A 57,671-nucleotide genomic window follows, 5' to 3' on the forward strand; every position below is an offset into this window, starting at 1 on the left:
AGGAATGATGGCATGAGCCGTTTTGTGTTGGTAAGCTTAATCACCGCAAGAGTTTCAGCACCGGCGTAAATCTCCTCGGGAAGAACTAACTGCAGTTTCAGGCCCCTTATATTGGCCCAACCGGCAACACCGGATACTGCCATGAATCCGAGCATTGCGGATACTATAAGGAAAAGAAGATTATTGCCGGTATTCACCGCGGCAAAACCGAGAAACAGCGTCAATGCTATATAAATGCCACCTCCCTTTGTTATCCTTAAGACAGCGGCACGGGTATCTTTTTTACGATTGACCGTAACAACTCCTCCTTGTCGAGGCTTTGGCTTTCTTCTTTCGTAATGAGCCGATGGGAACCGACGGCGACGATTATCTCCCTCACATCCTCCGGGATGATGAAATCCCGTCCCTCCAGGTAGGCCACCGACCTGGCTGCGTCGGCCAGATTGATCCCTCCCCTGGTGGATATACCCGACAGTACCAGGGGATGGTCGCGAGTCGCGGCAATTATGGCAAAAATATAGCCAACAATATTATCGGCCAAATGGATTCGTCCCCTGATTTCTCCCTGGGCGGCAATAATATCCTCTTGAGTAAGCATTGCCTGGATAGTACGGATCTCATCGCGAAGGCTACCATACCTGATAATTGATTTTTCCATGTCCTCCGGTGGATAGCCGATGCCGGTCCTGATTATGAACCTGTCCAGTTGGGATTCCGGAAGCGGATAAGTTCCCACCTGTTCCACCGGGTTCTGGGTAGCGATGACCAGAAAAGGCTCAGGAAGCTGGTAGGTCACTCCTTCCACCGTCACCCGTCGCTCCTCCATGGCCTCCAGCAGAGCACTCTGGGTCTTCGGCATGGCCCTGTTGATCTCATCCACCAGCAGAATATTGTTGAAAACCGGCCCGTTAATGAAGTGAAAGGAGTTCAACTCTCTGTTAAAGATGGAGAGCCCGGTTATATCCGACGGCAGCAGATCACTGGTACACTGTATCCTGCCGAAGGATAAACCCATGGAATTGGCAAGGACAAGGGCCAAGGTCGTTTTACCAAGTCCGGGAATATCCTCCAGAAGCACATGTCCGCCGCTCAATAAAGCAACGAAGCATAGCCTCACGGCGTGAGCTTTGCCTTTCAGATACCGCAGAGACAGGGTATCCACGACACTTACAATTTTATCCCTTGTTGCAGATTGCATTTAAAAACCTTCTCTCAAAACTGTCGACTGTTTTAGGATACAGTGCTGCCACCATTTTTCAATGGTCCGGTCGGACATTAAGCAACCGGCCCCACTCCTGCCACTGGTTAGCATCGAAAGTGAGGAGGATGGCAGCCGGAATCACAGTATCAAGTTCATTCAACTGAAACTTTAACAGTTCACCCGTAAACATCTTGAACAACATCAGTTCGTTCTGAAAAAGACGGATGAATTCGAAGCGGATTTGCGGCAGAGAAATGGGTTCTTTCCCGACGAAATTGAGGCTGCAGAGTGCCGGGTCCATGATTTCGCCTCCCATATCAACCAGAGGCAGTCCGTGGAGCCGGCAGGTCATGGGACGATGCTCGTAGACCAGACATCGACCACTTTCATCAAGGAGAACACAAGGCGTTTCATCCTCATTGGGCATTATTTTATCCCATTCCTCGTCTGAACGGTGATTCAGGGTAAAGGGCGGTGCAAACTCGGGCCAGATAGCCCTGATTGCTTCAAGCCGTATGCGTGCATTGTCTGCCACTTTTTGCTGCACCCCCTGCCCCAGATTATCGAATCCGCTTTTCAGGAAACAGGCATCGAGAAGGGTAATGTCGAAGAGACCTCGGCAACAATGGGAACAGCCTTTGCTGCAGTGAATATCTTCGGGAACCGCTGATAAACAACGCCCGAACCAGGCGTCAACGCTTGAAAGAAGCTGACCGTATAGGGTAAGAATGTTGTCAACCTGCATGAAAATGTCCTGTATTCAATGAAAAAGGGCAGCGAATCAATTCGCCACCCTTTGAACAGTTACCGTAAATGCATCAGATCAAGCCAGCACTTCGGACTTGGTGAAGATCGATTTAAGCCAGTATCCCTCTTTCTCTATATTTTCACGTCCACCCTCTTCGCGATCCACGAGTGTTACCACGCCGAGTACCTTGAGACCTTCTTCTTCCGCCCTTTTAATGGCCTTGATAGAAGAACCGCCGCTGGTGACAACATCCTCAACGATGACTACCCGTGCTCCGGGTTTGAAATTTTTCCGTCCTTCCAGCCATGCGCCCGTCCCGTGGCCTTTCGGCTCTTTTCGGATGATGAACGCAGGAATCGGCTGCTTTTCCAGAAAGCTGACGACAGAGGTAGCAGTGGCAATGGGGTCAGCGCCAAGGGTTAATCCCCCTACCCCTTCAACCTGTTCAACGTCCTTTATCGCTTCGAAAAAAAGCTTGCCGGTCAGATAGCCACCTTCAGGATGAAGAGTGGTCTGCTTGCCGTCGAAATAAAAATCGCTTTCCCGGCCCGAGGCCAGCACGACCTTTCTTTTCTCGTAGGAAAGCTCAAGGATGATCTGTTTTAGCCTAGCCTTGTCACTCATATTCTGGAAGCTCCTTTTCAAATAGGTCTAGCTGGGGCGCAATGCCCAGCTTAGGGAATTTAACGGGATAACTCCCGGTGAAGCAGGCACGACAATAGCTGGTATTTTCGGTCCCGACAGAACTGATCAGACCATCCTCCGACAGGTATCCCAAGGTGTCGGCAGTTATATACTTGCGGATCTCATCAATGGTATGGGATGAAGAGATCAATTCCTTGCGGTTGGGGGTGTCGATGCCGTAATAACAGGGATAACTGGTTGGGGGAGAAGAGATTCTCACATGGACCTCTTTGGCTCCCGCATTACGGATCATCTTGACGATCTTGCGTGAAGTGGTGCCGCGGACTATGGAATCGTCGATGACAACTACCCGTTTGTCCTTGAGGACCTCCCTTACCGGATTCAGCTTGATCTTCACCCCGAAATGGCGGATCGCCTGCTGAGGCTCGATGAAGGTGCGTCCCACGTAATGGTTGCGGATCAGCCCCAGCTCAAAAGGTATTCCCGACTCTTCGGCGTAACCGAGAGCGGACGGCACTCCGGAATCGGGAATGGGAATGACAATGTCGGCATCCACCTGATGTTCCCGTGCCAGTTGGCGACCCATTTCCTTGCGTACCTGATAAACATTCTTGCCGAAGATATATGAGTCCGGACGGGCAAAATAGACGAACTCAAAAATGCACGGGGTCGGATTCGCCTTTTGCAGCGGGAAGTAGGAGGTCATCCCCTCATTGGTAATGATGATCGCCTCTCCCGGCTCAATTTCGCGGATGAATTCGGCGTCGATGAGGTCAAGGGCGCAGCTTTCCGACGCGACCACATAGGAACTGCCCAGCTTGCCCAGACACAGGGGCCTGAAACCGTTAGGATCACGGACGGCAACCATTCTCGTTTCCGTGAGAAAGAGCAGGCAATAGGCCCCTTTGATGCGGTTCAGGGAGTCGGAAATCCTGTCGAGGAGAGAATTGGCCTTTGAGGTGGCAAGCAGATGGACAATGATCTCCGTGTCCATGGTCGTCTGAAATATTGAGCCGTATGCTTCCAGCTCATCCTTAATGATCTGGGCATTGACAATGTTACCGTTATGGGCAACGGCAATGGACCCTCTTGAGTAGTCGACCATGATCGGTTGAACGTTTTTTATGACTGAGGAACCGGTGGTTGAGTAGCGTACATGGCCGATTGCCGATTTTCCGGGCAGTGATTTGAATATTTCCTGGTTGCCGAAGACATCCGCCACAAGACCCATGCTTTTATGGGCATGGAGAGAAGAGCCGTCCGAGGAGACGATACCGCAGCTTTCCTGCCCACGGTGCTGCAGAGCATAGAGGCCTAGATAAGTCAGATTGGACGCCTCGGGATGGTTGAATATTCCGAAAATACCGCATTCTTCTTCTGGTCGTTGTAACTTCATAACGTAAACGTACTCCTTCCCCTGAATGGGATCTTCAAGGGATGTTCGTTGTAGGGGCTGCACCGCAAAGCTCAGAAGTCGTTCTTCACATAATCTGCAGCGTTCCTGAAAAGAACAAGACCGTCGCCGTCTTCCGGCAGGTTTTCCCGAGTCCAGCGGGGGTGCTGGATGCGGTTGACGAAAGCCTCGGGGTGGGGCATCAGTCCCATGATCCTGCCGGATTCACTGCTTATGCCGGCAATGGCATTGACCGAGCCGTTGGGATTGAGGGGGAATTCCATGGTGGCAGACGTATATGCAGGATCGGAATAGACGAGCACGGCAAGATTGCCTTTCTCGATCCGCTCCAGCGTTTCCGTACCATCCACGACAAATTTACCTTCCCCGTGCCTGATTGGCAGGTAAAGACCTTTTTCCACACCGCGGGTGAAAATACAGTTGGAGGCGGTGTTGTTTTTAAGATAGACCCAACGATCCTGAAAACGTCCACTGTCGTTGAAGGTAAGGGTTGCCACCTGCTGGCGGCCATTATTGGCAAAACCCGGCAATAGACCCATCTTTACCAGCAGTTGAAAGCCGTTACAAACACCCAGCACCAGCTTTCCGTCATCGATAAAGCGCTGCAACTGTTCAAAGAGATGTTCGTTGCCGCCCTGGGTCTTGGCATAACGAAGGCGATTGGCTTGGGCCTTTGCGCTGCCAAGGTCATCACCGTCAAGAAAGCCGCCGGTGAGATTCAAAAAGTGAAAATCGTCCAGCCTTATTTCGCCGGAGAGAAGATCGGAAATGTGGGCAATCCGGGCTTCATCGAAGCCACCGAGCCGGCAGGCATGGGCAGCCTCCATCTCGCAGTTTGTGCCGTTACCCGTTATGATCAACGCCTTTGCTTTAGCCATTAAAAAACTCCCGAAACTATTACAGTGATTGCAGCGGAGACTGCCATGCTTCTTTAAGATTGGCAATCTCAGCTTTAACGACTACTTTACCAGAAACGCCTGTGATGGTTAAAGTGGTATCTGCCGTGACCTGACCAATGCGGGCAACCGCCTGACCGGACATCACATTTTCAAATGCTGCTGACTTGCCGGGATCTACCGTGATAAGAAGCCGTGATGCTGATTCGGAAAAAAGGATGGCCTCGTCGTCCAGTGATGCACTCGCCTTGATGGGTACCGCATCGAGATTCACCGCAAGACCGAAACCTCCGGCAAAAGCGGATTCAGCAGCAGCGACGGCAAGTCCACCGTCGGAAAGATCATGGCAGGAAGCGACTAATCCTTCCACCACCGCGGCATGATAGGCCCGGTAACTGTTCAAGGCCTTTTCGGCGTTGACCTGTGGTACTCTGTTACCGGTAAAGCCTTTCGCTGCCAGGTATTCAGAGCCGCCCAGCTCGTCAGCTGTCTCCCCCAGTATATAAACCACGTCACCAGGTCTTTTGACATCCATGGTCACAGCCTTGCGGGCATCCTCCATTTTCCCTATGACTGAAAAGAGCAGCGTCGGTGGAATGGATATTTTGGTGGTCCCGTCATAGAAGTCGTTTTTCATGGAATCCTTGCCGGATATAAGAGGAATGCCGAAAGCCACGCAGTAATCGTAAAGGGCCTTGTTGGCCCGCACCAGCTGGGCCATCTTGTATTCACCGTCGGGAGTCTTTTCCGATTTGACCGGGTCGCACCAGCAGAAGTTGTCCAGACCGGCCACCAGGTTCGGCGAGCCGCCGACGGCGATATAGTTGCGCAGTCCTTCGTCTATGGCATTGGCGGCCATATGGTAAGCATCTATGTCACTGTACCGGGGACAGATACCGTGTCCGACAACGACCCCCTCGAAGGAGTCGAGGATGGGTCTGACGACAGCAGCGTCCGAAGGGCCATCATTATTGACACCGGTAAAGGGTTTGACGACGCTCCCCCCCTGCACCTCGTGGTCGTAACGGCGGACCACCGACTCTTTTGAGCAGATATTCAGCGAGCCGAGCAGTTTGAGCAGGTCTTCGGTGTAGTCGCTCTTGTCGGCAGGCTTCGGCTCTTCATGATGTTTGATCTCCCAGACCCCCCGCATCTCCATGGGTGGCAACCCGCCGTGAAGGAAGCTGATCGGCAGAAAGGCCACTGTTGTTTCGCCATGGAGGATATGGAAATAGCCGGAGTCGGTAAATTCTCCCAACACCGTCGCCTCAACCCCCATAATCCTGGCCAGAGCCAGGAATTCGTCGATTTTAGCAGGAGGAACGGCAAGACTCATACGCTCCTGGGCCTCGGAAATGAGGATTTCCCATGGATCCAGCCCGGCGTACTTGAGGGGTGCCTTGGACAGGTCCAGACGGCAGCCGCCGCACTCTTCGGACATCTCTCCAATTGAAGAAGAAAGGCCGCCGGCGCCGTTGTCGGTAATGAAATTGTAAAGACCGCGGTCCCGGGCCCGCAGGAGAAAATCGGTCATCCGTTTCTGGGTGATGGGATCCCCTATCTGTACCGCTGAAACCGGAGATGATTCATTCAGCTCCTCGGAGGAAAAAGTGGCGCCGTGGATACCATCCTTGCCGATGCGTCCGCCGGTCATAACGATCAGGTCACCAGGATCTATCCGCTTCACATGGGATGGTTCGCCGTTGATAACGGCCGGCATGATGCCGGCGGTGCCGCAGAAGACAAGGGGCTTGCCGGCAAAGCGGTCATCGAAGACCAGCGAGCCGTTGACCGTGGGAATGCCGCTCTTGTTTCCCCCGTGCTCAACCCCTTCGATGACCCCTTCATAGATACGGCGCGGATGAAGCAGCCGAGCAGGAAGCGGCTTATCGTAAAAGGGCGAGGCGAAACAGAAGACATCGGTGTTGAAAATGAGCCTGGCTCCTTTGCCGGTGCCGAACGGGTCCCGGTTGACACCGACGATGCCGGTGAGCGCTCCGCCGTATGGATCCAGTGCGCTGGGCGAATTGTGGGTTTCCACTTTGAAGACCAGGGAGTAGTCATCATTGAACCTGATTACTCCGGCGTTATCCTTGAATACCGACAGGCAGAAGTCCTTGTCGCCAAGGTTCTCGCGGACCGTAGCCGTGGTCCTCTGGATAAAGCTTTTAAACAGGGAGGAAATCTGTTCCCGGTTCCCCTTCTCGTCAACATATTCGACGTTTCCGGAAAAGATCTTGTGTTTGCAGTGTTCGGACCAGGTCTGGGCCAGGGCTTCCAGTTCCACGTCCGTCGGCCGGTCACCCAAGCCCTGACTGCGGCGGGCGGCGAGAACCAGGTCGTCCCGGTAATGTGCCTGGATGATCTTCATCTCATCTAGAGTGAGAGCAAGAACGCCTTCGCGACTGATGCGCAGCAACTCCTCATCGGTCACATTCAGATCGATCTCTTTAACAGTGCCTGTGGCGTGAACGGCAACCTTGGGCACATAAGCCTGCATACCTTTCTGCGCCACAAACGATGCGTGATCGAGTATCTGGTAACGCTGGATGAGTGTATTGCAGAGAAGCCCTGTAGCTATGCCTTCCATCTCCTTGAGGTCCAACCCGCAGGTGAACAGATACTGGACAGATGTATAGACACCTTCACCTTCCCGTAAGGGGCGGCCAATGATGTACTCGATAGCCTCTTTGGCGGTCCTGCCCACGTTGTCTGTAACACCGGGCCGGAACCCCACCTCCACGACAAAATCAAAATTGCGACCGATAGGCACATCGATGGCAAAATCCTGAATGACAGGATCGGAAAAAGGACCGGCAGCTGCCAGTTCAAGTTCGGCGGCAGTGAGATCGGCATCGACGGTAAACACATCTATTGTCCTGACCTGCTTGACCGGTACGTCTAGAAAGTGCTCTATCTCGCTCCTGATCCGTTCTCCCCGCGCGTCGCGAACGTTATCCTTCAAAGCTATTTCAATTCTATGGGCCATTATCAGTCCTTTTCCATCAGTACCGTTCTCGTTGGATACGGTATCTGTACGCCGTTTTCCTGAAATCTTTTTGCGATCAGACAATTAATCTGATCGGTAACTGAAAAAACCTTTGTGTAATCCTCTACCCAGAAAAAAAGTGAAACATTCAATGCGCTGTCGCCAAAGGAGACGAAAAAAGCCTCCGGAGCAGGATCTTTGCGGACATGTGGTATCTCAAGGGCTGTATTGACCAGCAGCGCTTTGACGGCAGAAATGTCGCTCCCGTAGGCAACCCCCAGGTTGATCCGCCCTTTGCTGAGGACATCGGGAAAAGCCATGTTGATCAGCACCGTGTTGCACAACTCCGAGTTGGGAATAATCAGATAGGTATTATCAAGGGTCTTGATCTTCGTGCTGCGAAGGCCAATATCAATTACATCGCCAATCTGACCGCCGGCAAGCTGAATGCGGTCACCGATGTGAAAAGGGCGATCCAGCATCAGAGTGAATCCGGAGATCATGTTGGCCAGGGTGTCCTTTGCTGCCAGACCTATGGCAAGAGAACCGATACCGAGAGCGGTAATTATGGACCAAATGTCATAATTGAAATGTTTGAGGGTAATTATCAGCGCTGTGCCGATGAGAAAGATGCTGATCAGCTTTTCAACCAATGGTATCAATTGCCGCAGACCGCTGCTCTCCACGCCGGTCATCCTGGCTGCATACCACTGGAGAAACTCATCGGCAGCCCTGTATGCAATGATGGTGAGGATTATCATATTGATGACGAAGAGAATTCCCGAGGTGATAACATGGGCTTTTTCGGGCAACGGCAGTGAGGCTACCGCAAAATAGAGGCCGGCGAACATGAGCAGAAGAGACACCGGCGGCGTCACACGCCGCAGGATTCGGTCATCAAGATCGGTCTTGGTAAAGGAGGTGAAGCGAGGCCCCCAAGTTACCAGCACATGCCCAAGCACCAGGGCAAGCAAATAAAAAGAGGCAAATATGATGACGGCAATGAGGCTTTCCTTCAGCCAGAAAAGGAGCAGCCCGTCTGCCGCCTCAAGTTGAAAAAACCGTATCAGGTTATCCACCGAATACCCTCGTAAAAATGGTATCTACGTGCTTCAGGTGATAATTGAGGTTGAAGGCTTCCTTGATCTGCTCCTCCGAAAGAGTATTGCGGACCTCGGCATCGTTCAACAACTCGGTCTGGAAATCCTTCCCTTCTTCCCAGACCTTCATGGCGTTTCTCTGCACCAGTGCATAGGCGTTCTCGCGGGAGACGCCATTATTGGCCAACTCCAGCAGTATCCGCTGGGAGAAGATCAGACCACGCATCAGGTTCAGGTTTTTCATCATGTTCTCCGGATAAACAACCAGATTATCTATCAGGCCAATGCAGCGGTTCAACATGAAATCCATGAGAATGGTGGCATCGGGGCCGATGATACGTTCAACCGAAGAATGGGAGATATCCCGCTCGTGCCACAAGGCAACATTTTCCATGGCGGAAACGGCATAACCGCGGATGAGCCTGGCCAGGCCGGTAAGATTTTCCGAAAGCACCGGATTCCGTTTGTGGGGCATGGCTGAAGAGCCTTTTTGACCCTTGCTGAAGAATTCCTCGGCTTCAAGAACTTCGGTACGCTGCAGGTGTCTTATTTCAACGGCAAATTTTTCGATTGAAGAGGCAATGATGGCCAAGGCAGAGAAGAATTCCGCATGGCGGTCACGCTGTATCACCTGCGTGGAGCACGGAGCTGGCTTCAGACCTGCCTTGGCGCAGACATATTCCTCCACCTTCGGATCTATGTTGGCGAAAGTTCCTACGGCACCGGAGATCTTGCCGTAGGCGACCGTTTCACGCGCTGCTTCCATGCGCCTCAGGTTTCGGCGCATCTCGTCATACCAGAGAGCCATTTTCAGGCCGAACGTCACCGGCTCGGCATGAATACCGTGGGATCTCCCCATCATGGGGGTATCCTTATGCTCCAGGGCTCTTTTCTTTATCACTTCCATCAGCTTTTTGATGTCCGCAATGATCAGATCGCTGCTCTCCTTGAGCAGCATTGCCAGGGATGTGTCAAGAACATCCGAAGAAGTCAGCCCAAGGTGAACGAAACGTGAATCGTCCCCGATATAATCGGCTACTGAAGTAAGAAAGGCGATTACATCGTGCTTCACCGTTTTTTCAATTTCGTCTATGCGGGGAACGTCAAATTTTGCATTGGCCTTGATCCGGTCTACCGCTTCCTGGGGAATATTTCCAAGCTGGGCATGGGCCTCGCAGGCGTATATCTCAATCTCCAACCACTTCTGGTAACGGTTCTCGGGTTCCCAGATCCTGGTCATTTCCGGGCGGCTGTAACGTTCGATCACTTTATGATTCTCCTGTGAAATTAATAATCAGACGACAAGGTCTGTAATCAGTAAGCGTGGCTGAATCAGCCATTGATACAAAAGATTTCACTCACCTGGTCCTGAGTGCCGACTATCAGCTTGGGTGAGCAGATATTAGTCGACGCAAGCATGATTGTGGCAGCGCTGTGAGCCAGACTTGGATCATTGTTGACTTCAGAAAGATGGGCGAGGAAAACACCTTCGAGACAAGGATGGAGTATTTCTTCAAGTAAGGCAGCAGAATCATTGTTGGAAAGATGACCATGACGGGATCTGATACGCTGTTTCAGATGCCAGGGGTATGGCCCGTTCATCAACATGTCCTCATCATGGTTTGATTCAACTATGACAATGCGGCATTTCTGCAGTTTATCAACAACGAGCCTTGTGGCAATGCCAAGATCGGTAGCTACCCCCATGGCCCCGTCACTGCTTTCGATAACGAAGCCTACCGGATCACAGGCATCATGGGTAATGGGAAACGGGTCGATGGCAAGATCTCTGAAACAGAAAGAATAACCTGACTCAAATTCAATGACCTGCGTTTTGGCCAGATAGCGCGATGCTTCCTTATGGGTCGGATAGCTGAGAATGACAGGGATCTTTAACTTGCGTGCAAGGGCTCCCGCCCCTCTGATATGATCCTGATGCTCATGACTGATCATGATCGCATTAATTTCGCTGCCTTCAACTCCTATTGCATGAAGCCTGCGCAAGATCTCCACGGCGGAAAGGCCTGCATCAAGCAAAAGTTTCGTTTCACCGTTTTCGATGAAAAGAGAATTGCCCTTGCTGCCACTGGCAAGCAGGCAGGCTCGCATATAAAAACTCCTGAGCAGTTTTTTTAACGGCAAGGAAATCGGCAGGAAAACTTTGTATATATACAGGAAAACAGGAATGGATTCAAGGCCAATTTTCTAATGTTATCAGTGGAGCAGATTCATGTAATCAAGTGACGAATCCCCCACCAGCGGATTCAACGGCAGGAGTATGTGAAAAATGGAACCGGAACCGCTATCTGAATTATACCCTGGAGATTCAACCCATATTTCTCCACCGTGCATATCGACGATTCCCTTGGCAATAGACAGTCCGAGCCCTGCTCCTTTGGCTTTGAATGCAACTTTGCCGGTGCTGTGCTCTTCGATGTTTCCCGCTTCATAAAATTTGTCGAATATACGGACCTGATCCTCACGGTCGATGCCGATGCCGGTGTCGGCAACAGCTATTTCTACATATAGGTGGTGTTCCTTGCCTATATTCACTATCGATTGACCCTGGACGCTGTCGGCAGACTGCTTGCTGCGCAGGAGGTATTTCGCGCTTGTGGTCACTGTAATTTCACCACCATCGGGAGTGAATTTGATTGCATTGCCGAGAACGTTGGAAAAAAGCTGTACGAGCCGAAACATGTCTCCCTTGATTGTAGGAATGCTTTCATCCAGCTGGAGGGTCAATTTCTGCTTACGCATGGAGAAGAAAAAGGCGAGTTCCTTTACTGCATCCCGTACCAGCTGATTTACATGGACATCATCTATTTTTAGCTGCAGCCTCTTTTCGTCAATCATGGAGACGTCAACCATATCCTTGATTATATTGTCCAGACGCATGGCAGCACTTGAGATATTTCCCACCATCTCAAGTACCGTGTGATCGACTTTATCGGCCATGTCCGTGGTAATCAGCTCGGCATACCCCATGATAACCGTCAGAGGAGTTTTGAGTTCGTGGGAGGCCAGACCGAGGAAAGAATCCTTCATTTTGTTGAGCCTGACAAGGTCGGCGGCGCTCTTTTCCAGATTCATCATGATTTCCCGTTCTTTGGTTACATCCCGGAATATGGCCTGAACAAGACGGTCATTGCCGCTTTCGATGCTGCTGGCATGCAGCCTGGAAACTACCAGTGCCCCACCTTTTTTAACAATCTGCATTTCCTCGGCAATATGCAGCCCCTTGGAAGCATCTTTGAATATCTTATGTATCTTCGGGATATTTTCTATGTTCAACAGGAGCAGCATCTTTGTCAACGGCAGGCCGACCAGTTCCCGTGCACTGTAACCAAAAAACTCTTCAGCCATTTTGTTTACCATTTTCACGGACTCGTCTTCACCTACCACGACAATTGCATCACTGGCGTCCTCCATCAAAGATTTATAAAGCTCTTCCGATTTCTCCAGCTCATGGCTTAGGTGCTCCAGTTTAAGATACGAGGAATGGAGTTCACTGTGGGTTCTTTCAAGCTCTTGATAGTTTTTCCTGATCTCCTCATCACGGTTTTTAAGATATGCGGACATTACATTGATATTTTTAGCCAGTTCATTGAATTCATAAACAGGCACTTCCTGGATCCGCACATCGAATCCCCCCTCAGAGATTTGTTTGACGCCCTTAAGCAGAACAGAAACAGGCTGAATGATGCTTTTTTTCATGAAAATCACTACCAGGGAAAAGGAAAATAGCAGAAAAACCAGCAGCAGAAAGACCGAGCGAAGAATCATACCTTTGACCTTGGCAGATATGATCGATTCCTCAAAACCTATATGGACCTGTGCTGTGGGCTTTCCATCGGCAGTTTTGACAATTGTTACCGTATCATAAAAAGCGGGATCTTTGCCGACGAGGTTTATCTGAACGGTTGGATTGGATGTGTAGGAACGACTCGCTCCCCTGATGGCTAGATTTTGGAATTTGGGGTCACTCAGATATAAAATATTGCCATCCAAGTCGGTTATTATACAATAAGCTATATCTGGATTACCATCCACAAGCTCTCGACATTTCTCGGAAATTCCTGCTATATCTCTAATGTCGAGCCCAGGTTAAGGACTTTCTCGATGCTTCCCTTCATAGATGCGCTAAGGCTCTGTGATCTGAGAAACAGTGCGTTTATATAATCCTTTCTGAATCCGATAATATCCAGACCTGCACTGACTAGAATAGTCAAAAACAGGATCAGAAACGAGAAAAGGATAATTCGTTTTTCGAGAGTTCTTTTCATTTTGCTCTGGTTTAGGCTATTTTTAAGCAGAAGCATAATATTACCACAAATGCCTCTGAGAAAAAGATGAATTTTTTTCAGGGTCTGGCACCTTCCCCATTATTCCTTGTTGATAGTTTTTACATTTTTTGAATTTATTAAATAAAATCTTGACCATAGAGCCTTAATTTGTTAAATAATTTGAGTTATGAGTAAGTATTTATAAATTACTCTAATTAATCTCTCTACTAGGAGGCAACAATGGCTTTAAGGGTTGCAATCAATGGTTTTGGCAGGATTGGACGCTCTGTTCTCAGGGCGGCTGTCAATGAGAAAGGGATCGAATTTGTCGCAATAAACGATCTCACAGACGCTAAGACACTGGCTCATCTTCTTAAATATGACTCCGTACATGGAATTTTTCCCGGTAAAGTAGAGGCAAAGGAAAACGCGCTTGTTGTAAATGGTATCACCATCAAGATTTATGCAGTCCGAAACCCAGCTGAGCTGCCGTGGAAAGACGAAAAGGTAGATGTGGTTCTGGAATCCACCGGACTTTTCACTGCCCGGGAAAAAGCCGAGTTGCATCTGCAGGCGGGCGCAAAGAAAGTAATCATCTCCGCCCCTGCTACCAATGAAGACATCACCGTCGTCATGGGTGTCAACCATCACCTCTATGATGCAAAAAAGCACAATATCATTTCTAATGCTTCCTGTACAACCAACTGTTTGGCGCCGGTAGCAAAGGTGCTTCAGGAAACATTCGGCATTGAAAAAGGCCTGGTCACAACCATCCATTCCTACACCAATGATCAGAACATCCTGGATCTACCCCACAAGGATCTCCGCCGAGCAAGAGCTGCCGCCATGTCCATGATCCCCACCACAACCGGCGCAGCAAAGGCTGTATCACTGGTGCTTCCCGAACTGAAAGGCAAACTGGACGGCATGGCTATCCGTGTTCCAACCCCCAATGTCTCAGTGGTAGACCTGGTAGTAACACTTTCCAAAAAGACAGATGCCAACGAGATCAATGCCGCACTGAAAAAGGCTGCCGAAGGCCCACTGAAAGGTATTCTCGGATATTCGGATGAACCGTTGGTATCCATCGATTATAATGGCAATCCCCTTTCCTCAATAGTTGATAGCCTCAGCACCAAAGTTATCGAAGGAAACATGGCCAAGGTTATCTCCTGGTATGACAATGAAAGTGGTTTCTCACAACGGGTCGTGGACCTGATGAAGATTCTGCTGCCTTAAAGTCATTCACTGCCACGCTTCAAGCAAAAGGGGGAATTTTCCCCTTTTGTTTTGCCCAGTGCCCAAGAACCATTTTCACATGAGGAGGGGATGATGTCCATTCTGTATATTGACGAGATTAAAGATTTACGCGAAAAACTTGTATTCATACGAGTCGATTTTAACGTCCCGCAAGACGATAATGGGAATATAACAGAAGACACACGAATTGTCGGCGCTGTGCCGACGATTAAATACGCCATTGAGAATGGGGCAAAAGTTATCCTCGCCTCTCATCTCGGCAGACCAAAGGGTGAGAAAAAGCCGAAATATACAATGGCCCCTGCGGCACGGCGCCTGTCGGAACTGTTGGGGAAAGAGGTGAAACAAGCTACTGATTGCTTCGGCCCTGATGTCGATGCCATGGTTGCTGCCCTTCAGCCCGGCGATGTCCTCATGCTGGAGAATGTGCGATTTTACCCGGGCGAGGAAAAGAACGACCCCGACTTCGCCTGTAAGCTGGCAAATGGCTGCGAGATCTATGTGAACGATGCATTTGCAGTGTCACATAGGGCCCATGCCTCGGTACATGCCATTACAAAATGCATTCCCGTTATTGCAGCAGGATTCCTGATGAAGAATGAGATGACTTTTTTCGAAAAAGCGATGACCCGCCCGGTCCGTCCGTTGGCGGCCATTCTCGGAGGAGCGAAGGTTTCAGGCAAGCTGGAGGTTCTCGAGACGTTGGTCGGCAAGGTCGACATAATAATAATCGGCGGTGGAATGGCATTCACTTTTCTTAAAGCCCGGGGCCTTTCGGTAGGGAAATCTTTAGTAGAAGACGATTTGATCGACACTGCGAAAAGGATCCTCGATAACGCTGCGAAAAGGGGCATTGAATTCTTACTCCCCGAAGATTGCGTAGTCGCCGACAGGTTTGCCGCCGATGCCGACTGCAAGACCGTTTCAGTTAATGACATCCCCTCTGAATGGATGGCCCTTGATGTCGGCCCCGCATCAACAGCGCGTTTCTCAGATGCCTTGAAAGAAGCTAATACCGTAATATGGAACGGTCCGATGGGAGTTTTCGAAATGGACCGTTTCGCTAAGGGAACATTTGCCATAGCCGATGTCGTTGCTGGTCTCAAGAATGCAACCACCATCATTGGCGGCGGAGACACCGACTCCGCAGTCCGCAAAGCCGGAGTAGCCGATAAAGTCAGCTATATCTCCACCGGCGGCGGTGCATTCCTTGAACTGCTTGAAGGAAAGAAGCTGCCCGGCGTCGAAGTCCTTGAGCAGAGCGGGAAATAACACAATCTTGTACTAAAGCATTTATGGAGGACATATGAGAACGCCTGTGATTGCTGGAAATTGGAAGCTTTACAAAACTGCGGGCCAGGCACTCGAACTGGTTGGCGGCCTGCTCCCGCTTGTCGCCCAGACTAAAGGGGTTGAAATTGTTGTCGCTCCTGTATTTACCGTACTTGGTAAAGTTGCCGAGGCTCTCGCCGGGTCGAACATTCACCTTTCTGCCCAGGATTGTTTTTGGGAGGAAGAAGGTGCCTTTACCGGCGAAATTTCGAGCACCATGTTGATTGATGCGGGCTGCAGCCATGTCATTATCGGCCATTCGGAGCGCAGACAATTCTTCGGTGAAACGGATGCTACGGTAAATAAAAAAATCAAAGCTGCCATCAAGGCAGGTTTGACCGTTTTATTCTGTATTGGTGAGACTCTCCAGGAACGTGAGGGGGATCAGACCTTCGATGTCCTGAGGCGTCAGGTTACCCAGGGGCTGAGGGACCTATCCCAGGAACAGCTGAAAAAGGTAATTATTGCCTACGAACCAGTCTGGGCCATCGGCACAGGGAAAACTGCCACTGACAGCCAGGCTCAGGAAGCTCACCAATTCATTCGTGGTGTTATCGCAGGTTTATATGACAAGGATGCAGCAGAAGAAATGCGAATTCTTTACGGTGGAAGTGTAAAACCGGAAAACATCGGTGGCTTGATGGCCCAAGCCGATATCGATGGAGCCCTGGTTGGCGGAGCAAGTCTCAAGGCCGATTCATTCGCAGCCATTGCCAAGTTGGGTAAATAACCCTTGGCTTTTGTTGTGCAATTATGTTAAAAGAGTCTTTTATCATTTTGGAGGAAAAAGCGTAGATGACCACTCTATTAGTTATTTTACACATCATTGTCTCTCTGGCTTTGATAGTAATCGTTCTCCTGCAGTCCGGAAAAGGCGCAGAAATGGGCGCATCCTTCGGTGCCGGAGGAAGTCAATCTGTCTTCGGTGCAGGGGGTGGTACTACCTTTCTCAGTAAGCTGACCACCAGCGCAGCCATCATTTTTATGCTGACTTCTCTTACCCTTGCTTTTCTCTCAGGCAAAGGCGGAAGCTCATCCATAATGTCCTCCAAACAAAAAGCCAAACCAGCACAACAGGTGCCGGCACAAGCACCTGCACAGAAGCAGCCATCGGGCCAGCCGTTGACGAGTCAACCTCCACAGACTCAACCGACGCCACAGGCCCCGGCAACACCGAAGTAATCGGTAATTTTTTATTGACTTGATGATCAGTTAATGATAAAAGAGTTTTCTTCATTGCCGAAGTGGTGGAATTGGTAGACACGCCATCTTGAGGGGGTGGTGGGCGACAGCCCGTACGAGTTCGATTCTCGTCTTCGGCACCATCTAAATTCAAAAAGCTTTCTCATTTTTTTGCATAGCAAATGAGAAAGCTTTTTTTATTGCCTTTCCCTCTGAAATCATCATCACCAACCCCCTCATTTAAACCCGATTCTACAAACAAGGAGAGTCTTGTTGAAGTCAACCGACCTTCAGTTTGCTTTGTACAGGAAACCAAAGCAGACAAATTTTAAATTTTCGATATAATTATATTCATTTTTAATTCTATGGAGGGAACGATGGATAAACTAAGTCTTTTGTTGGTTCTGGCCCTGGCCCTTCCCAGTTGCGCCCATGTCATAACCGAAGAAGCCAGGAAGCAGATTGATAAAAATATTGATTTCAATGATGTAAAAAAGAGTGCGGATGCGTTCATCGGCAAGAAGATACTGGTTGGTGGGAAAATTGCTGGTGTCAGGAATTACAATGAAGGGGGGCGAATGGAGGTAGTACAGTTCACTCTGGACAAAACCGGATTCCCCATTGAAATCTCAAAATCTGCCGGTCGCTTCATTGCCACCAGTCCTGATTTTATTGATCCAATCATCTACAAGACCGGCAGGCTCGTCACCTTGGCCGGAGAAGTCAAGGGCAAAAAAACCGGGACAGTTGACGGCGCAGAATATACGTTCCCAGTTATCGGCATAAAAGAAATTTTCGCATGGAAACAGAATGAAGACGAAAAGGGATTCACTTCCCCCTCCCCTTCTTTCTATAATAATTACAACCCCTATGACTTCAGCCACGATGTCCCACTCTGGTACCGACCAACCGGGCCCGTCTTCCGCCAATGATTTTCAGATAAAAACGTATTTTTTTGCTTGCAGAGCGCCAAAAAGGATGATATATAACTTGTCTCATTGCCGAAGTGGCGGAATTGGTAGACGCGCTAGATTCAGGTTCTAGTGGGGGTTCCCTCGTGCTGGTTCGATTCCAGTCTTCGGCACCATGAAAAGATCAAGGGTTTGCGAATATTCGCAAACCCTTTTCTTTTTCAAATGTAACCATCTGTGATGGGAGCTACCGCAGATTGACAGAAATAACAGAAAGGATAGTTATTCGGTTTCTTGAATATGCTAAACAAGGGGTGAGTCTATGCCGATTTTTGAATATCACTGCCAGTCGTGCGGCAACGATTTCGAAAAGATCCTGAAAACAAGTGGTGAAGATAGTGCCACATGTCCTGAATGCGGCAGCAAGAGAACCAGGAAAAAAATCTCTGCCTTCTCGGAAATTAAAAAAACATCCAAACCATGCTTCAGCGGGGGCTGAAAGATATAGTCATCGCCAGTTTGGCGTATCAAGCAACGAAAGCACCGAGATGAGGATGTTCCTTTAAAGAAAGAGGCCGGGTATTCCCGGCCTCTTGACGTTTGCTTTTTATCTTTGCTGATTTTCCAGGACCAGCCTTAGTCGCCTTGCCCGGTAATTGACGCAATTACCAAGTTGTCGCTGGAAGAATTCCTTATGCCGTGGTCTTCCAAAGCAGGCACTACGACAATTTGACCGACACCGATGGGCTGTGATTTTTTGCCGCAAAGAAGCTCCCCCTTACCTTCTATCACCGTCCAGATGTGGCTGCCATGGTGTGTATGGGTAATAACCTCCTGCCCCGGCTTCAGGCAGAGCAGGCTTACCTTGGCATGTTCATCACTCCAGATGATTTCATGATGCCTCTTTTCATCGTTGAACTTTTTCAGCTTGGCTACTTCGAATACCTCTGCCATTTTTCCTCCTTTTCCAGGTTTTGATTCATAACGTTTTTTATGCCTTGTGAAAAATCTTCAGTACCCTGCCGATTAAGGCCGAGGCTTTATTGAAAAAACCTGAGCCATTAGCCACCTTTATCTCTTTCTGATATTCGCCATAACTGGAAAATGTTGCGCCCAGTTTCGAGGAAAGCTGATTTGTCGCACCCATATCATGCTCATCGCCTTCTCCTGCCCCGGCCATAATAAGTAATCCCTTGCCGTCAGAAGAGAAATTGCTGAGCACCCGGATCTCGTCATCTTTCAATCTGCTACCGGCTGTGGATTCACCGAAAATCATCCAAATCTGGCTATAATCGGCAAGGTGTTTGTCGGTCAGATGGTGTGCTTGGCTGCGATCGATAACTTTAACGGTGAAGCCATGTTTCTGCAGGGCATTCTGTAGGGGTTCAAACTTGACTGTATCATTTCCGCCACGGCGCCAGCTACCATAGATGAGAATTGTTTTTTTCGAATTGATTCCGTCTTTTTCGAGCCATTGGGCAGCATTGGAAAAATAAATAAGGTTATCAAGCCGGGCGGCATCTTTAAGACGGTCCAGAGCAGCGTCGAAAATAATCCCTCCTTGTCCACCAATGGGATCGCTGTCGGCAACGGCGATCGTCCTCCTGTCATTGACGTCCAGGATAACCCTCACATTGGGTCCCTTCTTTTCAATAACTGCCGACGGCCCACCCGAAAGATGCCCCACCCCTCTGAACAGTGCATTGCCAGTATCTACACCGGGCACAAAGACAAGAACCTTGGAACCATAAGCAATAAGAATCGTGCCGACGATACAGACCACCAGGTACAGGACGAAGACGCGCTTTTTGAAAACGGACCAGAAGAGCGCCAAGGTGGGTATAGCTGTCACAGGCCCGCCGACAATGAAGGCTAGAGCAGCGCCGGAATCCAAAGTGCCATGGAGAGAGCTCTTGATGTGGGCAAGAATGCTGGAGGCGCTGATCTGGTGCAAGAAAAGCGGGACCGAGCCAAAAGTCACCCAGACTATGCTGAGGGGATCCTTGCTGCCAAAAAGCTGGTATATCCACTGGTAAGGCACATATCTTTCGACAATGGAACCGACTGCAACGCCCACCAGAATGTATTTACCTACTGGCCAGCACATCTCCGCCGATTTTGCGAGGAAAATGAGGAATTTGTTGCTGGTCTTTACAGCCACCCTGTTGCCGAATTTCTCCCGGCAATTACAGCGTAGCCTCTCGTCAGGATAATCCTCATCGTGAAAATCGCCACGGACTATAGCCCCTTCAACGAAAAGCTCCTTGGTCTTGAACCCCCTGTTCCGGAGCAGGTGGGCCACCAATCCGGCAAAGACCCCCATGGCATAGGCAGAAACCGTTCTTATGACTGTCCATTCCGGTCCAAGGTCGTTTAGGGTAAGGAGAAATGCAGAGGGACTCAGCAGTGGAGAGGTGACAAGTAGAGACATAACTGGAGCTAGCGGCAGCCCGGCAAAGAGCAGGCTGATAGCCGTGGTAAGGGTGCCGCAGGCGCAGAGGGGGGTGATGATGCCGATGAGAGAGGCAAGAAAGACACTGGCGATACCATAGCGTCGAAGAGAAGCCTGAAGCTTCACAGCCACTTTATAGGTCCGCAGGTACCCCCCCAGAAGCAGACCGACAAGGAAGTAAGGCAATATATCCCAGAGCTCTGCCAGGATACCATGATTATTGGAAAAAAGGTCCAGCAACTCCCCCCAGAGGAGAAGTGGAAAAGCTTTATCAACAGAGTCACCAGCAGCCCAATGGCCGCTTGGACCGTATGTCCAGACATGCCAGACAATCAGGCTCAAGGATGCAGCTATCATCCACAACAATGTCCGATTGGCTGCTTTGGACGATGCCCCGTGAACCCCACACGCATCAGCTTTCTTCATAAAAGTCAGGCCCAAGTTCATTTCAGTATTCCGTTCTGAGTAAAAATAATCTCAGATATATAACCGGTTTTCTGCGCAGCAGTCAACGCAAGAACTGAATCAGGAGCATGAAAATAATTTTTATGATTAAATGCCCTTCATCAGTTATCCCGTTTGGGCATTTCGTCCTCTCTGTTATTTGTTCTATAGATTAAATTAGGTATGTCTTGGTATTTATTGCCACTGATAATAGATGGCGTGGTGCATGAAGATGCAGTGGACAACTCTAAAGGGAGGAAATAAGCTGCAGTTCTATAGATGGGGGCACTGGCTCTGGATCGGGGGCAACAACTGGAGATGGACCAGGCTGTTGCCCCCACGGCATTTGAACTAAAGACTTATCATTTCGTCAGCCATGCCGGTGATCTTTATTCCCCCACCGCTACTCACAGCAAAAGTGTTCTCAATGCCGACCGCACCCAGCCCGGGCAAGACAAATTTGGGTTCTATGGCTATTGTCTGCCCAACCTGAAGTGGGACCTTGAATCCTTGAGCCAGCACTGGATACTCGTCCAGCTCCAGCCCGACACCGTGACCGACGAAACGCGCATTTTCACCAGGTGCCCCCATAAAGTTGCGGCCGAGGCCGGCATCTTCAGCCATGGATGCAGCAACAAGAAAAAGATCTTCACAGATCATTCCGGGCTTCAGATTTTCGACGAGGTATTGCTGAATGGCAATTGCGGTGGCAAAGGCTTTTTCCAGCTCGGGCTTCGGTTGGCCAAAAACAAACATTCGCGTCATATCCACAATATAGCCGTTGAAAACAACTGTGTAATCAAGAAGAACCGGGCTGCCGGCGACAATCTTTTCCACAGAAGAACCTTGGGGAGAGGCGGCAGAAAGCCCGCGACCGCTTACCGCACCGTCAAAAAAGCCCGGCTTGTCGGAGGTGGCACCGCTGACAGCCAGTCCGTGGAAGAGTTCCTGGTTGAAGGCACGCATTCTTACGTATCCTTCTCCCCCGGCTTTCCTGAGTCGGCACTCAAATTCCGCCGACAGGTCGAGCTCTCGCATGCCCTCCTTGAGGAATTCGGGCACCTGGGCAAACACACTGCACAGGCAGTCGCCGCTATGGCGCATCTGTTCCAGCTCCCACTCTGACTTTACCGAACGAAGTTCCCGGTTTATTGGTGAAATATCCGTAAATTCGCGTCCAGGCAACATCTTTGAATAGTACTGATACTGCTGCACCGGTAAAATGTCAAAGGTGAAGCCTATTCTTTTGATCTGGGGACCGAACAGGTTGGGGAATTCCCTGCTTGACGGAAAAGGCCTGGTATCTTCGATGAGACTCTCGGTAGTAGCCCTGGCGTAGCTCTTGCGCACCAAGAGCATGGGATTACCTTCAGTGGGGACCCAGAGGGTTGAATTCTGGCGGGTGCCGGTAAAGTAATAGACATCAATGGGATAGACGAACAGCGCTCCATCCAGTTCCATTTTATTCAACGCCTTCTGCAACCTGATGATCCGTTGTTCCGATTCCATCTTTATCAGCATGCTTTATTCCCCCCCGTTTTTAATCATTAGCCATATCATATTATTGAATGATGCTCGACCACGGCCTGATAGCTGCGGTGTGCTGCCAGATAACGGCCATCCTCTGCATAGGTGGTCGGATATACCTGTGGCACAGGCTGGTGATTCAACTTGTCATCCACATTGACAAAGGTAAAGAGGCAGGAATTTGAAAGCGCGTTTGCAGTGCGGTCGCGGCTGATACGCTCGATGCCCGCCTCGACGCAGACGAAGCTGCCATTTGTATAGACGACTCTAGAGGTAAAATGCAGCTTGTCCCCCATCCGTACCGGATGAAAAAAATTGATGCGGTTGACGGCGGCAATTATGGAACGGTTGGGCGCAACAAGCTCGGAACAGATGGCGGAAAGCTCATAGGCACGCCTGATCAGATACCCACCGAAAATCTTTTGCGGCACATTCTCTTGTTCGGGATACATGCGTTCCCAGGCATCTGTCACCAGCCGCCCAGCCAAATGCCCATAAAAGCCGGGATTTTCCTGGGCATCATGGAGCCGGGTAAGCATTTCATACTCTTTTCGGCTTGGTGGCTCGTGCAGGGCTGCCTGCTGTTGCTTGTACTCCTGCCTACGAGCGACAGCCTTGCCAAAACGTTCCTTTTCATAGCCATCAGCATAATCAAGGGGCGGCAAAGCAACGCTCACCGCGCCTTCTCCAATTCCGGAGCGGGCAACCATGGTGAAATAGCAGGAAGCGATATGATTCGCAGGTTCGCCAGGCTGTTCAACACGGATCCCCACCTCTATGGATGACTTGCCAACATGATTGATGCGGGCGTGGCAGACTATATCCCTGGTCACATCTGCTGGGCGGCGGACGAAGATATTGTCGATGGCAGCCGTCACCACCCTCGCCTCTGGATGAAAGCGATTCACGTACTTGAGGGAGGCTTCCTCTGCCACCTTGTCCAACACCTCAAGGAGAAGTCCAAAACGGAGGTTGCCAAGCAGCGGCTCGTCTACCACCATGAAACGGCGACGCAGCTTAAGGTCGCTTGAAAGCGGCAATGTTTGGTAGAAAGAGGTTTCAGCAGGTGTGGTCATATGGACTCCTGAATGGAATAATTCTACGATAGGCAAGGCAAAAGAGTGTCAGACAACCATAATATTTTTCATCTTTTCTGTGTGAACATATCGTCAGTTTCACGTGCCTGTCAAGGATAAATAAAACATTTTTTTACTAAACAACATGAGGTTTTGCGAGGGAAAGTAAAAATAATTGAGACTGTAGAATTGCCGGATGGGCACCATCTAATAACTGCCAGATGATCACCTACCGAGGGCTGAACTATGTGACAGATAAAAAAAGAGCCGGCATCAAGAGCCAGCTCTTTCCATATCGGGAATACTTCCTATTCGTGTTTTAATATCCATAGTTGCCGTTCATCTCATAATTCACGGTCAGCCCTTTTTCCTGAACTGCAAAACTGCTTATCCTCTCCGCTGCCGATTCCACCAACAAATCGATAAATACCTTTTTTTTCTTCGGTGGGCGGATGATTTCAGGTTCTCCCTTGATTCCTCCCAGCCTGCCAGCCTCTTCCACCGCATCCTGCAGGGTTCCGAGCTGGTCAATCAGCTTGAGCGCCAGGGCCTGTTCACCAGAATAGATCCGACCATTGGCCAGGGACCGAACCTCTTCCACCGGCAGTTTCCTGCCTTCGGCAACGGCTTTTATAAACTGCCCATGGGTGCTATCAATAACACTTTGCAGCATCTCTTTTTCCTGGTCGGTCATGGTCCTGGCAGGTGAACCCACATCTTTGAACTTGCCGGTTTTCAAGGTGAAGGCCTTCATGCCGACCTTGTCCATCAGCCCCTCAATATTGGAAAACTTCATCAGTACACCGATGCTGCCGGTAATGGTTCCGGGATTGGCAAATATCTTCGTGGCGGGAACAGCAATGTAATAGCCCCCGGAAGCAGCAAGACTTCCCATGGAAACCACCACCTTCTTCTTCATGTTCAGTTTCTTTACCGCGTCATGAATTTCCTGGGAAGGACCGACCACACCGCCGGGAGAATCTATTCGAAGGACGACAGCCTTCACTTTTTCGTTTTTTCGTAAAGCCTGCAGCTGTTTTACCGTTTCCTGCGGGTCGAGAATGATTCCTTTGACCTCGACGAGACCGACTCCTTCGCCGTGTATCGCTTCTTCCGTATCGGAAAAAACACTCTTCATGACAGAGATCGTGAAAACGGAAAAAAGAACCGTCACGGCGACAACTATAAGAACAATAATAAGCCACTTGTTTTTCATATTTCTCCGAAAATTACCTTGCCATTGGGAGTGACTCTATCATAGGATCAAATGGAAATATCGGAACAGCAAAGAGTTGAATCGGTCATGAATATTTTAGTTCTCTCGGATACCCACGGCAATTATCCCTTGGCCATCAAAGCCCTCGACGCAGCAGGCCCAGTGGATCATATTGTCCATCTGGGAGACGGACTTGATGATGCGGTGATCATCGAGGATATTTCAGGGCTGCCCACCACCAAAGTCGTCGGTAACTGTGACTTCAGCAGTTCAGCAGTCAAAGACGCTATCATAAGCCTTGCAGGCCAGAGCATCTTTATCACCCATGGCCACAGATACAGCGTCAAATCCGGATTGGATGGCCTTTACCGAAAGGCTTTGGATGGAGGTGCATCCGTTGTTCTCTTCGGGCACACTCATCTTCCTCTGATAGAGAATGTGCACGAGGTACTGTTTATAAATCCCGGCTGCCTCAGTCAAAGTTGCCAGACCACCACCTATGCCATGCTCAGTATAATTTGCGGAAAGGTGACCGCAAGAATCGTCCCTGTTGCCTGAGAAAGATTAGCACCCACAACCGCAATTATGACAGACCTTGCGGTTATGGGCTTCCGGCGCAATGGTTTCAGGGGCAAATGCCACCCTATTCACGGCCCGCTTCAGATCTTCCATAAGATCAAGGTTGGGACTTTTGTCAATGATGTGCCCGACACATGTATTGCCGATATTGTCGGCAGGTGAGGATATTCTGACGGCGTTAAGCACATCCGCATAGCTGTTCACGTTAATGACCATCTCATTATTCTGAGCATGCTGTAATTTTATGCCGAATTTCTGCAGATCATCGGTCAACTCAATCAGGAACATTTGGAAATACGCACAGGAAGTATCTACCTTCCAGTCAGGTCTAATGTGATCCTGCCGGTAAAATGTAATCAATATATCTTTTCCTGCCATCTACAAACCTCACCTTTTGTCGTTTTGTTGTTTCAGCTCGCCGCTTTCCTTTGCATGGAGCTGAAGATCATGTTCAGCACGTCTTTTTGCTTGGCTTCATACTTGTTAAGCACGGCAAGGCATGTCCCCATGGGAAAGTGCTCGTGAAGGTAATCAGCATCCCGGCCAGACAGGATGACAATCCTGTTTTTGTCGATTCCGGCATCGGTAGCATATTTGAATATCTTGGCGCCATCCAGCATGGGCATTTCCAGGTCCACCAGCAACAGATCGATCTTTTGCTTCCTGATGGCATTCAAGGCTTTGACCGGACTGGTACAGGTTTCCACATCTAAAAGTGGATAGTAGGTTTTTATATAATTACCCAGAATATCCAGGAAAGTGGCGTCATCGTCAACTATCAAAATTTTACCCATTAAAACCTCTGATCCCTTTTGCAACTTTCAATTACTTTACAATCTTGGTCGAAATATTCAACACCTGGATAGGAACATTCAAGTCAAGCAACTTGGCAGCTTTCAAATTTATCACCAGATCTACTTTTTTCGGTGTCGCCACTGGAATCTGCCCCTGCTTCTTTCCCTGAAGGATAGCTGATACACATTCTCCGGCCAGCTGTCCCTGTTCGTAGGTATTAATTTCCAATGTAACCAGAGCACCTTTGTCGGCGGCTTCAGGTACATGGGAAATCACTGGAATACCGTGATCCCTGGCCCTAAAAATGACTTTTTCCAGGCTGCGAGTCACCAGCGTGCTTTCGGCAGCATAGATAAAATCGACATCCGATGAGGTCAAGGTACCAAGTGCCGAATCCAGCATATTAGCCGAAGACACATTAAGCTCAACCACCGAAAAACCCATTTGTGCAGCTAGACGTCTTATCTCTTTCAGCTGGATTACGGAACCGATTTCCCTTCCATTATACAGAATACCCAGCGATTTGATGTGTTTGATGTCATTGGCTGCTTTTATCAGGGTGATCATTGGAACTTTGGAACTGACACCGGTGAGATTTCTGCCGGGAGCAGCCATGCTTCGTGTGACACCGGCTTCAACAGGCCCATAGACATCGACAAAGACAATGGGAATATTATCCACTTCCCGAATGGCTGCGAGGGTAACCGGCGCTCCATAGGTAATTATGATGTCGGAACCGATGCCGTTGAATTTCCTGATGGTGTTTGCCCAGGAAATGGGGTCAGGGTTTGGTGTCTGAACGACCAGTTCTACTTTACTCTGGTCAAGGCCCTTCAGTGCCAGAGTTTTCACTAAAGCCCGGTGGGACTCTTTGTAGCGTGTGATATCGCTTGTCAGAACTGCCGCAACAAGCTTCCTGCCGGCATATGACGGTAAAACACATGTCAATGACAGTAAAAACAGTATCAGATAAAAACAGCTTCTCACAGGCACTCTACCATTTGGCACTCACGTAAGCCGTTATGGAATGAACCGTTCCATCGAATTGGGAATAAAATTTATCATAGTAATCCTGCAACATATATTCCATCGAGCAGGTCAGGTTTCTGGTAAACCTGTAATTGCCACGGGCAGAAAAGGAGGTCTCAACCGTTTTTGACCGTGAAAGCTCGGTAATACCGCTTGTGTATCCATAAGGATCAGGAAATGTCTTGTTTTCAGGCTTGAACTCCGAGAGCGAGTGCACCTCCTGCAAGGTCAGGGAAAGATCCGCTTTTTCGGTGAAACGATAGGCCGTACCCAAAGAATAAAGATGGGACGCGGACCTGTAATTGGATGCTGCCAGGCTGCCATCTCCGGTTATGGAAAACATCAGTCCCTGATCCATATCGTTTTGCAGGAACCCGTAACTGGCAGTAATGGTAAGTTTTGGGAAAGGGCTGAACCACGCGGCGGTCGTGAAGTTGCGGGTGGTCTTGTCTCTTGATAAAAGGGGAGAGAACTGGGCGTATTCAACGGGAGGGGTGGAGGAACTAATAACCCTTCTTTGCATCTCATCATTGAGTTCTCGGCTGTTGCGATAGCTTGCCGTGAAGCCGAGCCTTCCGGACAGGTTGTAGTTGGAGGTCAATTCTCCTTCATGCTTTTGGGCGAAAGACGTGCCATATGATGGGTGGTCGGTTGAGGTATAGCCGTAACGGGCAGTCACCCTGAGTCCCTTCAAGGGACGACTGATAACGGAAATGGACCCCTTGTGGGTACTCTCGTTTTCATTGAGATACCAATTGAGGGTTTCGTCAAGGTAATGAACCAGGTTGCGATGCAGGAATTCACCTTTGTATTCACCCTTGACCGTAAGTTGGTTGGTGGGACGAAATAACAGGGTCGCCAGAATTACGTCCTTTTCTGTGCCAATGGAAGGGCGAACAGCCAGGATGTTATTGATAAAAAAGCTATTGGTGATGGTGGAGGGGTTGCGGTTCTCCACCTCCTGCCGCCGGTATTTAAACCCTAACGACAGCTCCTTGAACGGCGTATAAACCAGATCACCGGCGTAATTATGCAGATTTGCCGAAGTCTGATCGGCTCCCGTAGTGTCGTTCAACCGTGACAGGTTGTCCCTCTTGCCGTAGGTATAGGATCCTGCCCCCACAAGGCCGCCTGCCAGTGAAGTGTGTAATTTCACCGTATGGGCAAAATAACGGCTGTCCGTATCTTCATTATGTTCCTGTATGCCAGACCTGTGAATGCTGCCAAAGACATTGCGCTCGACATAATTATCCCTGAGTTGTTCGGCTTTATTGATGAACTGCCTGATCTGGAAGTTGTATATCAGGTCGATCGGACCCAGATGAGTATCGAAGCCTATCTTTCCCTCATGTGTCTCACGATTTACGGATCTGGATCTGGCAAAGAAGTTGTTCAGCGTCCCTTCAAAGGCAATATCCGCAAAGCGTATCTGACTTGTACCTTCTTTTACCATGCGCCAGTAGCCCAAGTTCACATGCAGTGGAAAGTCATGGATTTTGTAACGCAGACTGGCCGAATCCTGTTCGGTCTTCAGGCCGTACCCGGTCAGGGAAGAATCCTGATGGGGAATATAAGCGATACCTGGAAAATCAATCGGCTCGCTAAATAGTATTTCTCCGGTCGTATTGTGAAACAGAGCCTCGGTGCGCAGATGAAAGCGGTATTCACCGGCATAGTCGAAATTCAGATCGCCGTAATAATCTTTGTCGTTAAGATAGTTACCGTCCAGGGTAAATTTAAGGTCCTGCCCCAGCCTGTTGTAACTGGCACCGCCAATAATACCTGAATGCAGATAATTGTATTTGGAAGCGCGTCCGCCATAGTTGTCGATGGTCAGAAATCTGTATCCGGTGTATCCCTCCAGCAAAGAATGGGTCTCTGCAGCTTTTGCAGGAAATGCCTCTTGCAGCAGGGCTTCATCCAGCTCCGATAATTCGGAGCCGTCAGCAAGGTGGTTTTCTGTCTCGGTCGAAGTATCTGGTTTCTCCGAAGCCAAAGCATTGATAACCGAGAGATTAAACACAACTAATGCTGCCGCAAGCAAACAGGTCAATCTTAAGAGCTTTATCACCAGCAATCTCCTTCTGCGCAAACGGAACGGTTTTTTTACTGACGCATTGTGCCCAGGCCGGTTACACCAGTTGACGGAATATCACTTCCATGAATCTGTGAATGGCAATCCGTGCAGCGATTGGAAAAGAGCTGTTTTGTTCCAGTGGTTCCGGCCATATGACCTGCATGGCACTGCAGGCAAAGAAATGGCATCGTTGTATTCAGAAGCTGGTTGTTGGTTGACCCGTGGGGGGAATGGCAATTGGTGCAATTCTCAGTGACATCGCCATGCTCGAAGACGAAGGGACCCTGTTTCTCCATGTGGCATTTCGTGCATGTTTCCTTTGGAGTATCGCCTTTAAGGAGGCTTTCCTGTGTGGACCCGTGGACATCATGACAGTCGGCACAGGCCATCTTTTTCTCCACCAGGGGGTGATGTGAATACAAGTTGTTTTCAATTCTTACCTGTGGATGGCAGCCATAGCATAACTCAGCCATCTCTTCATGCTTGACTTTCTGCTGTGGCCCCTGATGCAGCTTATGGCAATCAAGGCAACTCACGTCACTCAATGCGTGGGCACTGGCATTCCAGTGGGCCAGGGTCGGGATGGAAGCTGCGGAATGGCATTTAAGGCAGATAAGTGACTGGGCCTGGGCGGGGAGGTTCAGAATATCGAGGAATGTCTTGGAATCGCATTTTGTTTTCCTGGCGTCGTTCAATTCAGGGTCTTCAGGAAGGTCCATTATGGCAAGGCTTCCCGGACCATGGCAAGATTCGCAGTTGACCAGCGGCAGTCCTGTTCCCGGTTTTATCTGCTCACCATGGACGCTGTGCCGGAAATCGTCGGTTATCTTGTCATGGGCATGGCATTTGGCAACGCAATTGTCGGTTCCCACATAATCCGCATCAAACCTGCCGACGATCATTCTTTCATAGTCAGAAACCGGCAGAAGCGGTTTTGTCTGCTTCAGCTGGGAACAGGCTGCCGACAGCACAGCAACAGCCACGGCAATGAAAACACGGCACAGCATTCCCCTGTTGACTGTCATCTAATCCCCTCGTATTCCCTTTGTTGTCGTGTAGATGAAACCCTTTACGATCGGATTCTCGCTCTTTTTGATCTGTGCCGGAGAGCCTACCTCGATAATCTTGCCTCCATGCATCATGGCAATACGGTCTGAAATGTAGAGTGCAAAATTCAAATCATGGGTGACTATAACGGTCGTATTTTTAGTAGTTTCCTTGAGTTTCAAAATAGTATTGGCAAGCTCGTCCGTAGTTACCGGGTCCAGCTCTGCAGTGGGCTCGTCATAAAGTATCAGATCAGGGTTCATGGCCAGGGAACGGGCAATGGCAACCCTTTTTTTCATCCCCCCCGAAAGTTCGGAGGTCCTCAAATTTTCCGTGTCCTGCAGGCCTACCTTTTCCAGTTTTTCAGTTATGATCTGCCTGATCCTCACTTCCTTGCAGATGCGCTTTTCGCGCAACCAAAGACCGACGTTTTCGCCAACTGTCAGTGAATTAAAGAGCGCAGAAGACTGAAAGACCATGCTGTAGCGGTAGTCTCTGATGGAGTTGTTTTTAATCCTGTTGAAAATGGGATTGCCGTCAATATAGATCTCACCGCTGTCCGGTGTTTCAAGCTTGACCACATGTTTCAATAAAACACTTTTCCCGGTACCGGACGGACCGATTATACTGAAAGTTTCACCGGCCTTTATCTCCAGATCGATATCCTGTAGAACATGCTTTTCACCAAAATACTTGTTCAGTTTGTCGATCCTGATGTCTACACCACGGGTATCATTAAGGTTGACATTGCATTCCATCTCATTGTCAAAGATGGAACCGGTGAGGCCATGCTTTATTTTTTCAAACACAGAAGCTCCCATGGGACTAAACTTAAAACAGATATTTATGTCTGTTGGTAAAATAATGCTTGTGGCGGTAGATAAACTGGGTCAGAAGAAGAATGGCCAAAGAAGCGGCAATATTATTAGTCCACAATGACTCCAGCTGAATCCTGGAACCGATTAGCTTTTCAACCTCCTGGGGCTTTATGAATGTGAGGTTGATTATGGTGTTGACTACCTGGAACAGGTTGTAAAGAATCAGCATGTACCACGTAAGCAATTGACGCTTCATCGTTCCAAGAAAAAGGTACAGACACATCAGACAGTCGATGAAAACCATCATTTTGGCCGAAGAATCTGTATAGATATCGCCTAAGAACGGATAAGGATTGCCGAAGGTTGAAACAGAAACCAGGAAAAAAAAGAAATAGAGCCCGGTCAGTAGTGTCAATCCCAAAGGGCGGCGCAATTCTTCGCTGTCTACCATCAAAATATCCTTTAAGGGTGAACTCCGGTGCTGTCTGTCATGCCTGATGTTACAACGGTGCATTTCACTTGTTTTTCCTGTTCATATCGCTGATGGCCACACAAGCGAATATTGTAACCATTACCAGGGCTATGAACAGCCAGTCTCCCGAGCTAAATCCGAACATAAATCTCCTAATACAGCTGATCTAATGCAGCACGGGCCTCGTCATAGGCCGGATTAATTGCGAGCGCTTCCTGCAGATATTCTTCCGCATATTTGGGCATTGCCATGTTCTTACAGCACAACGCCAGGTAGTAATATAATTCCGGCAAGGGAAACTGCTGGCAGAAAGCAGCATCATCGATAATATCCTGGTAAATGGCCGCCGATTCTTCATATTGGCCTGCCTCAAAGAGAGACATGGCCACCGCCACGGCTTCAAGGTAATCAACTACCGGTATGCGCGGGAATTCGCCCGCCTCGATCTTTTTGAGGCGTGCCTCCAGCTTTTCAGCCTCAACTTTGTCGAGCTCCGAAATGATCCCGCTCCAGCAGGACAATGCCTTATCATACTTCCCAAGCAGATAATAGACCTCGCCCAAGGTATTTTGTGCAGGCATATGCTTAGGATCAAACTGACGTGCCTTTTCGAGAAAATCCACTGCACGGTAGAGGGAAATTGTCGAAAGATGCAAGGCGGAAAGTCTCATCCCTTTGTCCAGCAAAGTCTTGCCGATCTCGAAGGGAAACTGCGCATTTTCCGGCTCAATCAAGGCAAATATCTTCAGATAATTTATTTTTCTGTCCAGGTATGTGACTTCCACATCTTTTTGATCCAGCATGACAATGTGGCTTGCCAGTTCGGAAAGGTAGTGGGGATAGGCTTGCTGCAACAGGTTTGCATAATTGCTGCTGCCAACGGCATCCGGGTTAGCCCGCAAAAGTTGGTATATGCCCCTCCCCACTGCGTCATAACCGGGTGAAGAAGCGCCAAGGGCAGAGTGATCCTCTGCGAGTAGCGGAATGGGCATACTGCCAATGGGAATATGAATCTTGCCATCAAGTCCGTCAAGGATGGCGTCTGCCGAAGGTTCATAATAAACTATTCCTGTAACGGGTGTCATATCGGTGATGGTTAAGCGTCTGATGGTCATTTCTCCAGTCTGTCCCCATCGGGAAAGGTATTGACGCCGGCTGAGCGGCCAATCATCTTGTATATTTTCACATCATCCCACGGCTCATCCATAATACCGTCATGGATGGACCAGCTGCGGCCAAAGGCTGTTGCCGCCATTTCCGGACGGCGAAAGGGATTCGAGTTATCAAGCCTTGCATACAACATGCCCCCCGGCTTGAATCCTTCGTTTATATCCTGCATTAATCGCTTGCCCGTAATATAATCGAATCCGTATTTTTCATAACGCAGGGCATTGTCATAGGTCAACGGCTCGGCCACGATCATTTCCATCCCCAAACCATCCACAAACAACTCCAGAAGAGTGAAAACTTCCCGGAACATCCTCAGGCCACGATGGGTCTGGTTGGGGAAAAGACCGGCCTCCATGGCCCTGATTTCCTCCGGGATGTTCCTGCCGGTGCTGGCAAAGCAGTTGTCTTCGCCCGATTCGTCCTTGTCCACATTATAACGTGGTGCGGACAGGTCGTTGATGATGCAGAAGGATAGTTCCATCTGCCGGTATTGGGTGTCTGCCAGTTCAAGAAAAAAGACCCGTTCCTTGTCGGCAGAACTAATTCTGGCTTCAATTCGCATGAGGCCCAAGCCGCGAGGTGCTATAAATTCGATTTTTGCATTTCCCTCTGCTTCGCCAAAGGTTCCCGGCCTGATCCCAAGCACATGATAAAGCCGGTCAGGAATGAGCCTTGAATATATTCTTTTTTTCTCCACGGCATCAAGAAAACTGATGTCTCTCAGGGAAAAGAGAGCATTCCCTCTTAAATCGGTCAGCTGCTCATTTCCCGGAAGTTTGGCCATATGGTCCGATAATCACAGGAAAAATGGATTTTCTTACTTTGGCAATGGTCCTTTCAACAGCATCCAATGCCCGATTGCGGTCATCATCTTCCGCCCAGTGCATTGCATCCAGAAGCATCCTGTGCGGGAACCCCATCTGCCTGATCATTTCCACGAAGGGCCCCGGCAGAGATGGAGCCAGGTCCTTGCCGTTCATCACCGCCCAGACAATTGTCCAGGCCCGTGCCACGTTCATGTTGTCGTATCCCCCTCCCCCCACCGCCAACCAGGGAATTTGCAGTGCCTTTAATTTTTTGACAATGTACGAGTAGGCGTGGGTGGTTATCTCCAGCTTTGTCAAGGGATCGGTGCGAAAGGTATCGGCTCCCATCTGGGTTACCAGCACATCCGGGTCAAATGCAGCGATCAAAGGGAATGCAACCTCATCAAAGGCCTTCATGTAGATGGCATCGTCGGTATGTTCCAGAAGTGGCACATTGACTGTATATCCGGTGCCTGCCCCTGTACCGATCTCTTCTTCAAAACCGGTACCAGGAAAAAAATAAATCCCGCTCTGGTGAAGGGAGATTGTCAGCACCTGATCATTTTCGTAAAAAGCCTCCTGAACCCCATCTCCATGATGGGCATCCAGGTCCAGGTAAACCACCCTCTTCCCTTGGGCAAGGAGGTAGTTGATGGCAACGGCAGCGTCATTCAGGTAGGAAAAACCCGAAGCCTTGCTGCGGTGCGCATGATGCCAACCACCGGCAAGATTGAATGCAGCCTTGTAACCTTCCTCGACGATCAGCCGGGCGCCTTCCAGTGTGCCTGCCGTTCCCATGCAGGCCCAATCATACACACCTTTAAAGATCGGGTTTTCAGTATCACCAAGGCCGAAACGGAAATCGGCCCTGGACTCTTCAGCGGCACTGAATTCCTTCAACCTGGCCAGATAATCATGGGAATGGAAGGTCAGCAACTGTTCATCGGTAATGGTGCCACAACGGCATACGCTGACGTCGGGAAGGCATGTAAGTCCATAGGCATGAATAAGCTCGTAGGCTAGCTTATACCGCTGGACTTTGAATGGATGATCAGTCCCATAACAGTAGGAGCCACAGTCCGGCGAATAGATCAGGGCGGTTCTGGCGGTCAAAGGTCTCTCCGGCTGTCGCCACAGTGGCGAACTATCGTGAATTGTTGAGAATTTACAATGTAAGCTTTTAAGCGTCAACAACTATTTCCGCTCCCGCAGTCATGTTTTTAGGCACTGGGGATGAATTTTTGAGCACTTGGCAGATAAAAAAGAAAGCTACTGAAAGTTTATCCCTGTAATTTCAGTTACCTGCACAATTGGCAAAAAGGTTGCTATGGCAAAGACCGTGTCTTACCCAAAGGCGGGTAAAGAGCTTTACCACTGGAGGTAATAAATGGAAGCAATGCCAACGCCGGCAAATCTACACAGCAGTTCCGACGTCCTTTTCCTCATGCTTGGTGCCGTCATGGTCTTCGCCATGCATGCCGGTTTCGCCTTTCTCGAAGTGGGCACTGTTCGCAAGAAAAACCAGGTAAATGCCTTCGTCAAAATCATTACCGACTGGTCGGTCTCAACCATTGTCTATTTCCTCATCGGTTTTCCCATTGCATACGGCATTTCCTTTCTGGTGCCAGCCACCGATCTCCTTGGCGCCAATCAGGGATACGATCTTACCCATTTCTTTTTTCTGCTCTGCTTCTCTGCCTGCATTCCGGCAATCATCTCCGGAGGTATAGCGGAACGGGCGAAGTTTTGGCCTCAGGTGCTGGCCGGCGCAATTTTTGCCGGGTTGACCTATCCCATCTTCGAGTCCCTGATCTGGGGGCAGAATTCTGCACCGCTACAGAGTTTTTTCAAGACCTACGGGGGAGCCGAATTTCATGATTATGCGGGCTCGGTTGTAGTCCATTCCATTGGCGGTTGGCTCGCCCTGCCGGCAGTGATCATCCTTGGACCCCGAATGGGACGCTATCTTCGGGGCAAATCGCATCCGATTCCAATAAGCAATATACCCTTCCTTGCACTGGGTTCCTGGATACTTGCCGTAGGCTGGTTCGGCTTCAATGTCATGAGCGCCGGACACCTGGAGAAGATATCCGGACTGGTTGCGGTAAATTCATTGATGGCCATGGTCGGCGGCATTCTAGCGGCACTTGTAGCAGGCAAAAACGACCCCGGCTTCGTCCACAACGGCGCTTTGGCCGGCCTGATTGCCGTTTGTGCAGGGAGCGATATCATGCATCCTCTGGCGGCATTCATCACCGGATGCATCGCTTCCATTATCTTTGTCTACGGTTTTCATCTGGAACAGGAAAAACTGAAGATCGACGATGTGCTTGGCGTCTGGCCTCTCCATGGGGTGATTGGTTCCTGGGGAGGAATCGCTACCGGGATCTTCGGTCACAAATTTTTCGGGGGCATGGGGGGAGTCACCTTCATGTCACAACTTATGGGATCGGTGCTGGCAATTGCCTTTGCCCTTGTCAGCAGTCTGATTGTCTATGGCTGCCTTTCCAAAACCATCGGCGTCAGGCTGGATGAAGAACAGGAATTTGCCGGAGCCGATTTGAGCATCCATAGTATCGGTGCATATCCGGAAGATCATGTCCGGTAACGGGAAAAACCTTAATTATTTAATCTAAGGCCCTGAAACGGGCCTTTTTTTTATTTTTAGTATATAATTCCCCGGAAACTGTCGATAAAGCGGTTGTAGGCAAATCAATGAGGAACGGGACAATCAACTATGAAAAAACAGCTGGGAGATTTATTGGTAGAAGCCGGAATCATCACCAATACTACCCTGGAAAGGGCTCTGCAAAGACAAAAAGGAACAAACAAACGTCTGGGAACAGTGCTTGAGGAAATGGGGGTGGTCACTGGTGATGAACTGGTCACTGCCGTTGCCGGACAGTTCGGCCTGAAAACGGTCAAAAATGTTGCAGCTTTTTCCTATCCCCAAGCATTGCTTGATCTTATCCCTGAAGATATGGCCCTGCAGAAACTGATTTTTCCGTTGAAACAAAAGGAAGGGCTTCTTGCCATTGCCATCGCTGATCCTTTTGATACCGATTCACAAGATTATCTGGCAAAGAAAACAAGCTGTAAAGTCATACCGGTACTGGCCACGCCGGAAGACATCATGGCTGCCGTGAAGAAGTTCTATCTGAAGGGAGCTGCAAAATCCGACAGAACGATGGTCTTGGTGGTCGATGATTCAAAATCCGTGGCAACAATAATCCAGGTGGCTCTTGAGAAGGAGGGATACCAGGTGGTTGTGGCCAGTGATGGGGTGGAAGGCCTGAAGCTGGCTATTCAACATAAACCGACGCTGGTGATTTGCGACTCGGTAATGCCCCGCATGGATGGATTTGCTTTCAAGCGTGCTTTGAAAGCAAATCCCGACACCGCCGATATCCCGGTAATTCTTCTGACTTCCAAGGCCTCACCCGAAGAGGAGCATGCCGCATTGACATCGGGTTTCCTCGATTTCATTGCCAAACCTGTCATGCCCATGCGGGTGATTTCCCGCGTCAACAGAGCCATGGAATTGATAAAGCACATAAAATAAAAAATGGTTACCGCTCCGGCGGTAACCATTGCCCAGACATGGCTTCACCCGTGTTACTTTTTATCGATGAAAGCTGCCGCTCTCTCCAGTCTCAGACAGGTTTCCTCTTTACCCAGTACAGCCATGACCTCGTAAATACCTGGAGCCGCTGTGCCGCCACACAAGGCAATGCGGACCGGTTGAGCTATCTGTCCAAGCTTGAATCCCTTTTCTCCGCAGATATCTTTAAAAACAGACTCAATACTGTCATGGTCAAAGGTATCCAGCTCCGAAAGTTTGCCTATCAAAAGACGGTAAAGTGAGGCGGTATCAGGGGTGAAGAATTTCTCCACCGCTTTTTCATCATAAACAAAGTTACGCTGGTAATAAAATACAGCTCCTTCCGCCATTTCCACGAGGGTCCTGGCCCGTTCCTGGAGAGTCTTAACCACCTGGATCAGATCCGGCCCCCCCGTTAAATCGACACCCTTGTCGGCTAGAAAAGGAGCCAGCAGGTCGGCAAGGCGTTTTTCATCGCCGGTCTTGATATAGTGAGCATTCAGCCAGAGTAGCTTGTCGGGGTTAAATACTCCGGCGGAACGGCCGACCTGTTCAATATTGAATTTTTCAATAAGGTCTTCCTTGCTAAAGATTTCCTCGTCGCCGTGGCTCCAGCCAAGCCTGACCAGATAATTGACCATCGCCTCCGGAAGAAATCCCATGTCCCGGTATGCCATGACACTGGTGGCGCCATGACGCTTGGACAGACGTGTCTTGTCGGCACCGAGGATCATGGGCACATGGGCAAAGGCAGGAACAGGGTACCCCAGTGCTTCATAGAGAAGTATCTGGCGGGGGGTGTTGTTGACATGGTCATCGCCCCGGATAACCGTTGTTATCTCCATGGTCGCATCGTCAATGACAACCACGAAATTATAGGTCGGGGTACCGTCGCTCCTCTGGATGATGAGATCATCCAGTTCGTCATTGTTGAAGGAGATCCTCCCCTTGATGAGGTCATCGAAGGCGGTCACTCCATCCTGCGGAGCCCTGAAACGCACCACATGGGGCCGGTCATCGAGAGCACCGGCAGGGAGATTGCGACAGGTGCCGTCATATTTGGGTTTTCGCCCTTCCTTGAAGGCGAGGTCTCTTTTCGCTTCGAGTTCTTCAGCCGTGCAGTAGCATTTATAGGCTTTTCCGGAATCAAGAAGTTTTTGCACAAATTCCTTGTAAACCGGAAATCGTTCAGACTGATAGAACGGGCCTTCGTCCCAGTCAAGGCCGAGCCACTCCATCCCCTGAAGTATGGCATCAACAGATTCCTGGGTTGAACGGGCCACATCCGTATCCTCTATGCGGAGGATGAATGTCCCTCGCTGCTTTTTGGCCAAAAGCCAGTTAAAAAGAGCAGTCCGCGCTCCACCCACATGAAGATAGCCGGTCGGGCTGGGAGCAAAACGGAGACGTACTTGTGACATATTCAACTCCTTCGATTGATAGATTATAAGAGCAGACAGACTAGTTGTCGTCTTCGTCCTCAGACGGTTTTTTTTCGCCAGGAATTTTGTAGTTTTCGGAAAACCAGGAACCGAGGTCGATCATTTTGCAACGTTCCGAGCAGAATGGACGATGGGGATTGTCCTGCCATGACACTTCCTTCTGACAATGGGGGCAAAAATGTTTAGCTGTTTTTTTCATGGCAAAGGTTGCTCTGAGTCTTGATACCAGCGGACGAAATTGGCGATGCCTTCTTCAATGGGTGTCACCGGTTTGTAGCCCAAGACGGACGACGATTTTTCTATATTGGCAAAAGTTCGTTCCACGTCTCCCGCCTGCATCGGCAGACACTCAAGAACCGCTTTTTTGCCCAGTTGATGCTCGATTATCTTAACGAGACGGTTTAGAGCGACTGGACTGGAACCGCCCAGGTTGAAAATATCATAGCGTTTCTCGCCCGTATTTACCCACTGCAATGCCTTTTCTATCCCGGCAACAATGTCGCCGATGTAGGTGTAATCTCGACTGGTGCTGCCATCTCCATAAAAAGGAATGGGTTTTCCCTGCTCAATCAGTCTGACAAATTTGCTGATGGCAAGGTCCGGGCGTTGCCTGGGCCCATAAACGGTGAAGAATCTGAGACAGGCGATGTTGATGTCGTAAAGGTGATGATAGGTATGGCAGATTAATTCGCCAGCCTTTTTCGTTGCAGCATAAGGCGAAATGGGATTATCCACCGGATCAGCCTCGGCAAATGGCACTTTCGGATTGTTTCCGTATACCGAAGAACTGGAGGCAAAAAGAAAAAGCCGCACTCCGATTGCTTTTGCGGCCTCTAGAAGATTCATTGTCCCCCGCACGTTGACTTCCTCGTAAAGCAGCGGATTGTCGATGGACGGTCTTACTCCGGCGGCAGCAGCAAGATGAATGACGGCATCAGGCAGCTCCTGGGTGAATATGGCACGAATAAATTCCTCATCCCGAATATCGCCCTCGCACAGGAGAAGTCGACGTCCGCAAGCCGCGGCATTGCCGGCAGTTTCTGTAAAATTCCGCCTCTTGACAGCAGGGGAGTAAAAATCGTTGAAGTTATCTACTATGATAATGTCATGGCCGCAGAGAAATAACCGCTCTGCCAGGTGAGATCCTATGAATCCGGCGCCACCGGTTATCAATATCCGCATGAAAGCCCCTTATATCTCATTCGGCAATGACAATGGCGCCCTTGCCCGCTTTTGCGGCGAGTTCGCCTGCTTCCGACTGTTTCAGATGCTTGCCCATACGCACCCGGTACCAGGTTCCCTTGCCCTGCACATTCGACTCCAGGATGTAAGCCGCCTGTCCTTTGGAAAGCAGGTTGGTCCTGATGGCCTCAGCTTCCGTCTTGTCCCTCAACGATGCAATTTGCACGCAATAAGTGCCTTCTCCAGATGCCTGGCTCTTTGCAGGCGTTTTAGGGACAGCGGCTGTCTCTGTATTCGCCTCGGATTTAGGAGGGGCACCTGGCGATAAAAGCTTTTGCTCCTGAAGGTTTTGTGGTCCGGGTGTCGCCTTGTTTTGTTCCTCACCGGCCTTCGCCGGATTAAGGCCGCTGCCTATAACGGCTTTTGCCCCATTCGGCAGGGTCTGATAAAATGTCAGCGGCACATCCTGCCCTGCAGGTTGTGCTTGAGGTGCGAGCGAAGGTGTTACTGCAGGTTTGGCAGTAGTCTTTTCATATGTATTCTTGACCGCTCGACCGCCAAAAAACCATCCGCCGGCAAAACCCCCAACGAACGAGATAATGACTGCCCCGGCAACTATAAATACCAGAATTCCAATCGGTTGCTTTTTGGGACGGTTTTTGCTGACCGGCCTGCGTTCACAATAGTCCAGCACCATACAAGCCTCTGTTACATTTTCTCAGGAGCTGAGATCCCAAGCAGGTTCAAAGCATTTTTCAGGGTCAGTGCCACACACTTCAAAAGGAACAGCCTCGCGGCAGTCAGCTGACTGTCTTCGGTGATAACCCGGTTTTTGTTATAAAAGCCATGAAACAGTCCGGCCAGTTCCTGAAGATAATTGGCAATCCGGTGGGGCTCAAAATTGGCGGCGCTCCCCTCCACCACCTCCGGAAAGAAGGCAAGGGCCTTGACTATGGCCATTTCTTCAGGCTCGATCAACTGGTCAAGATTCACACCGTCGGCCCCGGGCACGACAAATCCCTTCTCTGCTGCATTCTCGAAGATACTGCAGATCCTGGCATGGGCATACTGGACATAGTAGACCGGATTGTCCAGGGATTTCTGCTTTGCCAGATCTATGTCGAAAACCAGCTGCGAATCGGGCTTACGCATGACGAAAAAGAAGCGGGTCGCATCGCGACCGACTTCATCTATGAGGTCACGCAGAGTAACGTAGCTTCCGGCGCGCTTGGAGATCTTTACCTCTTCGCCGCCGCGCAGAACAGTCACCATCTGGTGAAGCACATATTCCGGCCATCCGGCAGGAATTCCCGCATCAAGGGCCTGCAATCCCGCACGAACCCGGGTAATGGTACTGTGGTGATCTGCCCCCTGCTCGTTGACGACACGGGTAAAGCCTCTCTCCCATTTGCGCAGGTGATAGGCGACATCCGGAACAAAATAGGTATAGCCTCCCCCCGATTTCCGCATCACCCGGTCTTTGTCATCGGCAAAGGAGGTGGTGCGAAGCCACAGGGCATCGTCCTGTTCATAGGTGTGGCCGCTGTCGACGAGACGCCGAACAACCCTTTCAACGCTGCCATCGGCATAAAGGTCCGACTCCAGGGAATAGACATCGAAATGCACATCGAAAGCGGCCAAATCCTGGTCCTGCTCACGACGGAGAAAGGCAACGGCAAAACGCCTGATTGCTTCCAGATCCTGGGGGTCGCCTGCGGCGGTCACATGTTGATCGTCTGCATGGACCGTCTCGCGGGCCATGTAAGCACGGGCCACGTCAATGATATATTCCCCCTGGTAGCCGTCGGAAGGCCAGCCAGGATCGTCCGGGCCATTGCCAAAGCAGCGGGCCTGCACTGAAAGAGCCAGATTGGCAATCTGCTGTCCGGCATCATTGTAGTAGAATTCACGGGTAACATCCCATCCGGTAGCTGACAGAAGACGGCAGATGGTATCACCCAGGGCAGCTCCGCGACCATGACCGATATGCAGAGGGCCTGTGGGATTGGCGCTGACGAACTCAACCTGGATCTTTTTCCCACCACCGACCCCGCTTTTTCCGTACTCGAAGCCGATCTGGTCGACCTCCAGCAGAGTCTGCCTCCAGGCTTCGTCCTTTAGATGAAAATTAATAAACCCGGGACCGGCAATCTCTATTTTTTCACATACTCCCGATCCGTCGGCCAGATGGCTGACAAGTGTTTCAGCAACCATTCGAGGCGCTTTTTTTTCCGCCTTGGCCAAGAGCATCGCCACATTTGTCGCAAAATCCCCATGGTCGGCATGGGCAGGCTTTTCAATAATGATTGATGGGAATTCGCCGGAAGAAAGGCTTCCGTCGGCATAGCAGCCTGCCAATCCCTGGGAGATCAAAGTGCGGAGTAATTCCTTCATCACTCCTCCTGTTTATCTTTGGATGAACTGTCTTCTTGAACAGTATCTTTGATTGAAATATCCCTGGTGAAGTCCGGACAATGGGCGCCATTGTCGGAAACACAGAATTTTTTCGCGCAATTTTCACGCCAAGCACAGATGGCGCAGAATTGCCGAGAGGTTCTTATATTCACATTTTATCCTTTGATTTGAGTGCTCGGTAAATAGATGGAGCCAAAGTTGAAACAGGTCCGTGGGGGTAACCAGTTCCGGCTCGCTTATAGAAGAGCGGCCCCAGAATTTATTTCTGTGTCAACTGGTCTTTCTTCTCCGGTGGAAACTGGTAAATCACCTCGTTTTGCCTCACCAGCCCGAAATCTCGCCGGGCTATGCTCTCCAGGTAGCGACGATCACTGCGCAAGGCTTCGATTTCGCGCTTCAGTTTCTCATTTTCTGTCTTCAACGATTGAAGATGTTCCCGAATCTCCTTGTTATCCTTGTTGAGGTGATAAATGCGCAACAAACCTCTATCACCGAAGATGGTAAAAAACAGGATGAAGACGATGATACCGGCAGGTATAAGAAGCATCCGCTTCCGCATGATGTCAGGTCCTCCGGATCAACGACCTTGAGTAAGGAGGGAAGCAAAATAATCGATGGTTTTTTTCAGACCTTGTTCCACGTCAACGGTCGGCCGCCAGTCCAGTTTTTGCTGGGCCAGGGAAATATCAGGCTGTCGCTGTTTCGGATCGTCTGCGGGCAAATCCTTGTATATAATCTTTGATGTGGAACCGGTAAGCTGAATGATCCTGTGTGCAAACTCCACAATGGTAGTCTCAGTGGGGTTTCCCAGATTCACCGGTCCGATAAAATCTTCGCATTCCATCATCCTCATCATGCCATCGACCAGGTCATCAACATAGCAGAAGGAACGGGTTTGCTTTCCTTCTCCATAGACCGTTATATCTTCCCCGGCCAGCGCCTGGACAATGAAGTTGGAAACAACCCTGCCGTCGTTGACGGCCATGCGGGGACCATAGGTGTTGAAGATGCGGATGATCCGGATATCAACCCCGTTCTGACGATGATAATCCATCATCAGCGTTTCAGCCACCCTCTTCCCTTCATCGTAGCAACTTCTTATACCGATAGGGTTCACATTACCCCAGTATTCTTCACGCTGGGGATGAACCTGCGGATCACCGTAGACCTCGGATGTGGAGGCCTGAAGTATCCTCGCCCTCACCCTTTTTGCCAGACCCAGCATATTGATGGTGCCCATGACGCTAGTCTTTATGGTCTTTACAGGGTTGTACTGGTAGTGAATGGGGGATGCCGGACAGGCCAGATTGTAAATGCGGTCGACCTCCAGCAGAATCGGCTCGGTGATATCGTGGCGGATGAGTTCGAAGCGGCGGTCATCACACAACTTCTCAATGTTTTTCTTGCTGCCGGTAAAGAAATTATCGAGACAGATAACTTCATTGCCGGAGGCAAGAAGTCTTTCACAAAGATGCGAGCCGATAAAGCCGGCGCCGCCAGTAACGAGAATGCGCATAGTGAATCCTTGGTTCCCTCTCTATTCAACAGGCAGTGCTGAAATGTTTGCCGTTTCGGCCGATGGGCAGATATTCAAAGCCGGCTTCCTTGATGCGTGATGGTTCATAGAGATTTCTGCCATCAAAGATGAGTGGCCTCTTGAGCAAGGTCTTGATTCTTTCAAAATCAGGGGTTCGATATTCGTTCCATTCGGTTACAATGGCCAACGCATCGGCTCCCTTGAGTATCTCGTACTGGTTGTTGCTGTAAGTGATACGATCGCCGAAGATCTTTCGTGCCTCTTTGATGGCCTCCGGGTCATGGGCGCAAACCTTAGCACCCAGTTCAAGCAAGCGGCTTATAATAACCACGGATGGGGCTTCACGCATATCGTCTGTCCTGGGTTTGAATGACAGTCCCCAAATGGCAATGGTCCTGCCCTTGAGGGATTCGGTCGAGCCGTCACCAAGACAGCGGATGATCTTGTCGGTCAATACCAGTTTCTGCAGTTCATTAACCTCTTCCACGGCCTTCAGGAGCATGAAATCATAGTCATTCTCCTCGGCGGTTTTGACCAGAGCCTTGACATCCTTGGGAAAGCAGGAGCCACCATAGCCGACACCAGGAAATAAAAAATCGTAGCCGATGCGCGAGTCGGAACCAATTCCTTCTCTGACTGCCGAAACGTCGGCACCCATGCGATCGCAGAGGTTGGCTATCTGGTTCATGAAGGAGATTTTGGTCGCCAGCATGGCGTTGGCTGCATATTTGGTCATCTCGGCGCTACGGATGTCCATAATGATCAACCGGTTTGTTTTGCGCATAAATGGCGAATAGAGTTCCTTCATGATCTCGCCGGTGCGCACATTGTCTGTGCCGATAACCACCCGGTCAGGTTTCATGAAATCGTCAATGGCAGCGCCTTCTTTCATGAATTCAGGGTTGGACACCACGTCGAATTCAATGTCCCTGCCTCTCTTTTGAAGTTCTTCCCTGACAACGCCACGAACTTTATCTGCCGTGCCTACGGGCACTGTGGACTTATCCACCAGTATCTTGAAGCCTTCCATATTGCGGCCTATTACCCTGGCCACATCCAGAACGTATTGCAGGTCAGCAGAACCATCCTCGCCTGGCGGAGTCCCCACAGCGATGAAATTTATCAAAGAAACCTTGACTGCGGCTGCCAGATCGGTGGTGAAAGATAGCCGTCCTTCGGCGAAGTTCCTGATGACCAATTCTTTCAGGCCGGGCTCATATATGGGAATGACACCCTGCTTAAGCCCTTCGATCTTGGCTTCATCCACATCAACGCAGATGACATCATTACCGCTTTCGGCAAAACAGGTCCCGGCAACAAGCCCCACATAGCCTGTTCCGATAATGCAGATTTTCATTGAAGGATGCCTCCTCAGGCAGGTGGTTTAGCAGTTCTATATACCACAGAAGATGTCACTTCGCCAGCGTTTTCAGGGTAAAAACTAGAAATTTTAAATAGTTCATGGACTTTGCCTTTTCTGAAACGCCAGGACTTGCCTGGTAAGTTGAGCGTATTCTTCCAGGGTAAGGGTCTCCCCCCTGCGTCCTCCATCTATGCCCGCCTGGGACAAAATGAGATTCAAGTCATCATTGTCAGCAATCAGGGCTGACCTCAGACAGTTGGCAAGGGTCTTGCGACGCTGACTGAAGGAAGCCTTGACCACCTGCCTGAACAGGGTCTCGTCACCAACATCCTGCCGTGGTGCAGCCAGCGGGACAAATTTGAGTACTACCGAATCTACTTTGGGTATCGGTCTGAAAGACCCGGGCTTCACGATCAGCACCCGAGAAATATTGAAGTGCAGATTGCAGAAAACGGACAGAATGCCGTATTCCTTGGTGCCTGGAGAAGCTATGAGCCGGTCGCCGACCTCTTTTTGCAGCATTAAAATCAATGACGAAAACAGCGATACATTATCAAGAAATTTAAAGATCACCTGACTGGAAATATTGTAGGGGAGATTAGCCGCGACCTTCCATCTTCCGTTCCAGCGGCTGCCCAAGACTTCAGGAAGCTCAATCTTTAGGATATCACCCTGGATGAATTCCACGTTGTCTGCCCCAGAGAATTCCTTCTCCAGTAATGGAACCAGTTGACGATCCAGTTCCACAGCCAGTACCTGTTCGGCTCTCTTTACCAGCAGGGAGGTCAATGCACCACGACCGGGGCCGATCTCCAGCACCCTGTCGGACGGCTCAAGGACCACTGCCTCCACGATCCGGGAAAGCACATTGCCATCAACCAGAAAGTTCTGCCCCATGGATTTTTTAGCACGTATTTTCTCCATGGAATCAATTTCCTCCAGTTAAAGAGATAGCATCAAGTGGCCATACGGGCAGGGCATCCAGTTCAAAGCCGCAGGCAATATTGTTGCAAAGATAATAGTCGCCGGGAACGGCAAGCATCGCTGCATTATCGGAGCATAGAAGCGGCGAGGGTATGAACAGTTCAGCGCCTTCTGTTTCGGCAAAGGTGGCCATATCCCTGCGCAATCCACTGTTGCATGCTACGCCACCTGCAACGACCAGTCTCTTGATGCCGCTTTGGATAACGGCTGCCCTGGTTTTACTCACCAAGACCTCACAGACGGCGGCCTGAAATGAAGCACAGACGTCGTTCAGTGCCGAACCTTCCATGGCAGCGGGATTTTTACGGACATAATTCAAAACGGCTGTTTTCAGGCCACTGAAACTGAAATTGTAATTATCCTCATGCATCAGTGGCCGCGGAAACTTTATCGCCCTGGGATCGCCTTCAGCCGCCAAGCGGTCGATAAGGGCACCACCGGGGTAAGGTAAACCCATCAGCTTGGCGACCTTGTCGAAGGCTTCTCCGGCCGCATCGTCAAGGGTCTGGCCGATAGTCCTGTAACGGCCGATGGCCTGCACCTCGTAAAGATGAGTATGGCCCCCCGAAACGGCAAGGGCGATGAAAGGAAATTTCACATCACTTTCAAGCATAATGGCGAGGATATGGGATTCTATATGGTTCACCCCTACTACAGGGATATTGAGTCCATATGCCAGAGCTTTGGCCGTGGATATTCCCACCAGCAACGCTCCTGCCAGGCCGGGTCCCCGGGTGACGGCTATTCCTTCGATGGCCGATATGGGTAGATCTGCCTTGCGCAGTGCCTCTTCAATGACGATGGAAATGGTTTCCAGATGTTTGCGCGAGGCTATTTCCGGCACTACCCCCCCGTAATCGGCATGGATGCTGATCTGTGAGGCGACTATGTTGGAAAGGATTTCCCTGCCATTCCTGACAACGGATGCAGCAGTCTCATCACATGAAGATTCAATTGATAAAAGCAGCATAAACTAGAAGGGCGTGATTTTACACGCCCTTACACCTTTCGATTATTGGGGGTCCTATTGATTATAGAAGATTGGCTGCCAATTCGGCCAGCTCCGAACGTTCCCCTTTTGTCATTGTTATATGTCCGGCAATGCCTTGTCCTTTAAACCTTTCCACCACATAAGTCAAACCATTGCTTGAGGAATCCACATAAGGGTTGTCGATCTGGTAAGGGTCACCGGTAAGAACAATTTTCGTCCCTTCACCTGCACGGGTGATAATGGTTTTGATCTCGTGGGGGGTCAGGTTTTGGGCCTCGTCTACAATCATGTACTGATTGGGGATGGACCGGCCACGGATATAGGTCAGTGGCTCTATGTCCATGATACCCATGGCCATCAATTCCTTGTAGCCTTTGCTATGGCGCTTTTCCCCTTCGTGGCCGGTAAGCAGAAGTTCAACGTTGTCGAATATTGGCTGCATCCATGGTGTGAGTTTTTCTTCGATGTCGCCGGGCAGAAAACCCAGGTCCCTTCCCATGGGGAATACCGGGCGGGAGACGAGTAACCGGTTGTAAATATTTTCTTCTGCAGTCTTGTGCAATCCTGCAGCGATGGCAACCAGCGTCTTGCCCGTACCGGCCTTGCCGACCAGAGTTACCAGCTTGATGTTGTCATCCAGCAGCGCTTCCAGGGCGAAAGCCTGTTCGCGGTTCCGGGGATGAATGCTCCAGATACCTTCTTTACCAGCCCTTTTGATGGCAAAAACTTTATTCTCCTTATCGTCGTATCTACCGATAGCCGTGTGGGAAGCATTCAACTGGTCTTTGAAACATACGAACTGGTTGGGGTAGAAGTTTTGTTCCATGGATAACCAGCCCTGGCCATGGAAACGGTCAATCACATCAGCTTCGGCTTCGATTTCGATATATCCTGAATAGAGATCTTCGATCACAACCTTGTCGGATTCGTAATCTTCGGCAACAAGGCCTATGGCATCTGCTTTGATGCGCAGGTTGGTATCCTTGGTTACGAATATGACTGGTTCTTTCTCATTTTTTGCCTTGACGTCAAAAGCCACCGCAAGAATGCGATTATCGCCCCGCTCTTCGCGCAGCTCGGGAGGGAGCCTCTTCATCACTTTCTCTTCATAGATCTCGACGCGAATATTACCGCCATTTTCCAGCTTTATTCCTTCAGACAACGAGCCTTGCTTGCGCAGGTCGTCGAGAAGCCTGGATATTTGCCTGGCATTGCGCCCCGTTTCATTCATATCCTTTTTGAAACGGTCAATTTCTTCAATCACGGTGATGGGAATGATAATGTTGTTTTCCTGAAATTTGAAAACAGCCTGTGGATCATAGAGAAGTACGTTGGTGTCCAGTATGAAGTGTTTCATGTAATCCTTTCCCATTCAATTTATCTTTCCGAGACAGACAGCACCAAGCCCCTTGATGTGGCAAGAATCTTAAGGTAAACAGGCTGTTTCTTGTATTCTGCATCCAGCACGACCTCACCATCCTTGTTCAATGCTGCAAGCACACGTTCCGGAGACTCTTTTATCCTGTAAAAATTATAGATGCCGGTACGGTAGAGTTCTTCCTTTTTCACCGGGCGCTCAGGAGGTAGAGAGCACCCGAAGCAAGTGAGCAAAATAAGGCAAAGTGTTGAATAAAACATCCTTTTCATTACCGATCCTTTCCTTAATGAATGATGCTGCGCAATGCATCCAGCAAGAAGGCTATGTCTTTGTCGGTGTTGAAAAACCCTGGACTTACCCTGACAGTCCCATGGGGATAAGTACCGATGGTCTTGTGGGCCATGGGGGCGCAGTGAAGTCCGACCCTGACGCTGATATCGAAATCGGCATCAAGATGAAAACCTATGGTTGCAGGATCAATACCCTCGACAGTGAAGGATACGGCCCCCCCGCGAGATTCGGCATTATACGCTGTAAAAGTCTTAACCCGTGGGAGTTGTTTCAGGCCATCAAGCAGCAGGGACACTAGTTTAATCTCCTTCTGCCTGATATTGTCGATGCCTGTTTTCAGAATGAATTCCACACCTGCTTTAAGTCCGGCTATGCCCGGGGTATTCAATGTGCCGCTTTCGAACTTTTCCGGCATCGTCTCGGGCTGTGCCGTATCCGACGAGGAAGTTCCGGTCCCGCCCAAAAGAAACGGCGACAGATCGACATGTTCTGCGATATAAAGAAGACCTGTTCCCTGGGGACCCAACAGTCCCTTGTGGCCCGGTACTGCCAGCAGATCTATCTTCTGGTCCATGATGTTGATCGGCATGCATCCAGCGCTCTGGGCAGCATCAACCAGGAAGAAAACTCCTGCCTTTCTTGCCGTGTCGCCGATCGAGGCAATGGGTTGGATAGTGCCGGTCACATTGCTGCAGTGGGACAAGGCTATAAGCTTCGTTTCCGGGCGAAGTGCAGCAGAAATCGCAGCAGGGTCAATGCTCCCATTCCTGTCGGCAGAGACCCAGGTTATTTGCACGCCTCTGTTTTTTGCAGCATACAGAGGGCGGACAAGGGAGTTGTGTTCCATTGTCGTCGTAACAACATGGTCGCCAGGCTTTAACAAGCCATTGACTGCGATATTGAGTCCTTCGGTAGCACTGTGGGTAAAGACCAGGCGGGATGAATCGGTAATACCAAAGAAAGATGCCAGTATCTCGCGCGCCTCGAAAACAAGTCTTGATGCGGCCAAGCTTCTTTTATAACCGCCCCTGCCAGGGCCTACGCCTATTTCTCGGAGGGCATGCTCAACGGCTCCATAGACGGGGTCAGGCTTGGGAAAAGTAGTAGCCGCATTGTCCAGGTAAACTGACATTCTTAATCTAGTAACATTTTAAGGCATGTTTGGCAACTCTTTCATGGGTGCTTACTGAATAGTTTTTCCGGTTTCACCTTGGACATTGCCAGCGCCTTGAAAAGCCGATCCGTCAGTATCCGTTCGAGCTTGAGCATTTCTTCCACAGACGTAGAGACCTTATCCACCTTGCCACCCGCCATCATACCATGCCCTCCGGCTGTCCCCATCCCGTCCACCAGTTTTTTGATGATTTCTCCCACATTGGTATCATGGCGTATGGTACGCATGGATAAAATCATCTCATTATTGTAATGTCCCATACAAAGCACGGTCTCGATCTTTTCAAGTCTAAGCAGGAAATCGGCAAGCTCGGCAACTATTTCAGGAAAGACAACCATGCGCAGGTTTGCCACCAGTACAGTATCGTATATTCGGGTATGTTTGAGGGCATTGTTCAAGGACAGGAAGTATTCAGCAGGGAGTTTCGGATGACAGATCTCATAGAGAAGCAGTTTGTTGGTGAGGGGAAAAAGCTTGTGGTACGCTTCTCTGTCAGGTCGATTCGCCTCGCGACCCAAATCCTGGGTCTCCGATTTAATGGCATAAAAAAGGGCTGTGGCAAGTTTGGTACCGATGGGAATGTTTTCTGCCACCAGATATTCATAGAGGATAGTCGCCGTCACGCCGTAATTCGGACGTATATCCACAAAGCGACAGTTCATGCTGGTTTCTCTTACCGGATGATGATCGATAAGAATGTCAACTGCTGTGCCAGGAGGCAATGAATTGTTGCCGACGCCAGGTTGAGTATCTACCATGCAGATCACCTGGAAATCGCTTATATTCAGAATTGCAAGGGGGGTAAGCGGTATCTGCAGTTCTTTAGCCATGGCCAGGTTTTCACTTCGGCCAATCATCCCCGAGAATGAGAGGACTGCTTCCCTGTTCAACTTCATGACAAAAAGGTGATTCAGGGCCATTGCCGAGGCGAAGCAATCGGGATCGGGATTATCGTGAACAACAATGAGGATTTTGCCTTTTCCCCTGACCCACCTCAACATATCTTCCACATACCGGTTGAGGCTGGAGCAGTCAGCTGCAATGGACATGAAAACTCCCATAAAAAAATTAATAAATTGTATCTGAAGGTGCTCCCGATACAATATATCAGCCGAAAAAGGCAATAAAAAAGGGGGCAGGCTGCCCCCCATCTTCATGAAGATTTTTACATCTCAGCCCAGAAAGCTGTTGTGATTCCTTGCCCTGTTGGCAAGAATGGTGGGATCGAGCACCTCACCACAGCAGGTGCACTTCCAGGCATCAAAAGACCTGACAAAGTCATAGTATTTCTCGGCAAACATTCGACCTTTACACTTGGGACATTGCATAATAAATAACCTCCAGAGGGTGAAATAATTAATCAAAGTGTCCTCTGTGGTATTCATCATACATGCCACGACAAAGCAGATTAGAGGGAAAGATAAAGCTATACTTATTCGACAGTAAAAATCTTTTACAATTTTACATAGTTACTTACTCATAAAAAATCCCCTAATTTTTTCTACCTTCCCTTCAGAGATACCTTTTACGCTTTTCAGTTCCTCGATGGAACAAAAACCGCCATTATCTTGACGATAATTAACGATATCTTTTGCTGTTGTTGGTCCGATACCAGGCAAGGCTTCCCAATCATCCTCTTCCATTAATCCCAGGTCAAGGGGGACTCCCAGGATCAGACGTTCTTTAGCCTTCATATAACTTATGGATAGCACGTACTTTTTTAGCCCTTTTTGTTTAACATCCAAAATCATGCCGGGTTTCAATAATGTCTGAAGATTGACATCAGGTGCAGGAAGAAAGGCCGGATCAATGATCGTCATATTTGTGACGGTCCCTACGGTAGAACCGTCAGGTAATCGATAAATGCCTGAGCGAGGCACATCTCCTTTAACTCTCACAGTGACTCTGCCTGTTGACCAAGAAAGAAAGGCCACTGCCGGTCCGGTTTTCGCCCGTAAGCAGTGGCCTTTATACAAAAGAGATGCAACAAGAAAGAGTGCAAAGAGCCAGACTATGAAGCGCTGGCTTCTCACCGTCACTTTCTCGACGCCTCGCTTTCCTCATCCTTGTGCAGCTTGAATTCGATGCAATCGATCAGAGCTTGGTAAGAGGCGTCAATGATATTGTCCGAAACGCCAACCGTGCCCCAGCGGCTTTGTTTGTCGCCCGACTCGATCAGCACTCTGATTGCCGATGCCGTGCCCTGACCGGCAGGAAGAACCCTGACCTTGTAATCCAGCAGTTTCACCTCTTTGAGCCGCGGGTAGAATTTCTCCAGTGCCTTGCGTATGGCATTATCCAGCGCGTTGACCGGGCCATTTCCTTCAGCAGCGGTATGCTCGACCTTGCCGCCCACCTTTACCATGATGGTCGCTTCCGAAATCATCTTCTGGTCTTCGTGACGTTTCTCATCGATGACACGGAAACCAATCACTGAGAAGAATTTCTTGTGGGTGCCAAGCGCCCGTTTCATCAGCAATTCGAAGGATGCCTCAGCCCCTTCGAATTGATATCCCCTGTTCTCCATTTCCTTGATGTTATCGAGGATTTCAAGGGTTACCGGATCTTTGCTGTCCAGGTTGATCTGAAATTCCTCAGCTTTTGCCAGTATGTTTGCTCTGCCCGAGAGGTCGGATACCAGTACCCTGGTGCTGTTGCCCACCAGTTCCGGCCGCAGGTGTTCATAGGTTTCCGGGTGTCTCTGTATGGCGCTGACGTGTACCCCCCCCTTGTGGGCAAAGGCTGAATTACCCACATAGGGTTGGTGCTTGCTTGGCGAGAAGTTGGCCAATTCATAGACATACCGGGACAGTTCGCGCAGCTTCTTCAACTTTTCCCCAGGAACCGACTCCTTATGCATTTTCAGCTGCATGGCCGGGATGATCGAGCAGAGATTGGCATTGCCGCAACGCTCACCGAAGCCGTTGATGGTGCCCTGCACCTGAACGATGCCCAGGGAGACAGCCATAAGTGAGTTGGCAACCGCACACTCGGAATCATTGTGGGCGTGAATGCCAAGAGGGGTCTTGATGTGCTTTTTCACGTCCTTGATGATGTCGGCCAAATCGAAAGGCATGGTGCCGCCGTTGGTGTCGCAGAGAATGATGCAATCGACCTTTGCCTCCTCTGCAGCCTTGAGTGTCTTGATAGCATATTCCGGATTGGCCTTGTACCCGTCGAAGAAATGTTCGGCATCATAGAAGACTTCGGGTGCATGAGCCTTGAGATACTCCAGGGAGTCGAAGATCAGCTCCAGATTCTCGTCAAGGGAAATACGCAGCGCTTCGCGAACATGGAAATCCCACGTCTTGCCGAAAATGGTGACAACGTCGGGCTGGGCCTGGATCAGAGTAATGATGTTCTGATCCTTGTCAGGCGTAATCTTCGCGCGCCTAGTGGAACCGAAGGCAGCGATTTTGGCCTGGGAAAGCTTTTCCTTTTTTATATCCTTGAAAAAAGCCACATCCTTGGGATTGCTGCCCGGCCATCCCCCTTCGATATAATGGACGCCGAATTCATCCAGTTTATGAGCAATGCGGACCTTGTCTTCAACAAGAAAAGAGATATCTTCAGCTTGGGTACCATCTCGAAGGGTGGTGTCGTAGATTTTTACCAGACTCATGTTTTCACCTTTATATGCGTTGTAGTTCCTCAGTTAAACAAAAGGCACAGAAAACATCGACGGAATCTCTGCATTTCTGTGCCTTTCAGGTTATGTCGCTTTATGACGAATTGGCTTGCAGATTATGCAGCTTTACCGGACAAGCCGAAAATATCGTGGAGCACACGCACGGCAAGTTCGGTGTACTTGGCATCTATTACCACTGAAACCTTTATTTCCGATGTGGAGATCATCTGGATGTTGATCCCTTCCTTTGCCAAGGACTGGAACATTCTGGTTGCCACACCTGCATGGCTTCTCATGCCGACGCCAACCACGGAAACCTTGCTGATATTCTCGTCCGTCACGACCTCTTTTGCATCGATGCCTTTGGCTGCTTCATTGGTGATTGCCAGAGCCTTCTTGAAATCGGCCTTGGTCACTGTAAAGGTGAAATCGGTCAGATCTGCTGCACTCACATTCTGCACTATCATATCAACCGAAATGTTGGCTTCGGACAAGGGCGATAGTATCTTGGCTGCAATACCAGGCTTGTCGGGCACCTGCATCACGGCAATTTTGGCCTCGTTTTTGTCATATGCTATTCCTGAAACGAGAACTGCTTCCATATCTTTATCCTCCTTGGTAACCATGGTTCCTGGATTGTCGTTGAAGCTGGAGCGCACATGCACATCCACGTTGTATTTCTTGGCAAATTCCACGGAGCGGATCTGGAGGACCTTTGCCCCAAGGCTTGCCAGCTCGAGCATCTCATCATAGGAGACCTTCTCGATCTTCTGTGCATCCTCACAGATATTGGGATCGGTGGTATAGACGCCATCAACATCGGTGTATATTTCACAGACGTCGGCCTTGAGGGCTGCCGCCATGGCCACTGCAGAGGTATCGGAGCCGCCGCGCCCGAGAGTGGTGACGTTACCGTCACCGTCTACTCCCTGAAAGCCGGCCACAACGAGAATAGTCCCATCCTTGATGTCGGCACGTATCTTCGTATCGTCGATTTTTTCGATGCGAGCCTTGCTGAAAGCGTTATCGGTGATTATGGGAATCTGCCAGCCATGATATGACTTGGCTTTATAGCCCATGGATTTGAGACACATGGCCAGGAGGGCGATGGAAACCTGCTCTCCCGATGCAACCAGGACGTCGTATTCCCTGTTATCCGGAAACTCGCTTATATCATTGGCCAGGGCGACCAGCTTGTTCGTTTCACCGGACATTGCCGAAACGACTACCACCATGTCGTTGCCGGCATCGTATGTTTTAGCGACCCTTTTGGCAACATTACGAATTCGCTCTATTGTCCCCATTGAACTGCCGCCATACTTTTGGACCACCAGTGCCATGCAAGTCCTCCTCCCTTATTTAATGAGCAACATGCCCTAATTTATTCGGAATAACCTTATTACCAAGAATCAATCTCCCGGTCAAAACATTTTTTCATTATCATCATCCATGAGAAGCCGGATCAATTGCTCCCCCCTGCTTCCCGAAGATGTAAAAGAAAGACTTCTGCAGTCATCACCCACATGAGACATCGTTATGAGAAGGTAGTCGTCAGGCAGCATCTCCTGCAGGCGCTCGGCCCATTCCACAAGACAGATGCCATCGCCATGGAAATATTCGTCAAAACCGAGATCAAGCAAGTCCTGGCCACCATGCAGCCGGTACAGATCGAAATGATAAAAGGGAAGTCTTCCCGAATAGACATTGAGAAGGGTATAGGTCGGACTGGTTACGGGGATGGACGGATCGACCCCCAATCCTTCGGCAATCCCTTTGGCGAGCTGGGTTTTTCCGGCGCCCAGTTCACCCTGCAAAGCAACGAAATCGCCCCCCTGAAGAAGGGTTCCCAGCTTTTTTCCAACAGAGACCGTCTCTTCGACGCTTTTGCTGACAAGCGACCAGGTCACGGCTCGATCATGCTGCGGATAAGATCGATGCGACTGACGACACCCACCAGTTTCTGCCCTTCCACCACCGGAAGAGCATGAATCTGCCTTTTGCTCATGATGTCCGCCACCTCGTTCAGTGGTGTTGAAGTATTGACGCTGGTAACGTCCTCGGAGAAGATGTCACCAACAGTCTGCCCGGTCATTTTCTTCAGCTCTTTTTCAAATTTCTTGTCGCTTTCAAGGTATAAGACCCAGTCGAAGATAGATATCACCGTTGGAATGTGCAGGCTTTTGTCCTGCTCTATCAGATCAGTCTCGGTAACAATGCCGACCAGATGGTTATTCTCATTGACCACGGGAAAACTGCTCACCCTGTGTTTGGTGAACAGTTCGGCCAAGGTCCGCACGGTCGTTTCCCTGGTAACCGTAATAATATTGTCTTTTGTCATCACATCGGCAGCAGTCAGCATGTTTATCTCCTCTTGGTTATGAAGAACCGTTCATAGCATTGGAAAGCAGTGTTTTAAAAGCATAGGGCAGCGATTCCTGCACATCCACTGCCGAAATGCCGATCTCCCCTTTTTCAGTGGCGACTAAATCGCCTGAGAGGCCATGGATAAAGGTTCCAAGGCAGCAGGCAAAAAATGGCGGGTAACCTTGACCAACCAGTGCCGTGACAACCCCTGTCAGCACATCTCCCATCCCGCCGGAAGCCATGCCCGGATTGCCGCTGCCGTTGATGGCAATTTCTCCGTCGGGGGAGGCAATGATCGTTCTTGCCCCCTTCAGGATCAGAAAGACTTTATACCTGCTGCTGAAGGACTTGGCAACTCCAATTCTATCCCCTTCCACATCGGCTACGGTTATTCCGGCAAGTCTCGCCATCTCTCCCGGATGTGGTGTGAGGATGACAACGGACGATTTTCTTGCTTGCAGCACTTCTGGCTGTGCAGCAATGGCATTAAGTCCATCGGCATCAACCACCAGCGGCAATGCCGCTTGGCTCACTATCTTCCGTACCAGGTCGGCAGTTTCGGGCTCAAATGACAATCCGGGGCCAACGGCAATAACGTCTTTCCCCGCCGCAGCTGTCATGATCCCCTTGAAAGCATCCCCGCAGAAAAAGCCGGTTCCGCCGTCAGGCACAGGCAGAGACATGGCCTCGGTGGTTTTGATCTCCATAGTAGGATTAAGCAGCGCCGGAACAGCCACGGTGACAAGGCCGGCACCGGCACGGACCGCAGAGTTGGCCGCCATGGCAGCAGCGCCGGTTTTCCCGCTGGATCCGGCAACGATGAGACAATGGCCGCATTGGCCTTTGTGGGTTTGCCTCCCCCGCGGCCGCAGCAGTTTGCGGGCAGCTGCATGGTCCATAAATTCACATCCTGGCGCATCGGCAATTACCTGTTCCGGTATGCCGATGTCAGCCACCTGCAGCGTGCCACACAACTCCGCCCCGGGATAAAGAATGCAGCCCAGCTTGGCGGCAGCGAAGGTTACCGTCATATCTGCCCGGACAGCCTTGCCCAGAATCTTGCCGCTTGCCGAATCAACGCCCGAAGGAATATCCACGGCAAAAACCGGGGCCGAAGCCGAATTGACCAGATCTATGGCTTCTGCATAGACTCCCCTCACCTCTGATTTCAGGCCGGTTCCCAGAATGGCATCCACTATCACCCCGGCACCTGCGAAAGCAGAACCGTGCTTGGCCAGATCGCCGGGTCTGGGGCAGGCGGTAATCATGGCCTCATCAAGCCTCTGCAAGTTAACGGCCGCATCACCCGTGATCTCTTCCGGAGAACAGAGGATAAAAACCCGCACCTGCCAGCCCTGTCCTGATAAAAGTCTGGCTATGACAAAGCCGTCGCCGCCATTGTTTCCCTTGCCGGCGACAATGACAACTTTTTTGTTGCCGCCATAAGCGGCAGTTATGGCTCCAGCGCAGCAGCGGCCGGCATTTTCCATGAGGATCAGGCCTGAAATGCCCAACTCATCGATGGTTCTGCGGTCCAGCTGCTGCATGGTCTCGCCGGTCACAGCCTTCATTTATTTCTCCAATACCAGCATGGCCACAGCCATGTTGCCGTCGTGGGAAAGGGAAAGAAAAATCTTTTGCAGGCCCGCTTCGGCAAAGAGCTCACCGGCCTTGCCGGTTAAAAGCATCTCCGGCTTCCCCAGCCGATCGTTGACGATCTCCATATGCTGCCAGCTGACCCCCCCCCGGAGACCGGTGCCCAGAGCCTTGAGAAAAGCCTCCTTGGCGGCAAAGCGCAGGGCGAAGTGCTGGGCGCTGTGCTTTTTGCCCGAGCAATATTCCAGCTCGC

General features: G+C 50.0%; 57 protein-coding genes, 2 tRNA genes and 1 pseudogene (2 of these 60 only partly in view). 11 read left to right on the plus strand and 49 right to left on the minus strand.

Going from position 1 to position 57,671, the window contains the following annotated elements; genetic code table 11:
- The 12 genes and pseudogenes from GEOB_RS14310 to GEOB_RS20485 all read right to left on the minus strand — a co-directional run.
- Window positions 1-224 carry the 5' end (the start) of a DUF58 domain-containing protein gene (locus GEOB_RS14310; protein ID WP_012647958.1) on the minus strand. Its footprint begins 607 nt before the window's first position, so 224 of the gene's 831 nt are visible here — the first part of the coding sequence; its start codon is at window positions 222-224; the stop codon falls past the left edge of the window.
- Window positions 225-256: 32 nt separating this feature from the next.
- Complete coding sequence (locus GEOB_RS14315) at window positions 257-1,198, minus strand: AAA family ATPase (RefSeq protein WP_012647959.1); 942 nt, start codon at window positions 1,196-1,198, stop codon at window positions 257-259.
- A gap of 58 nt (window positions 1,199-1,256) precedes the next feature.
- Window positions 1,257-1,946 (minus strand): YkgJ family cysteine cluster protein, encoded by a 690-nt coding sequence (locus GEOB_RS14320; RefSeq protein ID WP_012647960.1) that lies wholly within the window; start codon window positions 1,944-1,946, stop codon window positions 1,257-1,259.
- Between the two features lie 78 nt (window positions 1,947-2,024).
- Window positions 2,025-2,573, minus strand: a complete 549-nt coding sequence (gene pyrE, locus GEOB_RS14325) for an orotate phosphoribosyltransferase (RefSeq protein WP_012647961.1) — start codon at window positions 2,571-2,573, stop codon at window positions 2,025-2,027.
- Entirely contained in the window at window positions 2,566-3,990 is a 1,425-nt protein-coding gene (gene purF, locus GEOB_RS14330; RefSeq protein WP_012647962.1) for an amidophosphoribosyltransferase, read from the minus strand. Before purF ends, pyrE begins: the two co-directional genes overlap by 8 nt.
- Before the next feature lie 71 nt (window positions 3,991-4,061).
- Window positions 4,062-4,886 carry a phosphoribosylformylglycinamidine synthase subunit PurQ gene (locus tag GEOB_RS14335; RefSeq protein ID WP_012647963.1) on the minus strand — a complete coding sequence of 275 codons (825 nt, stop codon included), beginning with the start codon at window positions 4,884-4,886 and terminating at the stop codon, window positions 4,062-4,064.
- Window positions 4,887-4,905: 19 nt separating this feature from the next.
- Entirely contained in the window at window positions 4,906-7,893 is a 2,988-nt protein-coding gene (locus GEOB_RS14340; RefSeq protein ID WP_012647964.1) for a phosphoribosylformylglycinamidine synthase subunit PurS, read from the minus strand.
- A gap of 2 nt (window positions 7,894-7,895) precedes the next feature.
- A complete protein-coding gene (locus GEOB_RS14345) occupies window positions 7,896-8,972 on the minus strand; it encodes a mechanosensitive ion channel family protein (RefSeq protein ID WP_012647965.1) in 1,077 nt (358 codons plus the stop codon).
- On the minus strand, window positions 8,965-10,260 hold the full coding sequence (gene purB / locus GEOB_RS14350; RefSeq protein WP_012647966.1) for an adenylosuccinate lyase: 1,296 nt from the start codon (window positions 10,258-10,260) through the stop codon (window positions 8,965-8,967). Before purB ends, GEOB_RS14345 begins: the two co-directional genes overlap by 8 nt.
- 65 nt (window positions 10,261-10,325) lie before the next feature.
- A complete protein-coding gene (locus GEOB_RS14355; protein ID WP_012647967.1) occupies window positions 10,326-11,102 on the minus strand; it encodes an MBL fold metallo-hydrolase in 777 nt (258 codons plus the stop codon).
- 105 nt (window positions 11,103-11,207) lie between these two features.
- Complete coding sequence (locus GEOB_RS14360; RefSeq protein WP_230199056.1) at window positions 11,208-12,710, minus strand: ATP-binding protein; 1,503 nt, start codon at window positions 12,708-12,710, stop codon at window positions 11,208-11,210.
- Window positions 12,711-12,836: 126 nt separating this feature from the next.
- Window positions 12,837-13,046 (minus strand): annotated as a pseudogene (locus tag GEOB_RS20485) (ATP-binding protein); the annotation flags it as partial.
- A gap of 473 nt (window positions 13,047-13,519) precedes the next feature.
- On the opposite strand from GEOB_RS20485, the gene gap reads away from it, so the two are divergent.
- The 8 genes from gap (at window position 13,520) to GEOB_RS20715 (ending at window position 18,463) form a co-directional block, all read left to right on the plus strand.
- Entirely contained in the window at window positions 13,520-14,518 is a 999-nt protein-coding gene (gap, locus tag GEOB_RS14365; protein ID WP_012647968.1) for a type I glyceraldehyde-3-phosphate dehydrogenase, read from the plus strand.
- A 93-nt stretch (window positions 14,519-14,611) separates the two neighbouring features.
- A complete protein-coding gene (locus tag GEOB_RS14370; RefSeq protein WP_012647969.1) occupies window positions 14,612-15,811 on the plus strand; it encodes a phosphoglycerate kinase in 1,200 nt (399 codons plus the stop codon).
- 34 nt (window positions 15,812-15,845) lie between these two features.
- The gene (tpiA, locus tag GEOB_RS14375; protein WP_012647970.1) at window positions 15,846-16,601 is read left to right on the plus strand and encodes a triose-phosphate isomerase; all 756 of its coding nucleotides are present in this window, start codon (window positions 15,846-15,848) and stop codon (window positions 16,599-16,601) included.
- Window positions 16,602-16,666: 65 nt separating this feature from the next.
- Window positions 16,667-17,053 carry a preprotein translocase subunit SecG gene (gene secG / locus GEOB_RS14380; protein ID WP_012647971.1) on the plus strand — a complete coding sequence of 129 codons (387 nt, stop codon included), beginning with the start codon at window positions 16,667-16,669 and terminating at the stop codon, window positions 17,051-17,053.
- 56 nt (window positions 17,054-17,109) lie between these two features.
- Window positions 17,110-17,196 (plus strand) — tRNA-Leu (locus GEOB_RS14385).
- A 234-nt stretch (window positions 17,197-17,430) separates the two neighbouring features.
- Window positions 17,431-17,985, plus strand: a complete 555-nt coding sequence (locus tag GEOB_RS14390) for a Slp family lipoprotein (protein ID WP_012647972.1) — start codon at window positions 17,431-17,433, stop codon at window positions 17,983-17,985.
- Window positions 17,986-18,053: 68 nt separating this feature from the next.
- Window positions 18,054-18,140 (plus strand) — tRNA-Leu (locus GEOB_RS14395).
- 146 nt (window positions 18,141-18,286) lie between these two features.
- A complete protein-coding gene (locus GEOB_RS20715; protein ID WP_083767156.1) occupies window positions 18,287-18,463 on the plus strand; it encodes an FmdB family zinc ribbon protein in 177 nt (58 codons plus the stop codon).
- Between the two features lie 137 nt (window positions 18,464-18,600).
- Here GEOB_RS20715 and GEOB_RS14400 read toward each other — a convergent pair whose 3' ends face one another.
- The 5 genes from GEOB_RS14400 to sppA all read right to left on the minus strand — a co-directional run bounded on the left by GEOB_RS14400 (window position 18,601) and on the right by sppA (window position 24,679).
- On the minus strand, window positions 18,601-18,918 hold the full coding sequence (locus GEOB_RS14400; RefSeq protein WP_012647973.1) for a cupin domain-containing protein: 318 nt from the start codon (window positions 18,916-18,918) through the stop codon (window positions 18,601-18,603).
- Between the two features lie 37 nt (window positions 18,919-18,955).
- The gene (locus GEOB_RS14405; protein WP_230198960.1) at window positions 18,956-20,773 is read right to left on the minus strand and encodes a permease; all 1,818 of its coding nucleotides are present in this window, start codon (window positions 20,771-20,773) and stop codon (window positions 18,956-18,958) included.
- A 438-nt stretch (window positions 20,774-21,211) separates the two neighbouring features.
- Window positions 21,212-22,381, minus strand: a complete 1,170-nt coding sequence (locus GEOB_RS14410; RefSeq protein WP_012647975.1) for a M24 family metallopeptidase — start codon at window positions 22,379-22,381, stop codon at window positions 21,212-21,214.
- Between the two features lie 35 nt (window positions 22,382-22,416).
- A complete protein-coding gene (locus tag GEOB_RS14415) occupies window positions 22,417-23,463 on the minus strand; it encodes an acyl-CoA thioesterase (RefSeq protein ID WP_012647976.1) in 1,047 nt (348 codons plus the stop codon).
- A gap of 319 nt (window positions 23,464-23,782) precedes the next feature.
- The gene (gene sppA / locus GEOB_RS14420) at window positions 23,783-24,679 is read right to left on the minus strand and encodes a signal peptide peptidase SppA (RefSeq protein WP_012647977.1); all 897 of its coding nucleotides are present in this window, start codon (window positions 24,677-24,679) and stop codon (window positions 23,783-23,785) included.
- Between the two features lie 87 nt (window positions 24,680-24,766).
- Here sppA and GEOB_RS14425 point away from each other — a divergent pair, with 87 nt between their 5' ends.
- Window positions 24,767-25,237, plus strand: a complete 471-nt coding sequence (locus GEOB_RS14425) for a YfcE family phosphodiesterase (protein WP_012647978.1) — start codon at window positions 24,767-24,769, stop codon at window positions 25,235-25,237.
- Window positions 25,238-25,243: 6 nt separating this feature from the next.
- Here GEOB_RS14425 and GEOB_RS14430 read toward each other — a convergent pair whose 3' ends face one another.
- From GEOB_RS14430 to GEOB_RS14475, 10 genes are all read right to left on the minus strand, one after another.
- A complete protein-coding gene (locus GEOB_RS14430; protein WP_012647979.1) occupies window positions 25,244-25,636 on the minus strand; it encodes a hypothetical protein in 393 nt (130 codons plus the stop codon).
- A gap of 32 nt (window positions 25,637-25,668) precedes the next feature.
- Window positions 25,669-26,052 (minus strand): response regulator transcription factor, encoded by a 384-nt coding sequence (locus GEOB_RS14435; RefSeq protein WP_012647980.1) that lies wholly within the window; start codon window positions 26,050-26,052, stop codon window positions 25,669-25,671.
- Between the two features lie 31 nt (window positions 26,053-26,083).
- Complete coding sequence (locus tag GEOB_RS14440; RefSeq protein ID WP_230198961.1) at window positions 26,084-26,905, minus strand: ABC transporter substrate-binding protein; 822 nt, start codon at window positions 26,903-26,905, stop codon at window positions 26,084-26,086.
- 142 nt (window positions 26,906-27,047) lie between these two features.
- Window positions 27,048-29,153: a hypothetical protein gene (locus GEOB_RS14445; RefSeq protein WP_012647982.1), complete on the minus strand. Its 2,106-nt coding sequence runs from the start codon at window positions 29,151-29,153 to the stop codon at window positions 27,048-27,050.
- A 35-nt stretch (window positions 29,154-29,188) separates the two neighbouring features.
- On the minus strand, window positions 29,189-30,184 hold the full coding sequence (locus GEOB_RS14450; RefSeq protein ID WP_012647983.1) for a DmsE family decaheme c-type cytochrome: 996 nt from the start codon (window positions 30,182-30,184) through the stop codon (window positions 29,189-29,191).
- The gene (locus GEOB_RS14455) at window positions 30,185-31,015 is read right to left on the minus strand and encodes an ABC transporter ATP-binding protein (RefSeq protein ID WP_012647984.1); all 831 of its coding nucleotides are present in this window, start codon (window positions 31,013-31,015) and stop codon (window positions 30,185-30,187) included.
- Window positions 31,016-31,037: 22 nt separating this feature from the next.
- Window positions 31,038-31,475 (minus strand): hypothetical protein, encoded by a 438-nt coding sequence (locus GEOB_RS14460; protein WP_012647985.1) that lies wholly within the window; start codon window positions 31,473-31,475, stop codon window positions 31,038-31,040.
- Window positions 31,476-31,648: 173 nt separating this feature from the next.
- The gene (locus tag GEOB_RS14465; protein WP_012647987.1) at window positions 31,649-32,611 is read right to left on the minus strand and encodes a hypothetical protein; all 963 of its coding nucleotides are present in this window, start codon (window positions 32,609-32,611) and stop codon (window positions 31,649-31,651) included.
- Window positions 32,608-33,450, minus strand: coding sequence for a hypothetical protein (locus GEOB_RS14470; protein ID WP_012647988.1), 843 nt, complete (start codon window positions 33,448-33,450; stop codon window positions 32,608-32,610). The genes GEOB_RS14465 and GEOB_RS14470 overlap by 4 nt, the downstream gene beginning before the upstream one ends.
- On the minus strand, window positions 33,428-34,585 hold the full coding sequence (locus GEOB_RS14475; RefSeq protein ID WP_012647989.1) for an acetoin utilization protein AcuC: 1,158 nt from the start codon (window positions 34,583-34,585) through the stop codon (window positions 33,428-33,430). The genes GEOB_RS14470 and GEOB_RS14475 overlap by 23 nt, the downstream gene beginning before the upstream one ends.
- A 274-nt stretch (window positions 34,586-34,859) precedes the next feature.
- On the opposite strand from GEOB_RS14475, the gene GEOB_RS14480 reads away from it, so the two are divergent.
- Both GEOB_RS14480 and GEOB_RS14485 read left to right on the plus strand, forming a co-directional pair.
- Window positions 34,860-36,080, plus strand: coding sequence for an ammonium transporter (locus tag GEOB_RS14480; protein ID WP_012647990.1), 1,221 nt, complete (start codon window positions 34,860-34,862; stop codon window positions 36,078-36,080).
- 129 nt (window positions 36,081-36,209) lie between these two features.
- Window positions 36,210-37,034 (plus strand): response regulator, encoded by an 825-nt coding sequence (locus GEOB_RS14485; protein ID WP_012647991.1) that lies wholly within the window; start codon window positions 36,210-36,212, stop codon window positions 37,032-37,034.
- Window positions 37,035-37,087: 53 nt separating this feature from the next.
- Here the strand turns inward: GEOB_RS14485 and gltX are convergent, their stop codons facing one another.
- From gltX to GEOB_RS14590, 22 genes are all read right to left on the minus strand, one after another.
- A complete protein-coding gene (gene gltX, locus GEOB_RS14490) occupies window positions 37,088-38,494 on the minus strand; it encodes a glutamate--tRNA ligase (protein WP_012647992.1) in 1,407 nt (468 codons plus the stop codon).
- A gap of 40 nt (window positions 38,495-38,534) precedes the next feature.
- Entirely contained in the window at window positions 38,535-38,714 is a 180-nt protein-coding gene (locus GEOB_RS14495) for a DNA gyrase inhibitor YacG (protein WP_012647993.1), read from the minus strand.
- Complete coding sequence (locus GEOB_RS14500; protein WP_012647994.1) at window positions 38,711-39,697, minus strand: NAD-dependent epimerase/dehydratase family protein; 987 nt, start codon at window positions 39,695-39,697, stop codon at window positions 38,711-38,713. The genes GEOB_RS14495 and GEOB_RS14500 overlap by 4 nt, the downstream gene beginning before the upstream one ends.
- 16 nt (window positions 39,698-39,713) lie before the next feature.
- The gene (locus tag GEOB_RS14505; protein ID WP_012647995.1) at window positions 39,714-40,394 is read right to left on the minus strand and encodes an SPOR domain-containing protein; all 681 of its coding nucleotides are present in this window, start codon (window positions 40,392-40,394) and stop codon (window positions 39,714-39,716) included.
- Window positions 40,395-40,405: 11 nt separating this feature from the next.
- Window positions 40,406-42,091 carry an arginine--tRNA ligase gene (gene argS, locus GEOB_RS14510; protein WP_012647996.1) on the minus strand — a complete coding sequence of 562 codons (1,686 nt, stop codon included), beginning with the start codon at window positions 42,089-42,091 and terminating at the stop codon, window positions 40,406-40,408.
- A 280-nt stretch (window positions 42,092-42,371) separates the two neighbouring features.
- Window positions 42,372-42,671: an FtsB family cell division protein gene (locus GEOB_RS14515; RefSeq protein ID WP_012647998.1), complete on the minus strand. Its 300-nt coding sequence runs from the start codon at window positions 42,669-42,671 to the stop codon at window positions 42,372-42,374.
- An 18-nt stretch (window positions 42,672-42,689) separates the two neighbouring features.
- The gene (locus tag GEOB_RS14520) at window positions 42,690-43,628 is read right to left on the minus strand and encodes a UDP-glucuronic acid decarboxylase family protein (protein ID WP_012647999.1); all 939 of its coding nucleotides are present in this window, start codon (window positions 43,626-43,628) and stop codon (window positions 42,690-42,692) included.
- 25 nt (window positions 43,629-43,653) lie between these two features.
- Window positions 43,654-45,006, minus strand: coding sequence for a UDP-glucose dehydrogenase family protein (locus GEOB_RS14525; protein WP_012648000.1), 1,353 nt, complete (start codon window positions 45,004-45,006; stop codon window positions 43,654-43,656).
- 102 nt (window positions 45,007-45,108) lie between these two features.
- The gene (gene rsmA, locus GEOB_RS14530; RefSeq protein WP_012648001.1) at window positions 45,109-45,936 is read right to left on the minus strand and encodes a 16S rRNA (adenine(1518)-N(6)/adenine(1519)-N(6))-dimethyltransferase RsmA; all 828 of its coding nucleotides are present in this window, start codon (window positions 45,934-45,936) and stop codon (window positions 45,109-45,111) included.
- A 4-nt stretch (window positions 45,937-45,940) separates the two neighbouring features.
- Complete coding sequence (gene tsaD / locus GEOB_RS14535; protein WP_012648002.1) at window positions 45,941-46,966, minus strand: tRNA (adenosine(37)-N6)-threonylcarbamoyltransferase complex transferase subunit TsaD; 1,026 nt, start codon at window positions 46,964-46,966, stop codon at window positions 45,941-45,943.
- Window positions 46,967-47,027: 61 nt separating this feature from the next.
- Window positions 47,028-48,344, minus strand: a complete 1,317-nt coding sequence (locus GEOB_RS14540) for a PhoH family protein (RefSeq protein ID WP_012648003.1) — start codon at window positions 48,342-48,344, stop codon at window positions 47,028-47,030.
- Window positions 48,345-48,364: 20 nt separating this feature from the next.
- Window positions 48,365-48,556: a hypothetical protein gene (locus GEOB_RS14545; RefSeq protein WP_230198962.1), complete on the minus strand. Its 192-nt coding sequence runs from the start codon at window positions 48,554-48,556 to the stop codon at window positions 48,365-48,367.
- 92 nt (window positions 48,557-48,648) lie between these two features.
- A complete protein-coding gene (locus GEOB_RS14550) occupies window positions 48,649-49,788 on the minus strand; it encodes an aminotransferase class V-fold PLP-dependent enzyme (protein ID WP_012648005.1) in 1,140 nt (379 codons plus the stop codon).
- Window positions 49,789-49,829: 41 nt separating this feature from the next.
- The gene (locus GEOB_RS14555) at window positions 49,830-50,879 is read right to left on the minus strand and encodes a DHH family phosphoesterase (RefSeq protein ID WP_012648006.1); all 1,050 of its coding nucleotides are present in this window, start codon (window positions 50,877-50,879) and stop codon (window positions 49,830-49,832) included.
- A 123-nt stretch (window positions 50,880-51,002) separates the two neighbouring features.
- Complete coding sequence (locus GEOB_RS19980; RefSeq protein ID WP_012648007.1) at window positions 51,003-51,158, minus strand: transcription initiation factor IIB family protein; 156 nt, start codon at window positions 51,156-51,158, stop codon at window positions 51,003-51,005.
- A 141-nt stretch (window positions 51,159-51,299) separates the two neighbouring features.
- Window positions 51,300-51,863, minus strand: a complete 564-nt coding sequence (locus GEOB_RS20180; RefSeq protein WP_154650501.1) for a ComEA family DNA-binding protein — start codon at window positions 51,861-51,863, stop codon at window positions 51,300-51,302.
- A gap of 2 nt (window positions 51,864-51,865) precedes the next feature.
- The gene (gene cimA / locus GEOB_RS14565) at window positions 51,866-53,452 is read right to left on the minus strand and encodes a citramalate synthase (RefSeq protein ID WP_012648009.1); all 1,587 of its coding nucleotides are present in this window, start codon (window positions 53,450-53,452) and stop codon (window positions 51,866-51,868) included.
- 122 nt (window positions 53,453-53,574) lie between these two features.
- The gene (locus GEOB_RS14570; RefSeq protein ID WP_012648010.1) at window positions 53,575-54,798 is read right to left on the minus strand and encodes an aspartate kinase; all 1,224 of its coding nucleotides are present in this window, start codon (window positions 54,796-54,798) and stop codon (window positions 53,575-53,577) included.
- 81 nt (window positions 54,799-54,879) lie between these two features.
- Window positions 54,880-55,365, minus strand: coding sequence for a tRNA (adenosine(37)-N6)-threonylcarbamoyltransferase complex ATPase subunit type 1 TsaE (gene tsaE, locus GEOB_RS14575; RefSeq protein ID WP_012648011.1), 486 nt, complete (start codon window positions 55,363-55,365; stop codon window positions 54,880-54,882).
- A complete protein-coding gene (locus GEOB_RS14580) occupies window positions 55,362-55,817 on the minus strand; it encodes a CBS domain-containing protein (protein WP_012648012.1) in 456 nt (151 codons plus the stop codon). Before GEOB_RS14580 ends, tsaE begins: the two co-directional genes overlap by 4 nt.
- Window positions 55,818-55,833: 16 nt before the next feature.
- A complete protein-coding gene (locus tag GEOB_RS14585; protein ID WP_012648013.1) occupies window positions 55,834-57,393 on the minus strand; it encodes a bifunctional ADP-dependent NAD(P)H-hydrate dehydratase/NAD(P)H-hydrate epimerase in 1,560 nt (519 codons plus the stop codon).
- On the minus strand, window positions 57,394-57,671 hold the 3' portion of the coding sequence (locus tag GEOB_RS14590) for a holo-[acyl-carrier-protein] synthase (protein WP_012648014.1). It continues 100 nt past the right edge of the window; only the last 278 of its 378 coding nucleotides appear in the window; its start codon lies off the right edge, out of view; it ends in the stop codon at window positions 57,394-57,396.

Source organism: Geotalea daltonii FRC-32 (assembly GCF_000022265.1).
Taxonomy (GTDB): Bacteria; Desulfobacterota; Desulfuromonadia; order Geobacterales; family Geobacteraceae; genus Geotalea; species Geotalea daltonii.

Bases quoted from the DNA above. Each gene is read 5' to 3' on its own strand.
- GEOB_RS14315 (WP_012647959.1), bottom strand. From the start codon at position 1,198: ATGCAATCTGCAACAAGGGATAAAATTGTAAGTGTCGTGGATACCCTG.
- GEOB_RS14320 (WP_012647960.1), bottom strand. From the start codon at position 1,946: ATGCAGGTTGACAACATTCTTACCCTATACGGTCAGCTTCTTTCAAGC.
- pyrE (WP_012647961.1), bottom strand. From the start codon at position 2,573: ATGAGTGACAAGGCTAGGCTAAAACAGATCATCCTTGAGCTTTCCTAC.
- purF (WP_012647962.1), bottom strand. From the start codon at position 3,990: ATGAAGTTACAACGACCAGAAGAAGAATGCGGTATTTTCGGAATATTC.
- GEOB_RS14335 (WP_012647963.1), bottom strand. From the start codon at position 4,886: ATGGCTAAAGCAAAGGCGTTGATCATAACGGGTAACGGCACAAACTGC.
- GEOB_RS14340 (WP_012647964.1), bottom strand. From the start codon at position 7,893: ATGGCCCATAGAATTGAAATAGCTTTGAAGGATAACGTTCGCGACGCG.
- GEOB_RS14355 (WP_012647967.1), bottom strand. From the start codon at position 11,102: ATGCGAGCCTGCCTGCTTGCCAGTGGCAGCAAGGGCAATTCTCTTTTC.
- GEOB_RS14360 (WP_230199056.1), bottom strand. From the start codon at position 12,710: ATGAAAAAAAGCATCATTCAGCCTGTTTCTGTTCTGCTTAAGGGCGTC.
- gap (WP_012647968.1), top strand. From the start codon at position 13,520: ATGGCTTTAAGGGTTGCAATCAATGGTTTTGGCAGGATTGGACGCTCT.
- GEOB_RS14370 (WP_012647969.1), top strand. From the start codon at position 14,612: ATGTCCATTCTGTATATTGACGAGATTAAAGATTTACGCGAAAAACTT.
- tpiA (WP_012647970.1), top strand. From the start codon at position 15,846: ATGAGAACGCCTGTGATTGCTGGAAATTGGAAGCTTTACAAAACTGCG.
- secG (WP_012647971.1), top strand. From the start codon at position 16,667: ATGACCACTCTATTAGTTATTTTACACATCATTGTCTCTCTGGCTTTG.
- GEOB_RS14390 (WP_012647972.1), top strand. From the start codon at position 17,431: ATGGATAAACTAAGTCTTTTGTTGGTTCTGGCCCTGGCCCTTCCCAGT.
- GEOB_RS20715 (WP_083767156.1), top strand. From the start codon at position 18,287: ATGCCGATTTTTGAATATCACTGCCAGTCGTGCGGCAACGATTTCGAA.
- GEOB_RS14400 (WP_012647973.1), bottom strand. From the start codon at position 18,918: ATGGCAGAGGTATTCGAAGTAGCCAAGCTGAAAAAGTTCAACGATGAA.
- GEOB_RS14405 (WP_230198960.1), bottom strand. From the start codon at position 20,773: ATGATAGCTGCATCCTTGAGCCTGATTGTCTGGCATGTCTGGACATAC.
- GEOB_RS14410 (WP_012647975.1), bottom strand. From the start codon at position 22,381: ATGCTGATAAAGATGGAATCGGAACAACGGATCATCAGGTTGCAGAAG.
- GEOB_RS14415 (WP_012647976.1), bottom strand. From the start codon at position 23,463: ATGACCACACCTGCTGAAACCTCTTTCTACCAAACATTGCCGCTTTCA.
- sppA (WP_012647977.1), bottom strand. From the start codon at position 24,679: ATGAAAAACAAGTGGCTTATTATTGTTCTTATAGTTGTCGCCGTGACG.
- GEOB_RS14425 (WP_012647978.1), top strand. From the start codon at position 24,767: ATGAATATTTTAGTTCTCTCGGATACCCACGGCAATTATCCCTTGGCC.
- GEOB_RS14430 (WP_012647979.1), bottom strand. From the start codon at position 25,636: ATGGCAGGAAAAGATATATTGATTACATTTTACCGGCAGGATCACATT.
- GEOB_RS14435 (WP_012647980.1), bottom strand. From the start codon at position 26,052: ATGGGTAAAATTTTGATAGTTGACGATGACGCCACTTTCCTGGATATT.
- GEOB_RS14450 (WP_012647983.1), bottom strand. From the start codon at position 30,184: ATGACAGTCAACAGGGGAATGCTGTGCCGTGTTTTCATTGCCGTGGCT.
- GEOB_RS14460 (WP_012647985.1), bottom strand. From the start codon at position 31,475: ATGGTAGACAGCGAAGAATTGCGCCGCCCTTTGGGATTGACACTACTG.
- GEOB_RS14465 (WP_012647987.1), bottom strand. From the start codon at position 32,611: ATGACCATCAGACGCTTAACCATCACCGATATGACACCCGTTACAGGA.
- GEOB_RS14470 (WP_012647988.1), bottom strand. From the start codon at position 33,450: ATGGCCAAACTTCCGGGAAATGAGCAGCTGACCGATTTAAGAGGGAAT.
- GEOB_RS14480 (WP_012647990.1), top strand. From the start codon at position 34,860: ATGGAAGCAATGCCAACGCCGGCAAATCTACACAGCAGTTCCGACGTC.
- GEOB_RS14485 (WP_012647991.1), top strand. From the start codon at position 36,210: ATGAAAAAACAGCTGGGAGATTTATTGGTAGAAGCCGGAATCATCACC.
- gltX (WP_012647992.1), bottom strand. From the start codon at position 38,494: ATGTCACAAGTACGTCTCCGTTTTGCTCCCAGCCCGACCGGCTATCTT.
- GEOB_RS14495 (WP_012647993.1), bottom strand. From the start codon at position 38,714: ATGAAAAAAACAGCTAAACATTTTTGCCCCCATTGTCAGAAGGAAGTG.
- GEOB_RS14500 (WP_012647994.1), bottom strand. From the start codon at position 39,697: ATGCGGATATTGATAACCGGTGGCGCCGGATTCATAGGATCTCACCTG.
- GEOB_RS14505 (WP_012647995.1), bottom strand. From the start codon at position 40,394: ATGGTGCTGGACTATTGTGAACGCAGGCCGGTCAGCAAAAACCGTCCC.
- argS (WP_012647996.1), bottom strand. From the start codon at position 42,091: ATGAAGGAATTACTCCGCACTTTGATCTCCCAGGGATTGGCAGGCTGC.
- GEOB_RS14515 (WP_012647998.1), bottom strand. From the start codon at position 42,671: ATGCGGAAGCGGATGCTTCTTATACCTGCCGGTATCATCGTCTTCATC.
- GEOB_RS14520 (WP_012647999.1), bottom strand. From the start codon at position 43,628: ATGCGCATTCTCGTTACTGGCGGCGCCGGCTTTATCGGCTCGCATCTT.
- GEOB_RS14525 (WP_012648000.1), bottom strand. From the start codon at position 45,006: ATGAAAATCTGCATTATCGGAACAGGCTATGTGGGGCTTGTTGCCGGG.
- rsmA (WP_012648001.1), bottom strand. From the start codon at position 45,936: ATGGAGAAAATACGTGCTAAAAAATCCATGGGGCAGAACTTTCTGGTT.
- tsaD (WP_012648002.1), bottom strand. From the start codon at position 46,966: ATGCTGCTTTTATCAATTGAATCTTCATGTGATGAGACTGCTGCATCC.
- GEOB_RS14540 (WP_012648003.1), bottom strand. From the start codon at position 48,344: ATGAAACACTTCATACTGGACACCAACGTACTTCTCTATGATCCACAG.
- GEOB_RS14550 (WP_012648005.1), bottom strand. From the start codon at position 49,788: ATGTCAGTTTACCTGGACAATGCGGCTACTACTTTTCCCAAGCCTGAC.
- GEOB_RS14555 (WP_012648006.1), bottom strand. From the start codon at position 50,879: ATGTCCATTGCAGCTGACTGCTCCAGCCTCAACCGGTATGTGGAAGAT.
- GEOB_RS19980 (WP_012648007.1), bottom strand. From the start codon at position 51,158: ATGCAATGTCCCAAGTGTAAAGGTCGAATGTTTGCCGAGAAATACTAT.
- cimA (WP_012648009.1), bottom strand. From the start codon at position 53,452: ATGAGTCTGGTAAAAATCTACGACACCACCCTTCGAGATGGTACCCAA.
- GEOB_RS14570 (WP_012648010.1), bottom strand. From the start codon at position 54,798: ATGGCACTGGTGGTCCAAAAGTATGGCGGCAGTTCAATGGGGACAATA.
- GEOB_RS14580 (WP_012648012.1), bottom strand. From the start codon at position 55,817: ATGCTGACTGCTGCCGATGTGATGACAAAAGACAATATTATTACGGTT.
- GEOB_RS14585 (WP_012648013.1), bottom strand. From the start codon at position 57,393: ATGAAGGCTGTGACCGGCGAGACCATGCAGCAGCTGGACCGCAGAACC.